At 42.2% G+C, this 57,671-nt stretch carries 55 protein-coding genes, 1 pseudogene, 2 riboswitches and 1 other annotated feature (2 of these 59 only partly in view); of the genes and pseudogenes, 40 read left to right on the top strand and 16 right to left on the bottom strand.

The window, feature by feature from the left end; genetic code table 11:
* Positions 1-443 carry the 5' portion of a DUF3231 family protein gene (locus tag C6Y07_RS17800; RefSeq protein ID WP_060595652.1) on the bottom strand. It extends 70 nt beyond the left edge of the window, so only the first 443 of its 513 coding nucleotides appear in the window; it begins with the start codon at positions 441-443; the stop codon falls past the left edge of the window.
* A gap of 490 nt (positions 444-933) precedes the next feature.
* Here C6Y07_RS17800 and C6Y07_RS17795 point away from each other — a divergent pair, with 490 nt between their 5' ends.
* From C6Y07_RS17795 to C6Y07_RS17780, 4 genes are all read left to right on the top strand, one after another.
* Positions 934-1,386 carry a MarR family winged helix-turn-helix transcriptional regulator gene (locus tag C6Y07_RS17795; protein WP_034664870.1) on the top strand — a complete coding sequence of 151 codons (453 nt, stop codon included), beginning with the start codon at positions 934-936 and terminating at the stop codon, positions 1,384-1,386.
* Positions 1,387-1,408: 22 nt separating this feature from the next.
* Positions 1,409-1,927 (top strand): spermidine/spermine N(1)-acetyltransferase, encoded by a 519-nt coding sequence (gene paiA / locus C6Y07_RS17790; RefSeq protein WP_060595653.1) that lies wholly within the window; start codon positions 1,409-1,411, stop codon positions 1,925-1,927.
* 20 nt (positions 1,928-1,947) lie between these two features.
* The gene (locus C6Y07_RS17785) at positions 1,948-2,559 is read left to right on the top strand and encodes an FMN-binding negative transcriptional regulator (RefSeq protein WP_060595654.1); all 612 of its coding nucleotides are present in this window, start codon (positions 1,948-1,950) and stop codon (positions 2,557-2,559) included.
* A 170-nt stretch (positions 2,560-2,729) separates the two neighbouring features.
* The gene (locus C6Y07_RS17780; RefSeq protein ID WP_106071919.1) at positions 2,730-3,146 is read left to right on the top strand and encodes a hypothetical protein; all 417 of its coding nucleotides are present in this window, start codon (positions 2,730-2,732) and stop codon (positions 3,144-3,146) included.
* Between the two features lie 62 nt (positions 3,147-3,208).
* Here the strand turns inward: C6Y07_RS17780 and C6Y07_RS17775 are convergent, their stop codons facing one another.
* Positions 3,209-3,676, bottom strand: coding sequence for a hypothetical protein (locus C6Y07_RS17775; RefSeq protein WP_066031251.1), 468 nt, complete (start codon positions 3,674-3,676; stop codon positions 3,209-3,211).
* A 124-nt stretch (positions 3,677-3,800) separates the two neighbouring features.
* Positions 3,801-4,475, bottom strand: coding sequence for a hypothetical protein (locus C6Y07_RS17770; RefSeq protein ID WP_034664848.1), 675 nt, complete (start codon positions 4,473-4,475; stop codon positions 3,801-3,803).
* Positions 4,476-4,684: 209 nt separating this feature from the next.
* Between C6Y07_RS17770 and C6Y07_RS17765 the strand changes: the two genes are divergently transcribed.
* The 3 genes from C6Y07_RS17765 to C6Y07_RS17755 all read left to right on the top strand — a co-directional run bounded on the left by C6Y07_RS17765 (position 4,685) and on the right by C6Y07_RS17755 (position 6,372).
* Complete coding sequence (locus C6Y07_RS17765; protein ID WP_003213878.1) at positions 4,685-5,053, top strand: RlpA-like double-psi beta-barrel domain-containing protein; 369 nt, start codon at positions 4,685-4,687, stop codon at positions 5,051-5,053.
* Positions 5,054-5,126: 73 nt separating this feature from the next.
* Positions 5,127-6,176 carry a hypothetical protein gene (locus C6Y07_RS17760; RefSeq protein WP_066031250.1) on the top strand — a complete coding sequence of 350 codons (1,050 nt, stop codon included), beginning with the start codon at positions 5,127-5,129 and terminating at the stop codon, positions 6,174-6,176.
* Entirely contained in the window at positions 6,148-6,372 is a 225-nt protein-coding gene (locus C6Y07_RS17755; protein WP_034664841.1) for a hypothetical protein, read from the top strand. The genes C6Y07_RS17760 and C6Y07_RS17755 overlap by 29 nt, the downstream gene beginning before the upstream one ends.
* An 18-nt stretch (positions 6,373-6,390) precedes the next feature.
* Here C6Y07_RS17755 and C6Y07_RS17750 read toward each other — a convergent pair whose 3' ends face one another.
* The 3 genes from C6Y07_RS17750 to gabP all read right to left on the bottom strand — a co-directional run bounded on the left by C6Y07_RS17750 (position 6,391) and on the right by gabP (position 10,047).
* Positions 6,391-6,765: a carboxymuconolactone decarboxylase family protein gene (locus tag C6Y07_RS17750; RefSeq protein ID WP_034664837.1), complete on the bottom strand. Its 375-nt coding sequence runs from the start codon at positions 6,763-6,765 to the stop codon at positions 6,391-6,393.
* A gap of 265 nt (positions 6,766-7,030) precedes the next feature.
* The gene (locus tag C6Y07_RS17745) at positions 7,031-8,560 is read right to left on the bottom strand and encodes a multicopper oxidase family protein (RefSeq protein WP_060595661.1); all 1,530 of its coding nucleotides are present in this window, start codon (positions 8,558-8,560) and stop codon (positions 7,031-7,033) included.
* A gap of 98 nt (positions 8,561-8,658) precedes the next feature.
* Positions 8,659-10,047, bottom strand: a complete 1,389-nt coding sequence (gabP, locus tag C6Y07_RS17740) for a GABA permease (RefSeq protein WP_034664831.1) — start codon at positions 10,045-10,047, stop codon at positions 8,659-8,661.
* 481 nt (positions 10,048-10,528) lie between these two features.
* Between gabP and C6Y07_RS17735 the strand changes: the two genes are divergently transcribed.
* The 5 genes from C6Y07_RS17735 to guaA all read left to right on the top strand — a co-directional run bounded on the left by C6Y07_RS17735 (position 10,529) and on the right by guaA (position 17,619).
* Positions 10,529-11,428: a cation diffusion facilitator family transporter gene (locus C6Y07_RS17735; protein ID WP_060595662.1), complete on the top strand. Its 900-nt coding sequence runs from the start codon at positions 10,529-10,531 to the stop codon at positions 11,426-11,428.
* A gap of 102 nt (positions 11,429-11,530) precedes the next feature.
* Positions 11,531-12,493 (top strand): AAA family ATPase, encoded by a 963-nt coding sequence (locus C6Y07_RS17730; RefSeq protein WP_106157149.1) that lies wholly within the window; start codon positions 11,531-11,533, stop codon positions 12,491-12,493.
* A complete protein-coding gene (locus tag C6Y07_RS17725; protein ID WP_060595664.1) occupies positions 12,490-13,680 on the top strand; it encodes a DUF58 domain-containing protein in 1,191 nt (396 codons plus the stop codon). Before C6Y07_RS17730 ends, C6Y07_RS17725 begins: the two co-directional genes overlap by 4 nt.
* 9 nt (positions 13,681-13,689) lie before the next feature.
* Positions 13,690-15,891, top strand: a complete 2,202-nt coding sequence (locus tag C6Y07_RS17720; protein ID WP_106157147.1) for a DUF4129 domain-containing transglutaminase family protein — start codon at positions 13,690-13,692, stop codon at positions 15,889-15,891.
* Between the two features lie 186 nt (positions 15,892-16,077).
* The gene (guaA, locus tag C6Y07_RS17715) at positions 16,078-17,619 is read left to right on the top strand and encodes a glutamine-hydrolyzing GMP synthase (protein WP_060595666.1); all 1,542 of its coding nucleotides are present in this window, start codon (positions 16,078-16,080) and stop codon (positions 17,617-17,619) included.
* Between the two features lie 88 nt (positions 17,620-17,707).
* On the opposite strand, the gene C6Y07_RS17710 is transcribed toward guaA, so the two are convergent.
* From C6Y07_RS17710 to C6Y07_RS17695, 4 genes and pseudogenes are all read right to left on the bottom strand, one after another.
* Positions 17,708-18,184 carry a YbaK/EbsC family protein gene (locus C6Y07_RS17710; RefSeq protein ID WP_106157145.1) on the bottom strand — a complete coding sequence of 159 codons (477 nt, stop codon included), beginning with the start codon at positions 18,182-18,184 and terminating at the stop codon, positions 17,708-17,710.
* Positions 18,185-18,202: 18 nt separating this feature from the next.
* Positions 18,203-19,258: pseudogene (locus C6Y07_RS19380) on the bottom strand (helix-turn-helix domain-containing protein).
* Complete coding sequence (locus tag C6Y07_RS17700; protein WP_106157143.1) at positions 19,259-20,920, bottom strand: 2-isopropylmalate synthase; 1,662 nt, start codon at positions 20,918-20,920, stop codon at positions 19,259-19,261.
* Between the two features lie 56 nt (positions 20,921-20,976).
* Positions 20,977-21,241 (bottom strand) — a binding site (T-box leader).
* Between the two features lie 242 nt (positions 21,242-21,483).
* On the bottom strand, positions 21,484-22,371 hold the full coding sequence (locus tag C6Y07_RS17695; RefSeq protein WP_106157142.1) for a helix-turn-helix domain-containing protein: 888 nt from the start codon (positions 22,369-22,371) through the stop codon (positions 21,484-21,486).
* Between the two features lie 291 nt (positions 22,372-22,662).
* Here C6Y07_RS17695 and C6Y07_RS17690 point away from each other — a divergent pair, with 291 nt between their 5' ends.
* Positions 22,663-23,901: a hypothetical protein gene (locus C6Y07_RS17690; RefSeq protein WP_106157140.1), complete on the top strand. Its 1,239-nt coding sequence runs from the start codon at positions 22,663-22,665 to the stop codon at positions 23,899-23,901.
* A 498-nt stretch (positions 23,902-24,399) separates the two neighbouring features.
* Here the strand turns inward: C6Y07_RS17690 and C6Y07_RS17685 are convergent, their stop codons facing one another.
* Positions 24,400-24,966 carry a GNAT family N-acetyltransferase gene (locus C6Y07_RS17685; protein WP_106157139.1) on the bottom strand — a complete coding sequence of 189 codons (567 nt, stop codon included), beginning with the start codon at positions 24,964-24,966 and terminating at the stop codon, positions 24,400-24,402.
* Positions 24,967-24,970: 4 nt separating this feature from the next.
* Positions 24,971-25,156, bottom strand: coding sequence for a Fe3+ hydroxamate ABC transporter substrate-binding protein (locus C6Y07_RS17680; protein WP_106157137.1), 186 nt, complete (start codon positions 25,154-25,156; stop codon positions 24,971-24,973).
* A 169-nt stretch (positions 25,157-25,325) separates the two neighbouring features.
* Between C6Y07_RS17680 and C6Y07_RS17675 the strand changes: the two genes are divergently transcribed.
* Positions 25,326-25,871 carry a sigma-70 family RNA polymerase sigma factor gene (locus tag C6Y07_RS17675; protein ID WP_106061974.1) on the top strand — a complete coding sequence of 182 codons (546 nt, stop codon included), beginning with the start codon at positions 25,326-25,328 and terminating at the stop codon, positions 25,869-25,871.
* Positions 25,840-27,285, top strand: a complete 1,446-nt coding sequence (locus C6Y07_RS17670) for a DUF4179 domain-containing protein (RefSeq protein WP_106157136.1) — start codon at positions 25,840-25,842, stop codon at positions 27,283-27,285. Before C6Y07_RS17675 ends, C6Y07_RS17670 begins: the two co-directional genes overlap by 32 nt.
* 18 nt (positions 27,286-27,303) lie before the next feature.
* Here C6Y07_RS17670 and C6Y07_RS17665 read toward each other — a convergent pair whose 3' ends face one another.
* Entirely contained in the window at positions 27,304-28,491 is a 1,188-nt protein-coding gene (locus C6Y07_RS17665; RefSeq protein WP_106157134.1) for an MFS transporter, read from the bottom strand.
* Between the two features lie 101 nt (positions 28,492-28,592).
* Between C6Y07_RS17665 and C6Y07_RS17660 the strand changes: the two genes are divergently transcribed.
* From C6Y07_RS17660 to ablB, 19 genes are all read left to right on the top strand, one after another.
* Positions 28,593-29,489 (top strand): LysR family transcriptional regulator, encoded by an 897-nt coding sequence (locus C6Y07_RS17660; RefSeq protein WP_106061741.1) that lies wholly within the window; start codon positions 28,593-28,595, stop codon positions 29,487-29,489.
* A gap of 115 nt (positions 29,490-29,604) precedes the next feature.
* A riboswitch (purine riboswitch) is annotated at positions 29,605-29,706 on the top strand.
* A 145-nt stretch (positions 29,707-29,851) separates the two neighbouring features.
* The gene (locus tag C6Y07_RS17655) at positions 29,852-31,177 is read left to right on the top strand and encodes an NCS2 family permease (RefSeq protein ID WP_034664933.1); all 1,326 of its coding nucleotides are present in this window, start codon (positions 29,852-29,854) and stop codon (positions 31,175-31,177) included.
* Between the two features lie 379 nt (positions 31,178-31,556).
* Positions 31,557-32,357, top strand: a complete 801-nt coding sequence (locus C6Y07_RS17645) for a hypothetical protein (RefSeq protein WP_060595675.1) — start codon at positions 31,557-31,559, stop codon at positions 32,355-32,357.
* A 202-nt stretch (positions 32,358-32,559) separates the two neighbouring features.
* Positions 32,560-33,114 (top strand): DUF2179 domain-containing protein, encoded by a 555-nt coding sequence (locus C6Y07_RS17640; RefSeq protein ID WP_024424505.1) that lies wholly within the window; start codon positions 32,560-32,562, stop codon positions 33,112-33,114.
* On the top strand, positions 33,111-33,311 hold the full coding sequence (locus C6Y07_RS17635) for an NETI motif-containing protein (RefSeq protein ID WP_060595676.1): 201 nt from the start codon (positions 33,111-33,113) through the stop codon (positions 33,309-33,311). The genes C6Y07_RS17640 and C6Y07_RS17635 overlap by 4 nt, the downstream gene beginning before the upstream one ends.
* A gap of 79 nt (positions 33,312-33,390) precedes the next feature.
* Positions 33,391-33,492: riboswitch (purine riboswitch) on the top strand.
* 169 nt (positions 33,493-33,661) lie between these two features.
* Complete coding sequence (gene purE / locus C6Y07_RS17630; RefSeq protein ID WP_044141605.1) at positions 33,662-34,150, top strand: 5-(carboxyamino)imidazole ribonucleotide mutase; 489 nt, start codon at positions 33,662-33,664, stop codon at positions 34,148-34,150.
* A complete protein-coding gene (gene purK, locus C6Y07_RS17625) occupies positions 34,143-35,285 on the top strand; it encodes a 5-(carboxyamino)imidazole ribonucleotide synthase (RefSeq protein WP_106048645.1) in 1,143 nt (380 codons plus the stop codon). Before purE ends, purK begins: the two co-directional genes overlap by 8 nt.
* On the top strand, positions 35,282-36,577 hold the full coding sequence (purB, locus tag C6Y07_RS17620; protein ID WP_034664786.1) for an adenylosuccinate lyase: 1,296 nt from the start codon (positions 35,282-35,284) through the stop codon (positions 36,575-36,577). Before purK ends, purB begins: the two co-directional genes overlap by 4 nt.
* A 72-nt stretch (positions 36,578-36,649) precedes the next feature.
* Positions 36,650-37,372 carry a phosphoribosylaminoimidazolesuccinocarboxamide synthase gene (gene purC / locus C6Y07_RS17615; protein ID WP_106048646.1) on the top strand — a complete coding sequence of 241 codons (723 nt, stop codon included), beginning with the start codon at positions 36,650-36,652 and terminating at the stop codon, positions 37,370-37,372.
* On the top strand, positions 37,365-37,619 hold the full coding sequence (gene purS, locus C6Y07_RS17610; RefSeq protein ID WP_060595680.1) for a phosphoribosylformylglycinamidine synthase subunit PurS: 255 nt from the start codon (positions 37,365-37,367) through the stop codon (positions 37,617-37,619). Before purC ends, purS begins: the two co-directional genes overlap by 8 nt.
* Complete coding sequence (gene purQ / locus C6Y07_RS17605; protein ID WP_034664782.1) at positions 37,616-38,299, top strand: phosphoribosylformylglycinamidine synthase subunit PurQ; 684 nt, start codon at positions 37,616-37,618, stop codon at positions 38,297-38,299. The genes purS and purQ overlap by 4 nt, the downstream gene beginning before the upstream one ends.
* Positions 38,283-40,514 carry a phosphoribosylformylglycinamidine synthase subunit PurL gene (gene purL, locus C6Y07_RS17600; RefSeq protein ID WP_060595682.1) on the top strand — a complete coding sequence of 744 codons (2,232 nt, stop codon included), beginning with the start codon at positions 38,283-38,285 and terminating at the stop codon, positions 40,512-40,514. Before purQ ends, purL begins: the two co-directional genes overlap by 17 nt.
* A complete protein-coding gene (gene purF / locus C6Y07_RS17595; protein WP_058015529.1) occupies positions 40,490-41,920 on the top strand; it encodes an amidophosphoribosyltransferase in 1,431 nt (476 codons plus the stop codon). The genes purL and purF overlap by 25 nt, the downstream gene beginning before the upstream one ends.
* A 95-nt stretch (positions 41,921-42,015) precedes the next feature.
* Positions 42,016-43,056, top strand: a complete 1,041-nt coding sequence (purM, locus tag C6Y07_RS17590; protein WP_066031224.1) for a phosphoribosylformylglycinamidine cyclo-ligase — start codon at positions 42,016-42,018, stop codon at positions 43,054-43,056.
* Positions 43,053-43,622, top strand: coding sequence for a phosphoribosylglycinamide formyltransferase (gene purN / locus C6Y07_RS17585; RefSeq protein WP_060595684.1), 570 nt, complete (start codon positions 43,053-43,055; stop codon positions 43,620-43,622). The genes purM and purN overlap by 4 nt, the downstream gene beginning before the upstream one ends.
* 15 nt (positions 43,623-43,637) lie before the next feature.
* Complete coding sequence (gene purH / locus C6Y07_RS17580; RefSeq protein WP_060595685.1) at positions 43,638-45,176, top strand: bifunctional phosphoribosylaminoimidazolecarboxamide formyltransferase/IMP cyclohydrolase; 1,539 nt, start codon at positions 43,638-43,640, stop codon at positions 45,174-45,176.
* Between the two features lie 12 nt (positions 45,177-45,188).
* Positions 45,189-46,463, top strand: coding sequence for a phosphoribosylamine--glycine ligase (gene purD / locus C6Y07_RS17575; protein WP_106048647.1), 1,275 nt, complete (start codon positions 45,189-45,191; stop codon positions 46,461-46,463).
* 111 nt (positions 46,464-46,574) lie between these two features.
* Positions 46,575-46,766, top strand: a complete 192-nt coding sequence (locus tag C6Y07_RS17570; protein WP_066031222.1) for a hypothetical protein — start codon at positions 46,575-46,577, stop codon at positions 46,764-46,766.
* 22 nt (positions 46,767-46,788) lie between these two features.
* Complete coding sequence (gene ablB / locus C6Y07_RS17565; RefSeq protein WP_106039485.1) at positions 46,789-47,634, top strand: putative beta-lysine N-acetyltransferase; 846 nt, start codon at positions 46,789-46,791, stop codon at positions 47,632-47,634.
* Here the strand turns inward: ablB and C6Y07_RS17560 are convergent.
* Positions 47,629-49,287 (bottom strand): PucR family transcriptional regulator, encoded by a 1,659-nt coding sequence (locus C6Y07_RS17560; RefSeq protein ID WP_066031220.1) that lies wholly within the window; start codon positions 49,285-49,287, stop codon positions 47,629-47,631. The two genes, ablB and C6Y07_RS17560, sit on opposite strands and share 6 nt — an antisense overlap.
* Before the next feature lie 191 nt (positions 49,288-49,478).
* Here C6Y07_RS17560 and C6Y07_RS17555 point away from each other — a divergent pair, with 191 nt between their 5' ends.
* The 4 genes from C6Y07_RS17555 to C6Y07_RS17540 are packed head-to-tail and all read left to right on the top strand — an operon-like array spanning position 49,479 to position 53,463.
* A complete protein-coding gene (locus tag C6Y07_RS17555) occupies positions 49,479-50,843 on the top strand; it encodes an aspartate aminotransferase family protein (RefSeq protein ID WP_066031219.1) in 1,365 nt (454 codons plus the stop codon).
* A gap of 12 nt (positions 50,844-50,855) precedes the next feature.
* Positions 50,856-51,542, top strand: a complete 687-nt coding sequence (locus tag C6Y07_RS17550; protein WP_081311440.1) for a CoA transferase subunit A — start codon at positions 50,856-50,858, stop codon at positions 51,540-51,542.
* A complete protein-coding gene (locus C6Y07_RS17545; RefSeq protein WP_066031218.1) occupies positions 51,518-52,183 on the top strand; it encodes a 3-oxoacid CoA-transferase subunit B in 666 nt (221 codons plus the stop codon). Before C6Y07_RS17550 ends, C6Y07_RS17545 begins: the two co-directional genes overlap by 25 nt.
* 14 nt (positions 52,184-52,197) lie before the next feature.
* Complete coding sequence (locus C6Y07_RS17540) at positions 52,198-53,463, top strand: peptidase (RefSeq protein ID WP_060595693.1); 1,266 nt, start codon at positions 52,198-52,200, stop codon at positions 53,461-53,463.
* 40 nt (positions 53,464-53,503) lie between these two features.
* Here C6Y07_RS17540 and C6Y07_RS17535 read toward each other — a convergent pair whose 3' ends face one another.
* Positions 53,504-53,725 (bottom strand): YgaP family membrane protein, encoded by a 222-nt coding sequence (locus tag C6Y07_RS17535; protein ID WP_060595694.1) that lies wholly within the window; start codon positions 53,723-53,725, stop codon positions 53,504-53,506.
* Positions 53,726-53,849: 124 nt separating this feature from the next.
* On the opposite strand from C6Y07_RS17535, the gene C6Y07_RS17530 reads away from it, so the two are divergent.
* Positions 53,850-55,592, top strand: a complete 1,743-nt coding sequence (locus C6Y07_RS17530) for an adenine deaminase C-terminal domain-containing protein (RefSeq protein ID WP_106071897.1) — start codon at positions 53,850-53,852, stop codon at positions 55,590-55,592.
* 551 nt (positions 55,593-56,143) lie between these two features.
* The gene (locus tag C6Y07_RS17525) at positions 56,144-56,458 is read left to right on the top strand and encodes a YerC/YecD family TrpR-related protein (RefSeq protein WP_003214053.1); all 315 of its coding nucleotides are present in this window, start codon (positions 56,144-56,146) and stop codon (positions 56,456-56,458) included.
* A 236-nt stretch (positions 56,459-56,694) separates the two neighbouring features.
* On the opposite strand, the gene C6Y07_RS17520 is transcribed toward C6Y07_RS17525, so the two are convergent.
* Positions 56,695-57,671, bottom strand: the 3' portion of a protein-coding gene (locus C6Y07_RS17520; RefSeq protein ID WP_066031215.1) for an FMN-binding glutamate synthase family protein. Its footprint extends 604 nt past the window's final position; only the last 977 of its 1,581 coding nucleotides appear in the window; its start codon lies beyond the right edge, outside the window; the stop codon is at positions 56,695-56,697.

The raw sequence follows: 57,671 nt of genomic DNA, 5'->3' as shown, positions 1-57,671 counted from the left end.
AGGGCTTTTGCTCCAAGTGCTGTCTTTTGAACATGAAACTGTCCAAACATCATAGCTATGTCTTCTCGAATGGATTGCCCCATAATTGTGCTACACGATACTAAGCCTGCCGCAATGTTCGCCGAAAGACCAGCGGCTATTTCTGGATCTTGAAAACGTGCCCCTACTGGAATATCGTCTATACAAGCTTTAGGTCGTTCAGGAGGTGTTGGAGGTAAGCCGATTCCATTTTCTTTTAATAAAGTTTCAATTTCTTTGATTTCTTGTTGCCCACCCTGAATAGCTTCTTCAATTAATTTTTGTAAGTCTTCGTCACCTGCATGGTTTAAGTGGGTTTGATAACCAGCAACTAAACCTTTAGCTACCATCAAGTAAGACCATGTACCAAACACTTCACCATAGTGCATAGGTTCATCCGTTGGATTTCCACTTAAAATTCCCATTGTCATCCTCCCTAATTGTAAAATATTCATTAAGCGACCTTCCTTTCTTGACGATTGGTCACCTTTTTATAGTTCCTAAATTAAACCATTATATTCATCATTTTAATGATGGTTGTTAAAGGTAAAAATTCTAATTTTAATCTATGTGGACTCTTACGAATAATGGCTAATAAAACTGGAGAGATTATGTTATAAAAAGAGGCGGTTGCATAAAGGGAAATTATCTTCTAGCAACGAATATATATGATAAAATGTAGTGGCATATTATGAGCTCTCTTCTTCTTTTTCCCATTGCCTAACCACCTTCGTTCGCGATGATCAGAGATCGTTATTTTTTGTAACGATTACCACTATTAAAGAAACGAGCGAAATAAAGAAAATGAAAAAACACTTTCTCAATGAAGGTGTTTTTTTATTGTGTTTACAACAAAAATAAACTATAATATTGTTATGTTTTATGTTGTAAATGCAACAAAAGGAGTCGTGATAAATGAGAGAGATTTTGCGAGAGATTGGCGTCATCGCTCGGGCGCTTGATTCTATAAGTAATATTGAATTTAAAGAGTACGATTTAACGAAGGGGCAGTATTTGTATCTTGTGCGTATCTGTGAAGAGCCTGGCATCATTCAGGAAAAGCTGGCGGAAATGATCAAGGTGGATCGAACAACAGCTGCTCGTGCTATCAAAAAATTAGAACTGCATGGTTTTATTGAGAAGAAAGATGATCGAGTGAATAAAAAAATCAAAAAGCTGTTTCCCACTGATAAAGGGGAAGCGGTATATCCAATGATCAAACGAGAAAATGATTATTCGAATCAAGTAGCGCTGGATGGATTTTCTGAAGAGGAAGCAGAACAGATATATGAGTATCTTCTAAGGGTGAGAAAAAATATCGAAAAAGATTGGGATTATGTGAAAAAAGGAAATAAGAGACGCTACTAAATGATAAGGAGTGATGACTTCAATGACCGTCACTTTTATTCCATGTAATGAACAGCATATAGAAGAGCTGCAAAAAGTCGGTATCGACACATTTATAGAAACCTTTCAGAATCAAAACAAAGCGGAACATATCGATGCTTACGTAAAGACAGCCTTTCATCCGAAACAGCTGTTAAAAGAATTACATCATCCATCTTCACAGTTCTATTTTGTTCAAGTGAATGGCGAAGTTGCTGGTTATTTGAAGGTCAATATGGATGATGCGCAGTCAGAAGAGATGGGAAGTGAAGCGTTAGAGATTGAAAGAATTTATATTAAGCAGTCCTTTCAAAACCAAGGATTAGGCCGATATTTAATCAATCAAGCCTTTGAGATCGCGAAGAAATATCATAAACGTGATGTTTGGCTTGGGGTGTGGGAGCACAACAAAGCGGCCATCGCATTTTATCAAAAGCTAGGGTTTGTTCAAACAGGAGTGCATGCATTCCTTATGGGGGACGAAGAGCAAATGGATCTCATTATGACCAAAACACTGAGCTGATCTAAAAGGGGGAAGAGAACATGCATGTTCCATCATTTTTTCAAATGAAAGATATGGAGAAAATCAAATCATTTATTCAATCAAATTCATTTGCAACAGTTGTGACCACAACGGATGAAAAACCCATTGCGACACATATTCCAGTGAGTTTTCATCAAGTTGAAGATTCGTATGTGATTACAGGGCATATGGCGATTGGAAATCCACAGTGGAAAACGTTTGAAGAAAATGAGAAGGTGCTCGTCATCTTTCAAGGGCCGCATGCCTATATATCCTCTTCATGGTATGAAAAAGAAGCCGTACCGACATGGAATTATCAGGCAGTCCATGTATATGGAAAGGCTGTGCTGTTAGAAAAAGGGGAACTGGTAAAAGAATTAACCACGATGCTGGAAACATACGAAAGCCACAGAGAACAGCCTGTTTTATGGGATACATTGTCTGATGAACTGTTAGAGAAACAAATGAAAGGGATTGTGGGCTTTAAAATCATCATTGATGAAGTTCAGGCTGCTTTTAAACTAAGCCAAAATCGCCATGAAAGGGATTATGCTCACATCATTGAAAAGTTGGAAGCAGAGGGTGACCTGGAAATGGCTGATGCGATGAAAAAGAGAGTAAAGGATGTATGAGAAAAGCACTCTTATGATCAAGAGTGCTTTTTTTGTTTTGAGAGAAATGAGATATCTTGGCTTATAATGTCACATTTTCTTTAAAATTACATAAAAAAATTCACTATTTCCATAAAAAATCAGATCAATTCCTTATAATAAAAGTATCTGAGAATGGGGAGTGAGTCGAGATGGACCAAAACTTGCTGCAAATGAATCGAGTGAGATCAGAGGATGAATTAGCTGTTGTGAATATATCTTCTACAGAAATTGGGGCGCTGTCAAAGGAAGCGGCTGAGCGGATTTTACAAACGAAGGATACGGATGATATTCATTTACTGATGTATGTCCCGATTGAAAAGAAAGCAGATTTGATTTGGTTGATTGAAAGTGTTGGACAGGCGTTAGAAGATGAGGATGACGATAACGTTGCACTTGAATTGGCTGATTTGCTCTATTTCTTTGTCATTCCATTTTATAAGGAGTATATTTTGAGGGAACATCATTTGTATGAGTGTATAGATGATTTGTTGGTACGAATAGCATCAAGGACTCACTCAGATATTCACACACTAGTCGATGCGATGAGAGACGATTTGACTGAATAAACATGAAAAAAGGCTTGTAGAGAAGTCCTCTACAAGCTTTTTTCATCGTAAAAAACCATAAATTATTGGGCTCTTTCCCACGTGATTTTTGTTTCATTTGTTTTTTTCTTTCCTTTTGCCAGTACTTTGCCGTTTTCTTGTTTTACGGTGATGTTTAGGTCGTAAAAGGAATAGAGGGCGCCAAGGCTGTCATTTTCTGGTTTGTGCAGATTGTTTTCTTTTTCAGTTGATGCCCCGATAGCCAGCGTCTTGGCAAAGTTTAAACCGATGACTTCAGCGTAATCACTATTGGTATCAGAGGAAGCTGTTACATTTAAAGAAATGACTTTTTTCTTTTGATCAACAGTGATATCCGTGTCTTTTATAAGTTTAGACTGTTCCATGACTTCTTTCGTTTCTTTTTGAATGCGTTCATTAATCGTTGGAAGTGTCTTCGTTTCTGTTTTTTGTTCGTTTGTCGTATTCGAGCAAGCTGCTAGTATGAAGAGACTTGCAACTAGGCTCATGAAAACAAGTAGACTTTTTCTCACGTTCGTTCTCCTTTTTTCTGCGAAGTATGTATGTTTATGTTACCACGAATCCTAGTTTTGATTAAAAGAGAAGTGTTGATAAGCTGTGAACAATAAAAAGCACCCAAAATAGGGCGCTTTTTTCTTATTGTGCTGAAAGGCTTGTACTTAATGGAACAGAAGAAATGACGGTGAATTTAGGAGCCGCAGCACCAGACTCTAAATTTTTACGTAAAAGCGATGATTTGATTGTTCCATCCCATTTTTTATAGACACTTCCTGAAGTATTCGCACGAAGCTGTACATTCGAGAAACTTGCTTGTGAGTAGCTGTTTGTTCCATTATCTTGGACGCCGTGAACCATTTTGACGACATCGAGGTTTTTCAGACGACTAGGGTTGAAAACAGGCTGCTTATAGCGCAATTTCCCATTGACGTATAGTGACACTGTGCCATCACCATTGTTGATGAGCTTTAAGTTGACACGTGCACCATCCGTAATGCTCTTATCGTACTCACTGTTCCAGTATTGACTGCCGCCTTGTGAGCCGCTGCCAAGAAAGACCTTATAGCCAGAAGACGTTTTTGAAATACCGCTCTCTACAACGGCAGAGCCGAGACCGAGGTACCAGTCCGCATAGCCATTTTTAATAGTGGCTGTTTTCGGCAGCACAATATCAGCAGAGATACCTGACCATTTGGCTTCATCCGTTTGTGTCACAATCGCACCGTGACGGGGACCAGCTGCTGAGGCAGGGATACTTGATAGCATCAAAACGAAGGCCAAACTTACACTCAAAACGATGAACCACTTTTTCATAAAAATTCCTCCTTAAATACGATTCACTTTTATTATATAAAATGAAAGAGAGGGGCTACTTACATTGTTTTGGCCGATTTTGGTATTTTTTGTGAACAAAATCGGTCATAAAGTGGTCAACTTGTATCCGAATTGTAATGTGACTGTAAAATAACTGGGGGCATCTTCATGTATAATAAGTGCAGAAACCAAATACGGAGGATTTTTTAATGAATAAAAAGCTTATCGCGACAATCGTAACAGTAGCTAGTTTATTTTTGGCGTTTAGTTTCTCACATGGAGCAAGTGCAAAAAAAGTAAGCGGCAATATTACTTGGTATAATGGTGTCGGTAAAAAGGGCGCAGATGGAAAAAAACTCGGTCATTGGGATGCAGCAACTAAAATGGGATTTGACGTACCGAAAAAAGGTACAAAACTTAGAGTGACAACAAAAGCGAAACCACATAAAGTGATTACAGTATATAAATATGATGTAGGCAGAATGCCAAACGCTGTATTAGACGTCAGTCCAAAAGCATTCAAAGCACTAGGGTATAAAACAAGTAAAGGTGTCGTAAAAGGGCATTACACTTATTAATACATAGGCATGCAGAGAAGCGGGAAAAGTTCATTTTCTGGCTTCTTTTCTTGTAGAGAGGGTCTGAAAGGCAATGAAAAAATCAACATGGTGGATCATCACGGTCATCGGAGTCGCAGTGATTGCGGCAGTCATTTTCTTCATGATGAAGCCGGGGCAAGAGGCAAAGCATGCAGGAAAAGTGAAAACAAATCAAGATGCAAAAGACGAATTACTCGTTTCATTTACAGATCAACAGTTAAACAATACGTATTACCTGCATGACCGGGCGCTTCATACGGAGAAACTGACAGCATATCCTTCGATTGCTTATGATTCTACGAAACAGCTTTTATATTACACGTATACGGATGAAGACACGCAAAAAGTGAGTATTCGAGAATTGAATGTGAAAACAGATGAAGAAAAAACGCTGTTTACGAGTGATGATTCCATCGACAGTATGAGGCTGTCTGGGGACGGGAAGCAGTTATATCTCAGGTATAATAAGGATTCTGGCGAACAATTTTATGTCGCTTCTTATGATTTGAACACACAAAAAATGAAGGTGTTATATCCAGAAAAAAGCAAGGATGATACGGTGAGTTCTTTTGCTTATGATCCGGCGTCAAACCTTCTGGCAATCCAGCATTATTCCTTAAAAGAAGATTACAAGAAAACCGATGAAGCGAATGAAAAGGGAAGAGACCCTGAACCAACGACCATGAAGATCACCCTTCAAACAGGTGCGAAGGGGAAGCGTATTACACGTATCTCGCAAACGATCAATGATATTTCATTTTCACCAGATCATAAGACATTGATTTATACAGAAGTGAAGGTGCGAAACGAAAAAGAAGTATCCTCTATTAAAATGCTTGATGTAGAAACAGGAAAACAGGCGACACTCGTTAAGAACAGTAAGAATGTGCATATTTTAAGTGCCGCACAGCCGCAATTTTCTACGGACGGATCTTCTGTTTATTTCTTAGGTGTTGCTAAAAACGCAAAGGAATTAAAGGATGACACCGGACGAAAAGCAAAGGTAAGAACGATATTTGAATACAATATCAAGAAGAAAACAGTGGAAGCCGCTTGGGAGAAGGATGGCGGAATTGTTAACAATTTCACTGTCAATCGATAAAGGGTACGTTCAGTTATTTGATATAACTGGACGTTTTTTTATTTTGCCGCTTGAAATGATGGTGAAATTGAGGAATTCATGGAAGGGAAAGCAATTTTTAAGCAGGAAACGTGTGGTATTTTCGTATTTTGCTTATGTGACAGAGGAAAAGAAAGAGAGTAATATGAGTGTACATAAAAAACGAGAGGACAGATGACTTCTCGTTTTCACTGATTTATTTGGTGTTATTGTCTAATAAATTTTGAAAGATAAACAGGGCATTAATGGAGTGAGGGAATCCAGCAACTTTTGTACAGTGCTTAATAATCTCCATGATCTCTATGACAGAAAGTCCGATATGTAATGCTTGTTCAAAATGAGTCTTTAATTCTTCATCACAATCGCCTTTTGTAATGAGGGCAGATAATGTACTGATGGCCTTTTGTTTTTCATCTAAAATGAAGTGGTTGAATTCTTTTTGTTCACCGAGTTCAATTGTTAGCTGTTCAATATTTGACCAAATGCTCTCGTTTTCCTGAATTGAAAGCTTTTCTATGTTACCTGCCGCTGTTTCTTGTGTGACCTGGCAAGTCTCTTTTTCTTCATTCAAATTGAACTCCTCCGTTTTTTATCGCAATTTTCCATTTGTTCGTTCATTGTGGCTTATGTGCCTTTTGATAGATGCAATGGGTATATAGTAGTATTATCGGTTTGCTGCGTCAACATTTTAAGTGTTGAATGCTCAAAGAAACCATTCATGCGATTTATTATTCCATTTTGAAAGGGCTAATGAATGGATGTCCGTTAGCCCTTTGGTGTATCAGAAGTTTTATACAAGTTTCTACGCATTTACGGGAAGAGTGGTTTCATTTTTATTAAATGATATCCATCGGCCTCATCATGTCATAATCTTCATGCTCTAAAATATGACAATGCCACACATATCGGCCGCTGTATGGAACAAATCGAGCAACGATCCGAATGACTTCACCAGCATGCGCCTGAATGGTGTCCTTGTAGCCTTGTTCATGTAAAGGAGGCGCTTCGTTTGGTCCTGTATACACGATTTCTCCTGTCGATTGATAGACTTCTGTATCAAATGGTCTTCTGTCTAAAACCCTAAATTGAACAAGGTGCAAATGAATAGGGTGTGTGCCCCTGGTTGGATTGACGATGGACCAAACCTCTAGACTGCCAAGACGAGGATTTTCGGTGACAGGGTCATTCCAAAATTGATTATCCAACAATAGGATAGGGCGGCCGTATTTATCCTGCGTGCCGCTAAGTGTGAGTGTACGCTCTCTATCAGCTTGACTTGGCCGAAGCGTTGGCAGCGGTTTGAAAATCGGACGTAATGTTTTAGGTACTCTCCCTTTTAGCGGACGTGTGACTTTGAATTGCATAATGTTCGCATCTGTTTCAGGATTCACATCCTGTCCGCAGCCGGCTGTATTTTTGAGAGTGATCGTTTTGTTTTCGTAAGCTGAAAAGTCGATGATGACATCGAAACGTTCAGCAGGTGCGATGCTAAAGGATTGATGGCGAACAGGTCTTGGCAAAAAGCCCCCATCGGAACCAATTTGCAAGATTGTGGCGTCGTTATCTAGATGCAGCTCGTAAGTTCTAGTATTGGACGCATTTAAGATACGAAAGCGGTATTTTCGCGGCTCTACTTCTAAATAAGGCCATACTTTTCCATTGACTAAAATCGTTTCTCCACAAAAAAAGGGCACGATGGATGGGTCTGGTAGGTCACTGTCTTCTGGCGTGTCGTTTGGTCTGCTAGGATAAAACAGTGAGCCATCCTCCTGAAACGTACGGTCCATGATCATTAAAGGAATGTCATAGTCATCTTTCGGCAGCTCTAAGGACTTTTCAAACGCATCAGAGATCAAATAAAACCCAGCTAAGCCGGCGTACACATTTAATCGTGTCAATGCCATCGCATGATCGTGATACCACAATGTGCAGGCTTGCTGATGATTTGGGTATACGTATACCTCTCGTTCAAAGAAGGGGCCGGTTGCTTCAAAGTCTCGTGAAAACCAAGCCTCTGGATAGCCGTCACTGCTTGCTGGTGTGACGCCGCCATGCAGATGAACGACCGTTTTGACTTCTGGTTCATCATGATGGCCGGCATGAATGGTGTGATCGACCGGCAGGAAATGCTTCAACGGCAATTTGTTCATCCATTTCACTTTGACTTTTTCATTTCGATTCGCTTGAATGGTTGGACCAGGCAAACTGCCATTATAGGTCCATAGCTTGGTTGGGGGCAGGTCTCTATGAACTTTTAGGAATACCTCCTCCATAGCAATTTCATAATACGTTTGTCTTGGGTTCTTTTTGACGGGCTTCGCGACTTCTGGAATTGGAAGCTCGTCAACAAATTTTTCTAGGTTCATGTCGTCTAATCCTCACTTATAATCCAATTTGATACAGTATAAGTGCGGACATGAAAATAGGTGAATAAAATAAAAAAACCCGCTTTTCAGCGGGAGCATTACGGGTGTTTATTTTCAAGCGCTGCATTTGCAGGCACTTTTTTATTCGGTTTAAAGACGAAATAAGCGGCAAGCACACCGAAGGTAATGATACTTGTCAAAATGAGCTGTGGTCTCATTGATTCGATAAACAGCATCGATGCCAAGATGGCGCAAATGACCAAAATGGTAAAGTACGTGAGATATGGGAACAGCCACATTTTGATTTTGAGCTGCTCTGGATTTTCTTTTTCGATTTTACGGCGCATTCTTAATTGTGAAACAGCAATGACCAAGTAGACAAGAAGGGCAATGGCGCCGGATGCATTGACTAAGAACAAAAAGATGGTTTCAGGATAAAAGTAGTTCATCATGACGGCAATGTAGGAAAAGAAGGTGCCTGCGACTGTAGCCGCTACAGGAACACCACGTTTGCTGATTTTCATAAAGCGTTTCGGTGCTTCGCCTCTTTCTGCCAATGAATAAAGCATTCTGGACGTTGTGTACAACCCAGAGTTTAAGCAAGATAGAACGGCTGTTAAAACAATGACGTTCATGACTTGAGCAGCTGATGGAACGCCGATGTATTCTAATACCGCAACGAACGGGCTTGTTAAAATACTCGCTGAATTCCATGGAAGCAAAGTCACAACGACAGCGATGGATCCGACGTAGAACACGATGATACGCCATACAACAGAGCGGGTAGCTGTTGTCACAGACTTGACTGGGTCTGCTGATTCTCCGGCCGCTATTGCCACAATCTCGGTTCCCATGAAGGAAAAGATGACGACGACAATTCCGAGTAAAACAGAGCTGAATCCATTTGGAAGGAAACCACCGTTCCCCGTTAAATTGGCAAGACCTGCAGTATGATGACCGCCAAAACCAAAGATAAATGCAAAACCGATGAGTAGAAAGAGAATAATGCTGACGACTTTTATTAATGAGAACCAGTATTCAAATTCGCCAAAAGATTTAACAGAAAAGATATTCGTTAATGTTAAGAGGATAGTGAGGATAAGACTTGTGAGCCAAACAGGTGCATCTCCATACCAATACTGAATAATGGCAGCACCGGCAATGGCTTCGATGGCGATGACGATCACCCAGAAGAACCAGTAAAGCCAGCCGATTGTAAACCCGGCCCATGGACCGATGGCATCACTCGCATATTGTGAGAAGGAACCGCTTGTCGGATAGGCGCATGCCATTTCTCCAAGCATTCTCATAATAAAGATCACCAGAAGTCCGGCAAAAGAATAGGAAAGAATGGCTCCAGGCCCTGCAGAATGAATGACAGCGCCGCTACCAACAAATAGCCCTGCGCCAATAACCCCAGCAATGGAGATCATTGAAATATGTCTTGTTTTCAGATTTTTTTGAAGACCGTTTGTCATGTTGGACATGTCTTTACCTCCAAACATTTCTCTTCATAGAGAAATTGTTTTTAGAATATTTTAAATTTTATCATACTGAATTGTCATTCAGCATTGGACAGGTTATCAAACTGACATTTCAAACCTCTTAACATGATGTTAAAAAGTATAAAGGATTTGAGAGATTATGTTCCCTCTTTTTCCTCTGTTCATTCTTAAAAATAGCATAAGATAGGATGGGGAGAAGTTGGCTCTCAAAATAAAATTATTCTGACAATTTTCTAGAAAGAGTGATATTGCCAGATGTTCATCACAGAGTGAATTGGAAAAAGGTTGATGGGAGTAGGTCTTGAGGTCAATTGACCTTATAAAAATAAGTTTACTTAGGTCAACACATTTCTATGTATCCTATTTTGCTGACACAAGCGAATCATGTTGCTGTAGACCCACACGGGCTTTGCTTTGTAAGATAAATAATAGAAAAGTGATGTGTGAGGAGGCGCGGTTCGACATGGAGCGCTATAACGAATTAAGACAAGGTGAAACAGGTGCTTGGGTCAGCATCATTGCCTATGTGATCTTATCAGCGGTGAAACTTCTAATTGGGTATGTGTTTCATTCAGAGGCTCTTTCGGCAGATGGATTGAATAATACGACGGATATTATTGCATCCCTTGCTGTGTTGATTGGGCTGCGTATTTCTCAAAAGCCGCCTGATGAAGATCATCCATACGGTCATTTTAGAGCAGAGAATATTGCGTCTCTTGTGGCGTCCTTTATTATGATGCTTGTTGGACTTCAGGTTCTGCTGAGTGCGGGCCGGTCGCTCTTCTCATCTGAGCATCAAACGCCTGATATGATCGCAGCTTGGACGGCAGCAGGAAGTGCTGTGGTGATGTACGGCGTGTATATTTACAACCGCAATCTGTCCAAACGGATCAATAGCCAGGCTCTTCATGCAGCAGCAGCTGATAATAAATCAGATGCGTATGTGAGTATTGGAACATTTGTAGGGATTATCGCCTCTCAATTTCAGCTGGCATGGATTGATACGCTTGCAGCGTTTGTCATTGGCCTCATTATTTGTAAAACGGCGTGGGAGATTTTCAGAGATGCTTCTCATTCGTTAACGGACGGTTTTCATATAAAAGATATGTCCAAATATAAAGAGACCATTGAAGCAACACCTGGAGTGGGCGATTTGAAAGATATTAAGGCACGGTATCTCGGAAGTACGGTCCATGTGGATGTAGTAGTGGAGGTCGAGCCGCACTTGAACATTGCAGAAAGCCATGATATTGCAGATGAGATCGAACGTAGAATGAAGAAGGAACATGATATTTTACACTCTCATGTTCATATGGAGCCAGCAGGTGAGACAAAAGAAGAGAAGAAGTCTTTTCCATCGTGAGAAGGCTTCTTTTTTCTACATGCTGATGTTTTATGCAAATGCGCGTTGTATGGTAAAGTTAGACTATATGAAATTTAACGGAAACGTGATAGGAGGATCAGGATGGCATTTGATGAACCGATGCATTCAGATTTACAAAAAATCGTAGATAACATCAATAAAGTCATGGTTGGGAAAAAAGACATTGCGATATTAAGCCTTGTTGCGATTTTGGCGAAGGGGCATGTGCTGCTAGAGGATGTGCCTGGTGTTGGGAAGACGATGATGGTTCGTGCTTTGGCAAAATCGATTGGCTGTGAGTTTAAGCGGATCCAATTCACTCCTGACCTTTTGCCTTCAGATGTAACAGGTGTGTCGATTTATAATAAAAAGACAAATGAATTTGAATTTAGGCAAGGACCGATTATGGGGCAGATTATTTTGGCTGATGAGATCAACCGGACCTCTCCTAAAACACAGTCGGCATTGCTCGAAGCGATGGAGGAAGGCAGTGTCACAGTGGACGGAGAAACCATGCCGCTTGCGGATCCTTTTTTCGTCATGGCGACGCAGAATCCAGTGGAATATGAAGGGACCTATCCGCTCCCAGAAGCGCAAATGGACCGGTTTTTATTCAAGCTGCAAATGGGGTATCCGACCATGCTGGAGGAGCTGGAGGTGCTCAATTTGCAGGAAAAGCAGTCCCCGATTAATACGCTCCAAGCAGTGATGACAAAGGATCATATCCATGCGTTGCAGCAAGCTGTTCAGACCATTCATGTGGATGCATCCATTAAAGAATATATTGTGGAAATCGCTCAAACGACGCGTCAACATCCATCTGTTTATTTAGGTGTGAGTCCAAGGGGATCAATCGCCCTCATGAAAGCGGCTCAGGCGTATGCACTGTTGAATCAGCGAGATTATGTGATTCCTGATGATGTACAGTATTTGGCGCCATATACATTGCCGCATCGAATGATTTTGACATCAGAAGCGACGTATGAAGGGAAGAAGGCGGAGACACTGCTGCGACAAATTCTTGAGCAAATTGGCGTGCCAGTTCAAAAGTCGATGACTCAATGAAGTCACGTCATCGTTTCGCTGTTTCATTATGGTTACGGGTAATGATGCTCATCATCCTCACTGCGGCAGTCTTTTGTTATGCCATGTTTCAGGGGGGGTTTGTGAGTTGGTTCCTTTTTTATGCATTTTTACCATATACTTTGTATGCTTTGCTGTTTGCGCTCATTCCGCTGCGAGCGACAGCCAAAAGGACATTACAGCAAACCCGCTTGAAGGCGGGAGACGTGCTGTCCGTTGACCTTGAAATCAAGCGGACAAATCCATTTCCATACGTTTACGTCTTGATTGAGGATGATCCGCCGGACACCTTTCATTTACAGGAACAAATTGAAATGAAGCAAATGCTGTTTCCTTGGTTTCGGAAAACGTGGCGTTTTTCCTTTCAATTGAATGATGTCAAGCGCGGGGAACATCATTTGTCAGCGGTTCGAATCAAAACGGGTGATATGTTTGGTTTTGTGGAGAAAGAAGTGATCATTCCGTTAGAAAAAAAGCTGCTGGTCTATCCGAAAATGCTGGATCTTCAGGTGGAGTCAGCTGAGTCAGCGAATGAAAATGGAGGCAAAGCGGTTCACTCGTGGTTCAATGAACCGACCCATGTGACAACAGGCGTGAGGGAATACCAGCAAGGAGACCGTTTTGCTTGGGTGGACTGGAAGACGACGGCTAGAAGGGATCAGCTGATGACGAAGGAATTTGAACAGAATCAAACAAAGGATCTTGTCGTGTTTGCTGATTTTACAGATGAAGCGGTTTTTGAGACCGTCGTGTCTATTACAGCTTCTGTTCTCCAAACGGCAGTGAAAAAAGGGGTGCCTTCAGGTTTTGTACCTCTAGGAGATCAGCGTGCCTTTCGAGTGGATCAAGGAGAACTTCATTTACAGGACATGCTCTATTATTTAACAAGGGTGCAGCATCAACCTTCTCGCGCACAAGAATATAAGGCGTTAGCAGCGAGTGAGTACCAGCACTCTGGAAAATATGTCGTCACGGGTCAGCTGCAAGAAGAGCTTGCTGCGAGCCTGCTTGGAAATCGAAACAGAAAGAACATCACTGTTCTTTTAGTGAAGAGAGCCTTGGATCGATTCACGCCAAAAGAAAAACAGCTTGTAGACCGGCTCAAGGCATCTGGAATACGCACGACCCTTTTATTTGAAGACCGGCTGCACGAAAGAACTGTGAGGTGACAAACATTTATGCTGCATACGCATCAGCGGCAAAGCCGTTTTGAGTTGTTCATCTATTATGCTGTAGCATTTCTGCTGCTTTGGGAGTGGCTTCGTCCGCTTCAAGATTTTACAGAGACGAGTCATACGTCTTATTTCATCATTTTTATAGGGCTTACGTGTTTGTTTACATTCTTTCGTTTGAAGTGGTATGTGACGTTTCCTATTTGTACTGGCATGATCTTGCTCGCCTTATATTTGATCTTTTATCAAGCAGAGCCAAGCTATTCGGCTGCATTATTTGCTGATATCAAAGATAATATCACCTTCATGAGCACAGGCATGTGGAGTGACATGTACCCCTCCTTCCGCACATTATTGTTTTATATTTTGCTGTGGCTGCTTGTCTACTTGCTTCATTATTGGGTGGTCTATCAGCAGCGTATCTTTTTCTTTTTACTCATGACGATTGTGTATGTCACGATTCTGGATACGTTTACGCCATATGATGCTGCCTTTGCGATCGTTCGCATTATGGTGTTTGGTTTTTGTTTGCTTGGGTTGCTGTATTTCGATCGACTGCGTTCGGCTGAAGGCATCCGGGTGTCACAGAAGGCGCGTCTAAAATGGTTTTTGCCCATGTTGGCGCTCGTTCTTCTATCAGCGGCACTCGGCGCTTCTTTGCCAAAGTCTGATCCGAAATGGCCTGATCCTGTCCCGTTTTTTAAGGCGGTGACGAATCAAGATAACGCAGCCGGGCAGAATAAGGTGGGATATAGTGCAGATGATTCGGCGCTTGGCGGACCGTTTAGTGAGGACCGCACACCGGTCTTTAAATGGAGCGGAAAGGAGCCGTCTTACTTTCGTGTCGAAACAAAAAGCATCTACACAGGAAAGGGCTGGGAGGATGCCTCAAATGATACAAAGCCTACTCGGCTAAAGGACGATGATGTGCCAAATCGTTGGTTTACCGAGCGTGTAAAAACAGAGGTGCACGAAACGAGAGTCGATATGGAATCTGACTATCGATTTAATCATGCCGTCTATCCAATTGGGACGATCACACTGATGCCAATGGAAAATATTCCGCTGCAAATGATGGGGAAAACGGAAAAAATTGTCCCATCCAGTCAAAATCCGCCGAAAAATTTAGGGAACTACCAAGTCACCTTCTTATCTCCTACATTTATCCTTGAGGATTTGCAGAGGATTAAAGTGCCAACAAAGAAGCAGGTAAATCAGGAGGTTGGCCGTGAATACTTGCAGCTTCCTTCCTCATTGCCAGAGCGTGTGAAGACGCTGGCAAACAGCTTAACGGAAACGAAGGATAATATGTATGATAAAGCCAAAGCGATCGAGGATTATTTAGGATCTGCGAAGTTCTCATATGAAACGCAAAATGTCGCTGTGCCTGGTCGTAATGAAGATTATGTAGACCAATTTTTATTTGATACGATGATCGGCTACTGTGATAATTTTTCATCCTCTATGATTGTGATGCTTCGTTCGATCGGGATTCCGGCGAGATGGGTGAAAGGATATACGTCAGGTCAGTTATATGAAACACAGATGGATGGAAACAATGTGTATGAAGTGACCAATAACAATGCGCATTCATGGGTAGAGGTTTATTTTCCAAACAGAGGCTGGGTCACCTTCGAACCGACAAAAGGATTTACGAACCCAGAGACATTTACGAATGAAGCCGTTTCAAGCGATCAAACGGATGATCAAAAGGAAGAAGATCAGCCTAGCTCTGATGCACGCGAAGAGCAGCCGGCAGAACAGCCGCAGCAGCAGGAGACAGAGCAGCCGGCAGAACCAAAGAAACAAACAGCACAAGCAAAGCCAAGTATGGTGCATGTTGGTTCAATCTTGGGATTTGCGGCAGGATCTATGGTCCTTCTAGGGTTGATGAGCTGGTTGCTTTATCGATTCAGAGCAAGATGGCTGCCATTCTTTATTGTGAGAAAGGTGAAACGTCTGCCAGAGGAGGAAGCATTCTTCTATGCGTATGCTGCTTTATTAAAGCAGCTGAAGCGCAGGGGAATTGAGAAAAAACCTGGCATGACGCTAAGAGAATTCGCTTCATTGATCGATGACAAGCATGGAGATCATCGCATGTCTGAGCTGACGCAGCTCTATGAGCGGGCACTCTATCGACGAGAGGATGCGTCGGTGCTTTGGCGGCAATCGGCAAAGTTATGGGAAAATTTAATAAACAGGAGATAGTCTTGACCCCGTACCTTCCTGTTGTTAGAATAGGTGAATATTAAAACCTTCTAAAATACATGAAATTGAAGCGTTCGGATGTGAGTCTGGGCGCTTCAAAAGCGTGATTCACACTGAGAGCAGGTTTTCTCCTCTCATTTTTTCTGTGCGTTTATAAAAAACTATATTGGACATAGAGGTGACACCATGACAAATTTAGTAAATGAAATGATTTTGGTTCTAGATTTCGGCAGTCAGTACAATCAGCTGATCACACGCCGTATTCGTGAATTTGGTGTGTACAGTGAGCTTCATCCGCACACTTTAACTGCTGAAGAAATTAAAGAAATGGCGCCTAAAGGAATCATCCTTTCTGGCGGACCAAACAGTGTTTATGATGAAGGATCTTTCCGCTGTGATGAAAAGATTTTTGATCTAGACATTCCGGTTCTAGGCATTTGCTACGGCATGCAGCTCATGACTCACTATTTAGGCGGGAAAGTAGAAGCGGCAAGCCAGCGTGAATATGGAAAAGCAGATATCCACATTAATGGAACGCCTGCTTTATTCAAAGATCTTCCGACTGATCAAGTCGTTTGGATGAGCCATGGTGACCTCGTTGTTGAAGTACCAGAAGGCTTTACAGTTGATGCAACAAGTGCACATTGTCCAAACTCAGCGATGAGCTTAGCTGAGAAGAATTTCTATGGTGTTCAGTTCCACCCAGAGGTTCGTCACTCTGAGTACGGAAATGACCTATTGAAAAACTTTGTCTTTGGCGTGTGTGACTGCGATGGCAAATGGTCAATGGAGAACTTCATTGAAATCGAAATGCAGAAAATCCGTGAAACAGTAGGCGACAAACAAGTATTGTGCGCATTAAGCGGCGGTGTGGATTCATCTGTTGTGGCGGTATTGATCCACAAAGCCATCGGCGATCAGCTGACATGTATTTTCGTTGACCACGGTCTTCTTCGCAAAGGCGAAGCAGAAGGGGTTATGAAGACATTTAGCGAAGGTTTCAACATGAACGTGATTAAAGTAGATGCGAAAGATCGTTTCTTAAATAAGCTAAAAGGTGTATCTGATCCTGAGCAAAAACGTAAAATCATCGGTAACGAATTCATCTATGTATTCGATGATGAATCGGACAAGCTAAAAGGAATCGACTACTTAGCACAAGGAACGCTTTACACAGATATCATTGAGAGCGGAACAGCAACGGCACAAACAATCAAATCTCACCACAACGTAGGCGGTCTTCCAGAAGACATGCAGTTCGAATTGATTGAGCCTTTGAATACGCTATTCAAGGATGAAGTCCGTGCCCTAGGTTCAGAGCTGGGCATTCCTGACGACATCGTCTGGAGACAGCCATTCCCAGGTCCAGGACTAGGTATCCGTGTACTAGGTGAAATTTCTGAAGAAAAACTAGAAATCGTCCGTGAATCGGATGCGATTCTACGCGAAGAAATTGCCAACTTCGGTCTTGAGCGCGATATCTGGCAATACTTCACGGTTCTCCCAGACATCCGCAGCGTAGGTGTCATGGGTGACGCAAGAACATACGACTATACAATTGGCATCCGTGCTGTTACTTCGATTGATGGTATGACGAGTGATTGGGCAAGAATCCCTTGGGACGTGCTTGAAAAGATCTCAACTCGTATCGTGAATGAAGTGAAGCATATTAACCGTGTGGTGTATGATATTACGAGTAAGCCGCCTGCTACGATTGAGTGGGAATAGTTATAATAGAGCTAGAAACCTTTGTGTATCAAGGGTTTTTAGCTCTTTTTTATTTTTAACTGCACTTTTTCCTTCCATTTTAATGTGTTCATTCATCATTCCATCCCTTACACACATCAATCCATTGTGAATAACCGGAGTATTTTTCTAATTGTTTTATTGTTAGTTCAATAGCACTGTTACTGCTCCCGCAGGCTGGATAGACTGTCTCAAAACGTTTTAGTGAAATATCTAAATAAACAGAAACGCCATTCTTTATAGCAAAAGGACATACTCCGCCAATTTCATGGCCGACCAAGTCAACGACCTCATTAGGAGAAAGCATTTTAGCTTTTGTTTTAAAATATTCCTTGAATTTTTTGTTATCAACTTTTGCATCGCCAGAGGTAACAACTAAAATAGCTTGTCCATTTACTAGAAAGGAGAGTGTTTTTGCGATTCTTTCAGGTTCGCAGCCCAATGCAGAAGCAGCCAAGTCTACGGTTGCACTAGATACTGAAAATTCTTGAATTCGAGTATCCATATCATATTGTTTAAAATAATCTTTTACTTGTTTGATGGACATTAACATTTCTCCTCTTTATTATCTATTATTTAAACGATATTGATGTGGTGTTAGGTGATACTTTCTCTTAAATAAACGAATGAAATGCTCTACATTTTGATAACCAACGGCTGCCGCAATATCATCTATTTGTAAATGGCTACCAGTGAGCATTTCGCAGGCTTTTTCCAATCTTATTTCTTGTCGAATCTCACTAAATGATTTGCCAAGCTTACGAGCTATATATTTAGACAGATAAGATTGTGAAAGGTTAAATTCCTCTGCCATCTCCTGAATTGTTATATGCTCACAACATTGCTGAATATATTGGAGCATTTGAATAATACGTATATCACTATATTGTTTGACCTGATTTACGTTTATATGACTTGGTTTGAATCTTAATAAGAGACATAATAATATCTCAAACAAATTATTCATAATCAACTGGTATCCAGGAAACCGATTATAATTTTCTGTAAATAGTTGAAGAGAGCAGTCTAGCAAATTTTTATCCAAGCGACTATGGAAAATAAGAATATTTTTATTTTCTTTTATATACAATGCATTCAAAAAGAATTCTGAAATGACATTATTTCCTTTTAACATTTTAAAAAACACTTTTTGAAAAGTACTTTTACGGATCATGATTTGTATTGCGATTGTATTCTCCATTACAATTGGCTTGTGTATTGTGTCAGGTGGAATAAAGGCAATATCTCCTCATTGTAAAGCCATTTTTTTGTCTTCCACTTCTACATACATTTCATTTTCCAGAACATAGATCATCTCAAAGAAATCATGGATAGCCGACAATTGAGGCATAAAACGGCTATACTTTCTCACTTCGATATCATTCTCCTGACCTAACCACATGGTATCCTCTTTTTCAAATTCATTCTGCCCTTTTAGCAAAAATTCTTCTATATATATTTGCTTATGCATGAAATTGTTTTTATCATAATCCTTCAAAAATAATTGCAATGATTGATTGTCATGCTTTTTCTGTTGGTATTGTTGATAAAAGATTTCTTGCTCGTTGTATTCTCTTAAATATTGCATCGCTTCATGTTTTTCAAGTTTATCTTTTTCCATCTACATCCAAACCTCTAGTCTATTTACTGCAACCACCAGGGCTTTCACTGTTGCTTCAATAATATCTTTATCAATTCCAGCACCCCAATGCATTTTACCTTGATATGAAATACCAATCTGTGCACAGGCTTTTGCTTGAGAATCCTTGCCCAAAGAATTCTGTTCATAGACTTCCAAAACATACTCGAGATGAAAATATGCTTTTAACGCATTACTGATAGCATCTAAACTTCCAGTCCCAGTTCCTTGTATTTCAATTTGTTGATCATCTCTCAGCAGAGTTAAGGTGACTTCCTGCTTCTCTCCTTTATTGAATTGATAATCAAGCAGCTGGAAATGAGGGTGAAAATCAACATACTGCTTTTCAAAAATATGATATATTTCTTCGACAGACAATTCCCTATTTGTCTGATCAGATACTTTCTTCGCTTCATATCCCATGGCTTCATTCATTTTATAAGGAAGTTGAATGCCATAATTTGTTTCTAGTATATAGCCTATGCCACCTTTTCCAGACTGGCTATTGATTCGAATCACATCCGTTTGATAATTCCTCCCCAAGTCAACTGGATCTACTGGGATATACGGAACGTCCCATTTATCAACATGATTTTCCTTTCTATATTTCATACCTTTAGATATAGCATCTTGATGTGACCCAGAGAATGCGGTGAATACCATTTCGCCAGAATATGGCTGTCTCTCATGAACAGTAATTTTGGTTAGTTTTTCATATTTTTTACGAATAGCTTCTAGGTGATTGAAATTCAATTTTGGATCATAACCTTGTGAGTACATATTCATCGCCAAGGTAATCAAGTCTACGTTCCCTGTACGTTCACCGATACCAAATAATGTACCTTCGACTCTTTCTGCGCCAGCTAGCACGCCAAATTCTGCATCACTCACCCCAGAGCCACGGTCATTATGAGGATGAACAGATAATGTCACACTGTCTCGGTAAGACAGATTTTTGTGTATATACTCAATCTGACTTGCAAAGATATGAGGCATTGAATATTCAACTGTTGTCGGAATATTGATGATCGCTTTATGATTTGGTGTCGGTTTCCAAATATCTAAAACACTGTTACAAATATCTAATGCATAATCAACTTCTGTTCCTGGAAAGCTTTCAGGACTATATTGAAAATAAATATCGCTTTCTGTTTTTTCGGCAAGTTCTTTTACTAAAATAGCTCCATCAATTGCAATTTGTTTAATTTCATCTTTTGATTTCTTAAATACTTGTCTGCGCTGCGCTTCTGAAGTCGAATTATATAAATGAACAATAGCTTTCGGTACCCCCTTAATTGCCTCGAAGGTTCGACGGATAATATGCTCTCTCGCTTGCGTGATAACCATAATCGTTACATCGTCTGGAATCATATTATGATCAATCAGTGTCCGTAATAGTCTAAACTCCGTATCAGAAGCAGCTGGAAATGCGATTTCAATTTCTTTAAAACCTATCTCTACTAGTAACTGAAACATTTCCAATTTTTCTTCTAAGTTCATAGGAATAGGTAATGCTTGATTTCCATCCCGTAAATCCACACTGCACCATATCGGAGCACTTTCTAATGTTTCTTTCTTTACCCAATCATAAGTAAGGTTCGGTGGCAAAAAGTATTTCTTTTCGTATTTTTTGTGGTTAAACATAATCGATTCCTCCTGTAATTGGAATATAAAAAAAGCCTATCATCTCCAAGATTGAACTTGGAGACGAAAGACTTCTTCTTACGCGGTACCACCCCTGTTTCATGATAACCATACATTATCATGCCCTTATTCGGATACAGATTGTTATATCTTATATCCTTCCCATATAACGGTGGGGTGCCGACCTTAACTACATCAATACTTTTCATTTCACTAAGGCTACTCTAAGGTGAGTTCCCTACCTTTTTGTTATTGCTTCTCATCAACCAGCAACTTTCTGAAAACATTTCGGCAAGTACTATTCCTTATCATCGCATTCTAATTTTTCTGATTTTTTCTATTATACCAAGTCTACAAAAAAGAGATAGTGATAGGGATATCTTTTTTAATTGATTTTTTTTGTCCTAAGGGTGCTTATCTTCATTTTACTTCTGTTTTAATTTGGTATTCTCTTCACCAAATAAAAATCCAAAGCACCAAATAAAGGTGAGTGAATTAACAACGTACAATAAAATCGCACCAATCTTTTTCATGGCAATCAACTTCCTCCTAACTTTAGTCTGCTAGCCTTCAAAATTTAAATTCACTGGTGCATCCTCTAAATTATCCACAGTATTTTGTTCTGTCACTGGCACACTTTCATCTACAATTTTAAAACTAAGTTCGTCCATCCAAATTTGACCTGGACCTTGAAGTAATATGCCAAACGCAATGACTTCACTTTTTACTGGAACATCTAGTACTACACTAAAATGATTCCATCCGTTTGTTCCTGTAATGGGGCGGTTCATCATGTTGTCAAACGCTAGAACTTCACCTGAAGAATGGTCAATCCTCATCCATAAACCAGCTGAACCTTTCACATCTTCGCTTTTGACAAAAGCAGAAAATTGAAGGCGTTCTCCACGGTAACGATCAGACTTAATTTGCTGCATTAAGGTCGCGAATCCTCGTGCTTTTTCATCCTTTGATTTCAGATAAGCTGAGGTAGTACCACTGTGTACAATTCTGTCATCTAAACCTGTTTCATAATCAGATGGTGTTTCTCCTGTCATAATCCAGCCAGTAGGTGTGTTCTTATTTGCAGCCATATTCGTTTCCTCCTTATCAATGACATTCCTTAGTAATCTCCGATAACGTGCTGGTGACATGTAATATATCTTCTTAAAGGCTCTAGTGAAGGATTCCTGTGAACCAAAACGGTACTGCAATGCGATGTCAATCGCCCTTTGGTCCGTATGAATTAAATCCTTCGCGGCTTGGGTCATCCGTCGTTCCCGTATATAATCAACCACTGACTTCTTAATCACTTTTTTGAACATACGGTGAAAGTGAAACCTAGAATAACCAGCGTGTTTCGCTAGAGTTTGAAGCGGTAATTCATCTTTAAGATGTTGTTCAATATAATTTAATGTTTCTTGAATCGTTTTTTCATGTTCTTGATAGGACAACCGTGCACCTCCTTGCCTTACGAGTTTAGTATAGCGGAAATCATCTTTTAGAAACTTGACTTTTTGTGCTATGTTGCAATTTTAGAACTGACCTTTTAGTCGTGGGTTCAGGACTAGGTATCCGCGTACTGGGTGGAATTTTTGAAGAAGAACTTGAAATCGTACGGGAAGCGGATGCGATTTACACTAAGAAATCTTTCTTGAACATAAAAAAGAGTAGTCGATAAAATAAATGGAGAAGTATTTACTTTTTGCTTTATATTTTAATTAGTATTAGTAGGAGGAATTTATATGAAAAGAGAAAGTAGAGCTGGAAATTCATTCAATACATTAATTCTTTTTATTTATTTGTGTATACTAATTTTTTTATTGTCAAAAAAATTGTATTTGTTGTCTAGTATTTATGTTGTATTAATTAGTTTATGGCTAATTTGGGTGAATAGAAAACCCATTACTAGAAACATCAATACTCTCTTTGTTGAGCTGAAAAAGTTAAATCAATTAAAATATTATTATATTACAGATGATAATAAATATATTGATTTAGAGAAGAGACAGTATATCTTTAATTTATTCCGTGATGCAGCGGTGGGGACATTTTTTATTTCATTAGTTAACATCATAGCAATACGAAGTTTACTTGAACATTTTTTAGGTAAATCAGAAATTGTGAATTTATTCACTATCATCAGCATCAGTTTTGTATTAATTATTGGTTATGGGGGTATAATAGCAGGTTTAGTTTATAAATATACAACAGCTACATATGTTTTGATACCAATTATTAATGCTTTCATCTACTTTTTCTTTTTGCATCCAATAATTAATTCTTTACCTTATTTCGTTGGATTTTTGACTTACTTATTTACTACAGTGATACTGTATTCTGCGTTAACATATGCTTTTCCAGTTCATATTTTAAGGAAATTAAATGGAAAGACAGTATTAATTAGTTCATTTACAACAATTTCAGCTGCACTGTTAAGTCCAATTTTGTTGTTCTATTTTTCTAGTTATATCAAATCCGGAAAATATTTATTAACTATTGAAACTGTAAAAAAAGAGACTGACATCTCGGATACATTAAAAAACATTATTTTAGATAATCCTGATCTAGTAGATGTGATTAATCACTTTTTGTTGAAAGAAGTTTCGAGTCAGTTAACTTCAATGATAAGTTTAGGAATAACTGCATGTACAATATCTTATATTATAGGTGGTTTATTAATTAATAGAAAAATAACGAAAAATAAATTGAAAGCAAAATCTATTTATAGAAAATTAATTAAAGAAGAATACCCAATGGAATATAAGAATTTAGTTGCATGCTCGTATTACGGCGGAGAAGATTATGAAAACCTTTTATTAAATAATGATATAACTTCAAAAATAATCAAAGATAACGAGGTTAAATTAGATATTCCAAATTATTCAATAAAAACACAGTTTACAGCTTGGTTGAAAAGAAAAATAATTGTATACTCTATTTTCTCCTCATATAAAAAAATATTTAGTGAATTAAGGAAGTAGTTCAAAATCACTTAAAGTTACAAAAATAGTTCTTGAAATCTCCCAATGACGCCCTTTTTCTTGACTCTAGTGATTCTCCAAGCTGTTAAATCACACTCCTCGAACCGATGACAAGAACTACTTTATATTTCTGATTGATATGAACGTGTATGTTTTGCTACTGGTTTATTTCTCGATTATTTACTTATATAGGTTACATGCCATTCAGTATTGAAGACATTTGTTACTTTAGGGTTTTATCATTCTATAGACACTTTTTATATATAAAATTTCGTTGTAATAGCACTTTAGCACACCTTTCTTCTCCGAATCTTTCCGAGGGAGAAAGGGTGCTGAATGTTCAATTTGCTAGAAAAGTTTTCAATATATGGGTTTAGCTCGTAAATGTGACGGAGCATATTCGGGTTGTGATTTTGAATGAAAAAAGTATTTGTTTTTCCTTGGTCCGTTATGACTTTATATAGTATGATCAAATGAATATGCAAGACTTAATGAATTTTATTTTGTTTCAAAATCCCTCTTCAAAATCGAATACATAAACACATCATCAAACCCATTCTGACCAAGATCATACTCCCTCAATAAACCCTCTCGTACAAAATTAACCTTCTCCAATAATTGAACAGAGGACGTATTTGCTGGATCAATAATCGCTTCAATCCGGTTCAGGTTCATTTCCTGAAATCCATATCGTAACACTGCAGCAATTGCTTCCTTCATAATGCCTTTTCTCCAATGATTGTGATGCAATTCATAGCCAATTTCGGTGCGGCAGTGCTGTTTTTCTAGATTGAGAAAGCCGCAGCTGCCGATGATGGCTGGGGTGTCTTTTAGAGAAATGCCCCAGCGGATGCCTGTTTGTTCTTTGAAGATGTTGTTATACCACTTGATTTCTCCTTTTGTGTCTTCAATCGTTTCATGAGCATCAATTCCCATGTAGCGGCACACGGTTTCATTGGATAAGTAGATGTGCATATCCTCAGCGTCTTCGATCGTCGCTTGTTTTAAGATTAGTCTTTCAGTATGTATTGTTGGAAATGTTTGTGGAAAGTTGATTTTGTTCATTTGGTTATCCTCCATGAGATGTCTTTTGTTCTGTACATGCCTTACAATAAAAAACCCCTTCATTCCTCAGCCATGCCTTCACCTCTGTCATCCCTAATCTCTTTGGATAGACCAGCTTGACGTACACTTCTTCGTTTCCTTCTATCTTTTTCTGACAGCTAGCACACGTGGGTTCTTCAAATAGAAACAATCGACTTACTCCTTTTGTACATATTTCTTCCATTATATCAAATGTTCTTTGCGGCCCGTTATTCACTTTTTCTATTTTTGTCCGACATATGCTAAGTAAAAGAAATTTCCATTTGTTGAAACCGTTTGAGAGAAAGCTTGCTCTAACAGGTGTAGGAGGTGTGAGTGAGATGAAGCAAGTGCGTCTAATTAAAAAAGCACAAAAAGGGAATGTCCCGGCATTTGAGAAATTAATGCTGATGAATCAGGAGCGTTTATATAAAACGGCTTTTCTCTACACAAGAAATAAAGAGGATTCGTTAGATGCTGTTCAGGAGACGGTATTTAAAGCGTTTAAGCATCTATCTGGCTTGAAAGAACCAGCTTATTTTTCTAGCTGGCTGACTCGGATTTTGATTCATACGATTTTTGCGATGAAGAAAAAGCAGCAAGATGTTGTTCCGTTTGAACAGCAGCATGAAAACGTTGAGCGTCATGATTTTTTGGAAGACAAGCTTGATTTAAAACATGCACTTGATGTGTTAGACGAGCAATACCAACTCGTGATTCAGCTATTTTATTTTCAAGATTATTCGATTTCGATGATTTCTGAACAGATGGGTATGCCTGAAGGGACGGTCAAAACTCATTTGTATCGAGCAAGAAAATTATTAAAGCAAACGTTGGAAAAGGAGGAGAATGTCGATGGAACGAAAAAAAATGAAAAAGCTCTATGATGAGATTGAAGTACCAATGGTTGAAGTAACCTCAGCGATTCGTCAAGCCATTGGAGATGTGAAAGCGGAAAAGAAAAGACGTTGGTTCACATGGAATTGGAGAACGCCAATCTACTCTGTCATCGTACTTATCGTCCTTTATTTTTCATCAGGCTTCCTTTTTCCTTCTCTTAATACAGCGATGGCACGTGTCCCGATTATTGGGCAGTTTTATATGATGTTTCACGATAAAGTAGGAATGTCTCTTTTTCAGAGTGATATGGTGAAGCATGTTAATGAGGGGGCTGAATCAAGAGGGGTGATTGTGAAAGTAAACAGTGTATACTATGATGCCGGGCGGCTTGTTTATACGTTTACGGTGGAGAATTTCCATACAAAAGAAGAATTTGTATCGTTCAGAGTGAATGCAGAAAAAATCGATGGAAACTTCCAACTAAATTATGATAAAACAGAATTGAAAAAATTAAAAGATGGCCGCTATGTTGGACAGACGGAAGTCTATACAAATGGACAAACGATCAAACAAGGTCAGCAAGTGCCACTTGTCATTTCGAAGATAGGGGATATTGTAGGGAATTGGCGCTTCAAGTTACCTGTGGTCAAGCAAAAAACCACTTTATTATCGGGACAAAAAGACGTGTCTATTTTAGATGGGCGTTATCAAATAAGGAATGTAAAGGTAGAAAATGGAGTGAAAGGCTCTGCTATTCAATATGCCATTGATTATAATGGTTTTGCCAAAGATGATAGAGTCAGTATAGATGGAATGAAGGATAATTTAGGGAATGAGTATGAGCTTGAGATTGGAACCGTTTTAAGAAAAAAACAACTGACTTCTGACAAAACTAGAAAAGATCATTTGACGATTTTGAATCAACCGATTAATCCAAAGGCGACTGAATTGACATTTTACACGGATGTGAGAAACGAACGAGAATACAGCCACATTATTCCTCTTCAGACAAAGCTGCCTGTTCAGTTCAAAACAAAACACCATGGCATCGGAATCAAAATCAATAAGATAGAGCAAAAAGACCGATCTGTGATTGTTGATTATCAATTTACTGGAGTAGATCAAAAAGAATTAGATCAGGATTTGATGGAGAATATAGGTGAATTCATTGGATTAGGCGATGTTGAAAAGATGAAATCATGGCCCGATCCACAAGCAGACTATGAAAGCGGATATTACTTGAAGGGGAACCATGCGAAGGTGACGAATGTAAAGACAGCTTCCATGCAATCAACCTTTGAATTTGATGATAAGAATCTAGAGACTTTATCATTAAACCATTTTTCTTTTAAAGAATATGGTCTTTACCTTGATTTGTCAGAACTGAATATGTTGGCGCCACAGAAAGCGATAAAGGTAACCATTCCAGTCAAAAAAGAAACATCAAAAGCTAGTCAATAAATAAAAGAGCGAACATGGTTATACATGTTCGCTTTTTGTCTGCTTTTGGACCAGCCGATTACGATGGAACGAGTACCGAATCAACATGAATGCAACAAAACTGGCTAAACCGCCAATCCAGCTTAAGTTCGTGACATTTGTATATTGAATCATCACACCGCCGATTGACGATCCGAGCATCATGCCAATATTCATAATCGCTGTATTAAAGCTCAGCACGGTTTCTGATGCTTGGGGTTTTAGAGAGATGAGGTAAAACTGCTTTGCTGGCGTTGTCGTCCATGTTGCGATGCCCCATATGGCTAGTGTGATCAAGACGCTAATTGTAGAGAATTGTGTGAAAAATAAGGCGAAGAGAGCGAGCATCTGGATCATGATGCTGATCGAGATGGTTCGGTTTGGTCCCCATTGATCAACGGCGAAGCCGCCAAAGCGTGAGCCGATAAAAGCAGAAATGCCTAAGACGAGCAAGGCCATGCTTGTCATTTCAAGTGAAAAGCCGGCGGTCTGTCGCAATAAAGGAGAGATATAAGCAAAGACCATCGTGTAGCCTAAGATCCAAAAGACGGTCGTTGCTAAGCCGCTGATCACTCTGCGGTCTTGAAGAATGTGTAATTGCTGCTTTAATGGCAGATGTGAATGTCCCTCTATGCGTGGCAGCAATTGATAAAGAAGCAAGAAGAGACAAGCAGTACCTAGTGCAATGATGAGAAAAATATAGTGCCAATCCACGTGACCTGATAGAAATGTTCCAATCGGCACACCAAGTACGAGTGAAACAGTGAATCCAGTGATGACAGTCGCCATTGCACTTCCCTTTTTTTCGGGAGGGGCGATCTGTGCTGCATAATTCGTGGCGACGACAATATATAAGCCGCCGCTCATGGCCATGATGACCCGGGATAGCAGGAGCAGCACAAAGTGATGGCTAAAAAAGGCGACCACATTGCCTAAAATAAACACAAAAATAGCCGATAACAGAACCTTTTTTCGGTTCAATTTCGATGTTGCCATGACTAAAAAGAGAGCGCCTACTGCATAAAATAGAGAGTAAACGGTGATAAGCTGCCCGGCAGCAGGAATGGAGATGTGTAAATCAACTGCAATTATATCTAGAATGCCAGACACGACGAATTCTGAAGTGCCTGTGACAAATGAACCGACAGCTAAAAGAATAATCAATAGCTGATGAGATGTGTTTTTCATTTTTGAACCCTTCCTTCATTTTGATACGTTGTATTTAGTTTAAATTCCGTGCTAACATAAGTAAAATTGATGTTTTTCATGAAGGAGATGAGTGAATACTCATGAGCTTTGTTCGCTTTGATATTATCGCAAAAGTAGTGGAGCTTGGCAGTTTTACCGCAGCAGCTGAAGCATTAAATATGACGCAGTCCGCGGTCAGTCATGCGGTGGCAAGTTTAGAAACGGAGTGGGATGTGTCTTTATTCATTCGTGATCGAAAAAAGGGCATCATGCTGACAGATATCGGTCAAACGCTTCTCCCGCATATTAGAGAAGTGTTAAATAGGGTGGAGAAGATCCAGCAGGAGATTGCGTTAACGAAAAATATCGAAACGGGCTTGATTCGTATCGGAACATTTGCCAGTGCATCAGCTTGTTTATTGCCTAAGCTGCTTGTGAGCTATCAGAAAAAGCATCCGAAAATCGAATTTAAATTTTATGAGGGGACGTATGAAGAAATATTGGAGTGGCTGGACTCTGGCATCATTGATGTTGGATTTGTTGTGAAAGGCTATGCGGATGAAGCCTTTGACTTGTTGCCGCTGATCAAAGATGAGATGGTGGTCGCCTATCATCCAAATCATCGATTCCACCAGCAGCCCATTGTAGACATAACAGATTTGGCGGATGAACCATTTATTATGCCGACTGGCATGTATCAATCACATGTAGAGGATATATTTTCTGAGGCTCAATTGAAGCCGGCTACTTTATTTGAAGTACATGATTGTACGACTATTGCCCGTATGGTCGGGGAAGGACTTGGTGTCACGATAGGTCCTGAGTTGTTTTTGAAAACGCAGCAGCTTGTGCACATTCGTCAGCTGAATGTGTCTCATCATCGTGAGGTTGCGCTCGCCTGTCCGTCTCTTTCCCAAGCTTCTCCGGCAGTGAAAGAGTTTTTCCATGTGGCCGAAACGGTTTTTGTAAAAGAGAAGGATTTAGAGAAGGGTGTATAAAGAACTAGATGTGATTTTCCAAATTCGTGTAATAAGACGAATGAAGCGGACATTTCTTTGAAAATTGTTCGCTTTTCGTATTGTGTTTTAAAAATGAAATTGGTACAATAGACACAGAAATCAAATAGATAGAAGTCGTATAATCGCGGGGATATGGCCCGCAAGTTTCTACCAAGCTACCGTAAATGGCTTGACTACGTCAATTCACACTCGTTTGATATAAATCATGCATTGTTCTTGTTTTATGTCACGGTCTGAATTCACACTTGTAGTCAAGCGTCCCAAAACTGTTGGGGCGTTTTTTATTTGACTTGTGAATGGGACAGACTAAAGCAAAAGGACATGAAGGGAGTCAGTTGGCTTTGAAACAGTTTTTTCAGTTTGATGAGTTAGGAACGAATTACCGCAGAGAAATCATCGGTGGTTTAACCACATTTTTGTCGATGGCTTACATTTTGTTTGTCAATCCGATCACACTTGCTTTAGTGTCTGTACCGGATTTTCCAGATAAATTACGAATTGATCAGGGCGCTGTCTTTACAGCGACGGCGTTAGCCTCTGCCGCAGGGTGTATTCTGATGGGGTTGATTGCCAGGTATCCGATTGCAATTGCACCAGGTATGGGTTTGAATGCCTTCTTCGCCTTCTCGGTTGTTCTTGGCATGGGCATCACATGGGAAGCAGCACTTTCTGGTGTGTTTGTTTCAGGATTGATCTTTGTTGCCCTTTCTTTAACAGGTTTCCGTGAAAAAATCATCAATGCCATTCCGGCTGAGCTGAAGCTGGCGGTTGGTGCGGGTATTGGTTTGTTCATTACGTTTGTCGGTCTGCAAGGATCTGGCATTATCGCCAATAATGATAATACGCTCGTTTCGATTGGAAACATTCACAGTGGTCCTGTCTTATTAACGGTGTTTGGTATCGTTGTGACCGTCATTTTAATGGTTCTTCGAGTGAATGCAGGTGTCTTCATCGGGATGCTTGTGACAGCTATTGCAGGAATGATCGTTGGTCTTGTACCAGTACCGACGCAAATTGTGGGAAGTATTCCAAGCTTATCTCCAACCTTTGGACAAGCCTTGATTCATTTGCCAGAAATCTTCTCGATTCAAATGCTTGTCGTGATTTTAACGTTCTTATTCGTTGGGTTCTTTGATACAGCAGGAACGCTTGTGGCTGTTGCAACACAAGCTGGTTTAATGAAAAATAATGAGCTGCCGCGTGCAGGAAGAGCACTTCTGGCGGATTCATCTTCAATCGTTGTAGGTTCTGTCCTTGGAACATCGACGACAACGTCTTATGTTGAATCCAGCTCTGGTGTAGCTGCTGGTGCGCGATCTGGATTTGCAGCTGTCGTAACGGGTATTTTCTTCTTGCTTGCGATGTTCTTCTCGCCGCTATTATCCATCGTTACATCGAATGTGACAGCACCTGCTTTAATCATTGTCGGTGCACTGATGGTGGCTCCGCTTGCGAAGATTGCCTGGGACCGTTTTGAAATTGCAGTACCAGCCTTCTTAACGATGATTATGATGCCACTCACATACAGTATTGCAACAGGGATTGCGGTTGGCTTTATTTTCTACCCGATTACGATGATCTTTAAAGGGAAAGCCAAAGAAGTACATCCGATTATGTACGGATTGTTTGTGATCTTTATTCTCTACTTTGCTTTCTTAAATCATTAATTGTTGACAAAGGGTTAAAATGATCTTTATTTTAACCCTTTGTCTTCTTTTTTCAGTGTGATAGAAAACCTTTGCAGTCTAGGAAGGACGAGCACTGACGCGGAGCGAATTTGACATTCGTGAGCACCAGCGCGCAGGACTGACAAAGAATGCGAGGGTTTGTCTACACGCTGAAGCAGCAGCTCATGGAAGCTGCTGTTTTTTTGTTTTGTCTAATTTTCTTACCATTTTAAAACCTCTGCTGCCCTTTATCCGTCTATTCGTATGAACGTCAAGGAATCTTGACTGAACAGAGAGACTCCGCTACTTTAATAGGAGTCATCGGAACAGGACATTCGTATGAGCCTGTTTGGATTGTGCTGGATAGGAGTTGATATGAATGTTAGAAAAAGATCAAGAGCAAAGTACATCAGACTTAAAAAATGAAGAGCCATCAATAGATCAAGAAACGAGGCAATCCCGCCTCAGCAGAAGTGCCGCAAAACGTGGAAGAACCTCGAAAGCAAAAGCAGCAGCGGCTGATGAGCGTTCTGCCATTCAGCGTATGCTGCAAGGTGTAGGAGGCGCGTTTAAGCGCTATGGCTCATATGGACTTGCGATGTTAAAATCACCGAGCCGGGCCATCAATCAAGCGGAAACATTACGGATGAAGTACGCCTGGATCTCGATTGTGTTATTCAGCGTGTTTTTTGCTTTAGGCAACTATGTTCAATTAAAGGCGTCAAAGACCCGTTTATTAGGCTTTGGCATTCATTACTCTTTTGGTGACGCCTTTTTGAGGGTAGCGGTCTTTACACTCATCCTGTTGACATTGATGATGCTTACCGTCTGGTTACTCGGAAAGTACATGCTAAAAGGAAACATATCACTGAAAGAAGTGATCATGAAGTTTGGTGCCGCCCTTGTGCCGGTTTTGGTTTTATCCATCCTTTGGCTTGTATTTGCCATGCTGAATATTCCATATGTGACCGTCATATTATCCGTGATGATGTTTGTCGGCCTTCAGTTGATTGCGGTCGTGCTCTTTCGCTCGATTCAATCGGAGCATGATGCCGAACGTGGAGATTTGATGTATGCGGGCTGGGTCTTTTTATTGGTTGAGCTTGTCATCATCGCGCTGCTCTGGGGCATTGTCGGAGAGTATTTGATTCCATCACTTGTTCCTGTTCGATTTGGATAAACACACTGAAAGCCTCCTTTTTTGAAAAAGGAGGTTTTCATGTTGAGAAGAGGAAAAAACGGGTAAACTCTTGGTAACAAAGACCACCTTTGTTGTCGAAAGATATATGTGTTTTTCTCGCGCAAATTTGATTGTATCAAGGTATGTTCTCTAGTAGAATATGGGGTGCTTTATTTGATTTTTAGTGCAGGGGGTTCGAATCGTGCTTCAACAACTTTTATCCAATGCGTTCACCATGGTTTTGATCATTTTAGTGATTAATATTGTCTATGTTTCTTTTTCCACTATGCGTTTGATTTTAACAATGAAAGGCAGACGGTACGCAGCTGCTTTTGCTGGTACGATTGAAATGCTTATTTATGTCATTGGGTTAAGTATCGTACTTGATAACTTAGATCAAATACAAAATGTCATTGCGTATGCGCTAGGTTATGGGATGGGAATCATTGTCGGGATGAAAATTGAAGAGAAGCTGGCACTTGGCTACACAACTGTTAACGTGATCACAAAAGAATTGGATGTCGATCTCCCAAGACAATTGAGAGAAAAAGGATATGGTGTCACCAGCTGGGTAGCAGGCGGTCTTGAAGGAGACCGGACAGCATTGCAAATTTTAACACCGAGAAAATATGAACTGCAATTATATGAAACGATTAAAACGCTGGATTCAAAGGCGTTTATCATTTCGTATGAGCCCAAATCGATTCACGGCGGCTTCTGGGTGAAGGCTGTGAAGAAAAGGAGAATTAAAGAATGACCGCAAAACCAAAGAAGAAGAAATTCTATGTGGAAGACAACATGTCGATCGATCAAGTGTTGTCCCAGATGGCAGCGGAAGGCTACTCGCCTGTCCGACGAATGGAGGAGCCGATTTTTCAAGAAAAGAAGGAAAATGGGTCGATTCAGATCATTCCGATTGGGAAAAAAATCGTATTTGAAGGAAAAATAGTCTAAATCCGAACATTAAAACGACGACTTCGTAGATTGTTCGATAAATCCGTTGACATCATGAACATCCGTTGTTAAGATAAACATGAATTCAAAACACGAACCTCATATAATCTTGGGAATATGGCCCATAAGTTTCTACCCAGTTACCGTAAATGACTGGACTATGCAGGATAGTGAACAAAACTGACATGGCGTTTCAAAAGCGAACAGCGCTTACCATGGCCCGGTTTGTGTTGCTTCCTAACAATGCAATGCAAATCGGGCCTTTTTGTTCGGCGTTTGACAAGCTGCTTAGGTTTGGGAAGCGTGTCAAACGATACAAAATCGAATATCAGCTTAAAGGTGGGGACAAAATGAAGCCGCTTGTAGGTGTCATCATGGGAAGTACATCTGATTGGGAAACAATGAAACATGCGTGCGATATCTTAGAGGAATTAGACATTCCGTATGAAAAACAGGTGGTATCCGCACATCGGACACCTGACTTGATGTTTGAATATGCGACAGAAGCAAGAGGTAAAGGACTAAAAGTCATCATTGCCGGTGCTGGAGGCGCAGCACATTTACCGGGGATGGTCGCAGCAAAAACGACACTGCCGGTCATTGGTGTGCCCGTACAATCAAAAGCACTAAATGGGCTGGACTCCTTATTATCCATCGTTCAAATGCCAGGCGGTGTACCGGTTGCTACAGTGGCGATTGGCAAAGCCGGTGCAACAAATGCAGGGCTTCTTGCCGCGCAAATGATTTCAGCATTTGATGAAACAATCGCTGCTCGCCTTGAAGAAAGAAGAGAGCAAACAAAACAGACTGTACTAGAAAGCAGTGATCAGCTTGGCTAAGCAGACCATTTTTCCAAACGCAACCATCGGTATTATCGGCGGAGGACAGCTTGGCAGATATATGGCCGTCAGCGCAAAACAAATGGGATACCGGGCAGCTGTGTTAGATCCAGTCGCACAATCTCCTTGTGGACAGGTTGCTGATACAGAAATCACAGGTGCATATAGTGACCTCGAAGCGATTCGACAGCTGGCAGAAATCAGCGATGTCGTGACATATGAATTTGAAAATATTGATTATGATGCACTTAATCAATTGAAGGAAGAAGCCAATTTACCGCAAGGAAGTGAACTTCTTCTTTTAACTCAAAATCGTGAAACGGAGAAAAAAGGGATTGTAGACGCAGGCTGTGAAGTCGCGCCTTATCGCATCATTCATGATGAAAAAGAGCTGGAAGACGCAGTGGCCGTGCTTGGTTTGCCAGCCGTTCTGAAAACGTGCAGAGGCGGCTACGACGGAAAAGGGCAGTATGTGATCAAGGAAAAAGGACAGCTTCACGAAGCATCTGAATTGCTCACACATGGAACTTGTATTTTAGAAAGCTGGGTCCCATTTCAAATGGAGCTCTCGGTGATCGTCACTCGTTCTATTCATGGGGAGATTGCGGTATTCCCAGTCGCTGAGAACATTCATAAGCACAACATTTTGTTCCAAAGCATTGTGCCTGCAAGGGTAGAGGAACGCATTCAGGAGAAGGCAAAAGAGCTGGCAACGACACTGGCTGAAAAGCTGGGGCTAGTCGGTACACTTGCTGTAGAACTGTTCCTGACAAACGAGGGAGAGCTGCTCGTCAATGAACTGGCGCCTCGCCCGCATAATTCTGGTCATTATACGCTCGATTTATGTGAGACGAGTCAGTTTGAACAACATATTCGCGCGATATGCGGTTTGCCGCTTGGCGGTACAGCCCTTTTATCAGAGGGCATGATGGTGAACTTATTAGGCGATGAAGTAGACATTCCAAAAGAGCATCCTGAGCTTCTCAAAGAAGCGAAACTTTATCTATATGGAAAGCATGAAGTAAAAGCCGGCCGCAAAATGGGTCACATGACATTTATGAAACAGCTTGATGATGAATGGATGACAAACATCACAAAGATATGGACTGAAAGAGATGGAGGAAACGGGAAATGATCGAACGTTACGCACGACCAGAAATGTCAGCAATCTGGACAGAGGAAAACAAATTTAATGCATGGCTTGAAGTAGAAATTCTCGCTTGTGAAGCTTGGGCAGAGCTTGGTGTCATTCCGAAAGAAGACGTTGTGACTATGCGTAAGAATGCAAGCTTTGATATTGATCGTATTCTAGAGATTGAACAAGACACGCGCCATGACGTGGTTGCCTTTACGCGTGCTGTATCTGAATCTCTAGGAGAAGAAAGAAAGTGGGTTCATTACGGGTTAACATCTACAGACGTAGTGGATACGGCGCTTTCATATCTATTAAAACAGGCGAACGATATCTTGCTCAAGGACATTGAGAGATTTGTTGACATCCTAAAAGAAAAAGCAAAAGAGCACAAATATACCGTCATGATGGGCCGTACACACGGTGTACACGCTGAACCGACAACATTTGGCCTGAAGCTTGGTCTGTGGTACGAAGAAATGAAGCGTAACCTAGAACGTTTTAAACAAGCAAAAGCTGGCATCGAATACGGCAAAATTTCTGGTGCTGTTGGCACATATGCGAACATCGACCCGTTTGTTGAGCAATATGTATGTGAGAAACTTGGCATCAAAGCTGCACCAATTTCCACCCAAACCTTGCAGCGTGATCGTCATGCAGATTACATGGCTACTCTTGCACTCGTCGCAACAAGCATTGAGAAATTTGCTGTTGAAATTCGTGGACTTCAAAAGAGTGAAACACGTGAAGTAGAAGAGTTCTTCGCAAAAGGACAAAAAGGATCATCAGCAATGCCGCATAAACGGAACCCAATCGGCTCTGAAAACATGACGGGAATTGCCCGCGTCATCCGTGGATATATGCTGACAGCTTATGAAAATGTACCGCTTTGGCATGAGCGTGATATTTCTCATTCCTCTGCTGAGCGCATCATTTTACCAGATGCAACGATTGCACTGAACTATATGCTGAACCGTTTCTCAAACATCGTGAAGAACTTGACGGTCTTCCCTGAGAACATGAAACGCAACATGGACCGCACACTTGGCTTGATTTACTCACAGCGCGTTCTTCTTGCATTAATCGATACAGGCATGGCACGTGAAGAGGCATATGATACGGTTCAGCCAAAGGCAATGGAAGCGTGGGAAAAGCAAGTGCCATTCCGTTCATTAGTAGAAGCGGAGGAAAAAATCACATCACGCTTAACACCTGAACAAATCGCTGACTGCTTCGATTACAACTATCACTTGAAAAATGTCGATATGATTTTCGAACGTCTAGGTCTTGCATAAGAAATGGGTCGCCTGCTAGTCAGGTGCCCAATCCTGAAAATTGCCAACATTCAAATTAGGAGGCCAACCTGAATGACTGTGAAACAAGAACTTCTCTACGAAGGCAAAGCGAAAAAAATCTATCAGACCGATGACGAGCATATTTTATATGTCGAATATAAAGACTCAGCGACAGCATTTAACGGCGAAAAGAAAGCTGAAATCGAAGGCAAGGGCAGACTGAATAACGAAATTTCGAGCTTAATCTTTCAAATGCTGCATGAGAAAGGGATCAACAATCACTTTGTGAAACGACTCTCTGACACAGAACAGCTCATTCAAAAGGTGCAGATTGTTCCGCTTGAAGTGGTAGTACGAAATGTGGTGGCAGGCAGTATGTCAAAGCGCCTTGGCATTCCAGAGGGAACAAAACTGGATACACCATTAATCGAGTTTTACTACAAAGATGATGCACTCGGCGATCCGCTCATTACAGAAGATCATATTCGCATTTTAGATGCAGCGACACCAGAACAGGTCGAGGAAATGAAACAGATCACAAGACAAGTGAATGAAGAGTTAAAGCAAATCTTCTCAGACTGCCATGTAAATTTAATTGATTTCAAGCTTGAATTCGGAATAGATCACGAGAATCGTATTTTGCTAGCTGATGAGATTTCACCTGATACGTGCAGGCTTTGGGACAAAGATACAAACGAAAAGCTTGATAAAGACGTGTTCAGACGAAACCTGGGCGGCTTGACGAATGCATACGAAGAAATTTTCAAAAGACTTGGAGGCCATAAACATGTATAAAGTGAAAATTTTTGTCAGCTTAAAAGAGAGCGTTCTTGATCCACAAGGAAGTGCCGTGCAGCACGCCTTGCACAGCATGTCTTATCAGGAAGTAAAGGATGTCCGTATCGGGAAATACATGGAGCTTGTCATTGAAAAATCAGATCGTGATTTAGACACAGTCGTCAAAGAAATGTGTGGAAAATTACTGGCCAACACGGTGATTGAAGATTACCGCTATGAGGTGGAGGAGGTTGTCGCACAGTGAAGTTTGCAGTGATCGTCTTGCCTGGCTCTAACTGTGATATCGATATGTACCATGCGATTCAAGATGAGTTAGGTGAACAAGTTGAATATGTATGGCACGACGAAACGAGTCTAGACGGATTTGACGGTGTACTCGTACCAGGCGGTTTCTCTTATGGGGATTACTTAAGATGTGGTGCGATCGCTCGCTTCTCTAACATCATGCCGGCGGTGAAAAAAGCAGCTGCGGAAGGAAAGCCTGTTCTCGGTGTTTGTAACGGGTTCCAAATTCTTCAGGAGCTTGGCATTCTTCCAGGTGCGATGAGACGAAATAAAGACTTGAAATTTATCTGTCGTTCAGTTGAACTCATTGTAGAGAACAGCGAAACGCAATTTACAAGCGGCTATCAAAAAGGCGAATCCATTACGATTCCTGTAGCACACGGTGAAGGCAACTTCTACTGTGATGAAGACACTTTAGCGAAGCTCATTCAAAATGGCCAAATCGCTTTCACTTACGGAGACGATATTAACGGCAGTGTCAATCGAATTGCAGGTATAACGAATGAAGAGGGCAATGTACTCGGTATGATGCCGCACCCTGAGCGCGCGGTTGATTCATTACTAGGCAGCGCAGACGGACTTAAATTGTTTCAATCTATCGTGAAAAATTGGAGGGACACTCATGTCACTACTGCTTGAACCAAGTCACAAGCAAATTAAAGAAGAGAAATTGTATCAGCAAATGGGATTGAGTGATGAAGAATTCGCTTTAATCGAATCCATTATTGGCAGGCTGCCAAACTACACAGAAACGGGTATTTTTTCTGTCATGTGGTCAGAGCATTGCAGTTATAAAAACTCAAAGCCTGTTTTAAGCAAATTCCCGACAAAAGGAGAGCATGTTCTTCAAGGTCCTGGGGAAGGCGCTGGAATCGTTGATATTGGAGACAACCAAGCGGTTGTATTTAAAATCGAATCACATAACCATCCATCTGCGATTGAACCGTATCAAGGAGCGGCAACAGGTGTCGGCGGAATTATCCGTGATGTATTCTCCATGGGTGCGCGTCCAATTGCTGTACTAAACTCTCTTCGTTTTGGTGAATTGACTTCACCGCGCGTGAAGTACTTGTTTGAAGAAGTAGTGGCAGGGATCGCAGGCTATGGAAACTGTATCGGAATTCCTACAGTCGGCGGAGAAGTTCATTTTGATCAAAGCTATGAAGGCAATCCGCTCGTAAATGCGATGTGTGTTGGATTAATCAACCATGAGGACATCAAAAAAGGGCAGGCCAAAGGTGTCGGCAACACGGTGATGTACGTTGGTGCTAAAACGGGACGTGACGGTATTCACGGTGCAACATTTGCGTCTGAAGAATTTTCTGATGAATCAGAAGAAAAACGTTCAGCGGTTCAAGTCGGCGATCCGTTCATGGAAAAGCTGCTGCTTGAAGCGTGCCTTGAAGTCATCAAAAACGATGCGCTCGTTGGGATTCAAGATATGGGAGCGGCTGGTTTAACAAGCTCAAGTGCGGAAATGGCGAGTAAAGCAGGTTCTGGTATTGAGATGAATCTAGACCTCATTCCGCAGCGTGAAACAGGCATGTCCGCATACGAAATGATGCTGTCTGAATCGCAAGAGAGAATGCTTCTGGTCATTGAAAAAGGCCGCGAGCAAGAAATCATTGATATTTTCGAAAAATACGATCTTGAAGCGGTATCAGTCGGTCATGTGACAGACGATAAAATGCTTCGTTTACTCCATCAAGGTGAAGTCGTATGTGAGCTTCCTGTTGACGCTCTTGCAGAAGAAGCACCGGTTTATCACAAGCCGTCAAGTGAGCCTGCATACTATCGTGAGTTTTTAGAAACAAAAGTTGAAGCTCCAGCCATCACAGATGCAGCCGAAACGTTAAAGCAGCTCCTTCAGCAGCCAACAATTGCAAGTAAAGAATGGGTTTATGATCAATACGACTACATGGTTCGGACAAATACGGTTGTTGCACCAGGCTCTGATGCGGGCGTACTAAGAATCCGCGGAACGAAAAAAGCCCTAGCGATGACAACAGATTGTAACGCACGCTATCTCTACCTTGATCCAGAGGTTGGCGGGAAAATCGCAGTCGCTGAAGCAGCACGTAACATTGTCTGCTCAGGCGCGCGTCCGCTAGCAGTGACAGATAACCTGAACTTCGGTAACCCGGAGAAACCAGAAATTTTCTGGCAAATAGAAAAGTCAGCTGACGGTATTAGCGAAGCATGCCGCACGCTAAGCACACCAGTTATCGGTGGGAACGTCTCTTTATATAACGAATCAAATGGAACAGCGATTTACCCAACTCCAGTCATTGGAATGGTTGGTTTGGTTGAAGATACTGCTCATATTACGACTCAATCGTTCCAGCAGGCTGGCGATGTGATTTTCGTCATTGGTGAGACGAAGGAAGAATTCGCAGGCAGTGAGCTTCAAAAGATGACAGAAGGCCGTATTTACGGAAAAGCACCAGACATTGATTTGGATGTAGAGCTGACGCGTCAAGAAGCTCTGCTAGCCGCGATTCAAAACGGTCTCGTTCAATCAGCACACGATGTATCTGAAGGCGGACTTGGTGTAGCACTTGCTGAAAGTACATTTGGAACAGACGGTCTTGGCGCTGATATCCAAATCGATTTAAACAGCGAAGCTTCCTTATTCAGTGAAACACAGTCACGCTTTGTTGTCACAGTCAGACCAGAGCACCGCGAAGCGTTTGCTGCGGCGGTCAAAGATGCGAAAGAAGTCGGAACGGTTACAAATGATGGTATATTTACTGTCAAAAATCAAGAAGGACAACAATGGATTCATGCAGCGGTCAACGAGCTTGAACGTGCATGGAAAGGAGCGATCCCATGCTTGCTGAAATCAGAGGCTTAAATGAAGAGTGTGGTGTCTTTGGGGTTTGGGGACACGAAGAAGCCCCGCAAATCACATATTACGGATTGCATAGCCTTCAGCACCGAGGACAAGAAGGTGCGGGAATCATTGCAACAGATGGTGAGAACCTGACGTCACACAAAGGCCTTGGACTGATTACGGAAGTCTTTCAAAACGGTGAGCTAAAGGATTTGAAAGGAAAAGGGGCGATCGGACACGTTCGGTATGCGACAGCAGGCGGAGGCGGCTTTGAAAATGTGCAGCCTCTCTTCTTCCGTTCGCAAAACAATGGCAGCCTTGCCCTTGCTCATAATGGGAACTTAGTGAATGCAACGCAGTTAAAGCAGCAGCTAGAAAACCAAGGGAGTATTTTTCAGACCTCTTCTGATACCGAAGTGCTGGCTCATTTAATTAAGCGCAGCGGGCATATGGAATTGAAGGAACAGATCAAAAATGCGTTGTCTATGCTTAAGGGAGCATATGCTTTCTTAATTATGACGGAAACAGAAATGATCGTGGCCCTTGATCCGAACGGCTTACGCCCGCTTTCACTTGGTATGCTTGGGGATGCTTATGTTGTCGCTTCTGAAACATGCGCATTTGATGTTGTCGGTGCCACGTATTTACGTGATGTGGAGCCTGGCGAAATGCTGATCATTAATGATGAAGGCTTGAAATCTGAGCGCTTCTCGATGAACATTAACCGCAGCATGTGCAGCATGGAATATATTTATTTCTCAAGACCTGACAGCAATATCAACGGCATCAATGTGCATAGTGCGAGAAAGAATCTAGGCAAAAAGCTTGCCGAAGAAGCGCATGTCGAAGCAGATGTTGTGACAGGTGTACCAGATTCCAGTATTTCTGCAGCGATTGGATATGCCGAAGCAACAGGTATTCCGTATGAGCTCGGTTTGATTAAAAACCGTTATGTTGGCCGGACGTTTATCCAGCCGTCTCAAGCATTGCGTGAGCAGGGCGTACGGATGAAGCTGTCTGCTGTGCGCGGGGTTGTCGAAGGAAAACGTGTCGTGATGGTGGATGATTCCATCGTACGCGGTACAACGAGCCGCAGAATTGTCACGATGCTAAGAGAAGCGGGTGCGACGGAAGTCCATGTACGCATTAGTTCACCGCCAATTGCACACCCATGTTTTTATGGAATTGATACATCCACACACGAAGAGCTGATTGCTTCTTCTCATTCAGTGGAAGAGATTAGACAGGAAATCGGTGCAGACTCCATTGCATTTTTATCTGTAGACGGTTTAATGGACGGGATTGGCAGGAAGTATGATGATCCGCAGCGCGGTCAGTGTTTAGCATGCTTTACTGGGAAATACCCGACTGAAATTTATGAAGATACGGTTCTTCCGCATGTGAAGGAAACGGTCCTGACGAAATAATCGAATAAAGGAGCAGCAGTCAAGATGAGTTGATATGCTGCTCTTTCATTCTGCCGAAAATACATGGAAAGCAGCAGCTAAAAGGAGTGAATGGGATGTCAGAAGCATATAAAAACGCCGGTGTCGACATCGAAGCAGGGTATGAAGCCGTCAAACGAATGAAAACACACGTAGAACGTACAAAACGAGCAGGTGTCATGGGCGCTCTAGGTGGATTTGGCGGTATGTTTGATCTATCTGAGCTGCCATATAAAAAGCCTGTTCTTGTTTCAGGAACAGATGGTGTCGGAACAAAATTAAAGCTTGCCTTTTTAATGGATAAACACGATACGATCGGCGTCGATGCCGTGGCCATGTGTGTCAACGATGTGCTTGCACAAGGGGCAGAACCGCTCTTTTTCTTAGATTACTTAGCCGTTGGAAAAGCAGATCCGCTAAAAATTGAATCCATTGTCAAAGGGGTGGCTGACGGCTGTGAGCAGTCTGGTTCAGCACTTGTCGGCGGTGAGACAGCCGAAATGCCGGGTCTTTACACAGAAGAAGAATATGATATTGCTGGTTTTTCGGTAGGTGTCGTTGAAAAGAATGAAATCGTGACAGGAGACAGCATCAAAGAGGGACATTTGCTCATTGGACTGAGCTCAAGCGGAATTCATAGCAATGGCTACTCTCTCGTTCGTAAAGTTTTGCTGGAAGACGCTGGTCTTGATCTGCACCAAACGTATGAACCTTTTACAAGACCGCTTGGAGAAGAGCTTCTTGAACCGACAAAAATTTATGTGAAGCCCGTTCTCAAACAAGTGAAAGCCGGCAAAGTTGACGGCATGGCACATGTGACAGGCGGCGGCTTTATCGAGAATTTACCACGTATGCTGCCTGAAGGTCTTGGCGTTGAGATTGATAACGGCTCATGGCCAGTACCACCAATTTTCTCCTTTATTCAAGAAAAGGGTCAGTTGAAGGCAGAAGAGATGTTCAACGTGTTTAATATGGGCATTGGCTTTGTCTTAGCTGTAAAAGAGGACGATCTTGTGGATGTGATTAGTGAACTTGAACAAGATGGAGAGAAAGCATTTCTCATCGGTCGTGTTCAAAAAGGAGAAGGTGTCACATTCGGCGGTGGAAGCCTCTCATGAAGAAGTTTGCGATCTTCGCCTCTGGAAGCGGGACAAACTTTCAAGCCATTATAGATACGTTAAAAGAAGAACAGTGGCAGGCAGAGGCCGCCATTGTGATTTGTGATAAACCGGGTGCGAAGGTGCTGGAGCGTGCTGAGAAAGAGGGCATTGCCTCCTTTGCTTTTACCCCGAAGGCTTTTCCGAATAAAGCCGCTTTTGAACAAACGATCATCGAACAGCTTAGGCTTCATGAAGTAGAATGGGTTTTCCTTGCTGGGTATATGAGACTGATCGGTCCGACATTACTTGAAGCGTATAGAGGGAAAATCGTGAATATTCACCCATCTTTGCTGCCAGCCTTCCCAGGTCTTGATGCCATCGGACAAGCCTATCAAGCAGGTGTCAAAGTGGCAGGCATCACTGTCCATTTTGTCGATGAAGGGATGGATACAGGTCCGATTATTGATCAAGCCGCGATTTATATTGAACAAGGCGAAGAGCTTGCATCGATTGAAAAAAGAATGCATGAACTAGAACACACACTATATCCAAAAGTGATCAAATCACTTTTAGAATTATCTTAATGAGGTGACGAAGGCATGACGATCAAACGCGCATTAATCAGTGTTTCCGATAAAACGAATCTAGTACCTTTTGTGAAAGAATTAACAGAACTTGGTGTTGAAGTCATTTCAACTGGAGGTACACATAAGCTTCTTCAAGAGAATGGCATTGATGTCATTGGGATTTCTGAAGTCACTGGATTCCCTGAAATCATGGACGGACGACTCAAAACACTTCACCCAAACATTCATGGTGGATTATTGGCAGTGAGAGAAAACGATGAGCATATGGCACAGATTGAAAAGCATGGCATTCAGCCGATTGATCTTGTTGTCGTGAATCTCTATCCTTTCAAAGAGACGATCTCAAAAGACGATGTAACGTATGAAGAAGCGATTGAAAACATTGATATTGGCGGACCGGGAATGCTTCGTGCGGCATCGAAAAACCACCAAGACGTCACAGTGATTGTCGATCCTCGTGATTATGGTACAGTCGTTCAGCAAATCAAAGAAGGCGGCGTGTCACTTGAGAAAAAACGTGAGCTTGCGGCGAAGGTATTCCGTCATACAGCTGCTTACGATGCCCTCATTGCAGATTATTTAACGAACTTTGTTGGCGAAACAGAGCCAGAGCAGTTCACCGTCACGTTTGAGAAAAAACAATCCCTTCGTTATGGAGAAAACCCGCACCAAGCGGCGACTTTCTATGAAAATGCTCTTCCAAGCAAAGGCTCTTTGGCTACTGCAACGCAATTACATGGAAAAGAACTTTCTTATAACAATATCAAAGATGCAGATGCAGCTCTTCAAATCGTACGTGAATTTACGGAGCCAGCGGCTGTGGCTGTAAAACATATGAATCCGTGCGGCGTTGGTACAGGAGAAACGATTGCTGAAGCCTTTGACCGTGCATTCAAAGCAGATGAAACCTCTATTTTTGGCGGCATTGTGGCGCTTAACCGTGAAGTAGACAAACAAACGGCTGACGTGCTGCATACGATTTTCTTAGAAATCGTCATCGCCCCATCTTTTAGTCAAGAAGCACTTGACGTGTTAACAGCGAAAAAGAATCTTCGTCTATTAACACTAGATGTAGAAGCGAATCTTGAGAAAAAAGAAAAGCAGCTGACAAGTGTCCATGGCGGACTGCTCGTGCAGGATATTGACACGTACGGCTTAGAGGAAGCAACGATCTCTATTCCAACGAAAAGAGAACCTACAGAAGACGAATGGAAAGACTTAAAGCTTGCATGGAAAGTCGTCAAGCATGTGAAATCAAATGCGATTGTCCTCGCGAAAGATCAAATGACAGCAGGGATTGGTGCTGGTCAGATGAACCGCGTCGGCTCAGCAAACATTGCGATTGAGCAAGCAGGTGAAAAAGCGAAAGGAAGCGCACTGGGCTCTGATGCATTCTTCCCAATGGGCGATACAGTGGAAGCTGCTGCGAAGGCAGGCGTCACAGCGATCATTCAACCAGGCGGTTCCATTCGTGATGAAGAATCGATTCAAAAGGCAGATGAATACGGCATCGCCATGGTCTTCACTGGCGTTAGACATTTCAAACATTAAGGGGATGACAGTGTGAACGTATTAATTATCGGCAGAGGCGGAAGAGAGCATACCATCGCATGGAAAGTGAAGCAAAGTGAACTTGTCAGCCAAGTATTTGTCGCACCCGGCAATGATGGAATGACAGATGCTGCGAAGCTTGTCCCAATCGATGAAGGTAATCATGAGGCATTAATTCGTTTTGCAAAAGATAATGAAATCGACTTAACGATTGTCGGCCCAGAGGTTCCTTTAATTGCAGGTGTAGTGGATGCATTTGAAGAGGCAGATCTAAAGGTATTTGGACCAAATGCAAAAGCTGCGGTGATTGAGGGCTCAAAGGAATTTGCAAAAGACTTAATGAAAAACTATGATATCCCGACCGCCGCTTACGCTACCTTCACATCGTTTGAAGAAGCGAAGGCTTATGTGGAAGAAAAGGGTGCGCCAATTGTCATTAAAGCAGACGGTCTTGCAGCAGGAAAAGGCGTGACAGTCGCTATGACACTTGAAGAGGCGATCAACTGTCTGCACGACTTTTTGGAAGATGAAAAGTTTGGCGATGCGAGTGCATCTGTCGTCATCGAGGAATTTTTAACAGGCGAGGAATTTTCACTGATGGCCTTTGTCAATGGAGAAAAGGTGTATCCAATGGTGATCGCGCAGGATCACAAACGGGCATTCGAAGATGACAAAGGGCCGAATACCGGCGGGATGGGGGCTTATTCGCCAGTTCCGCAAATTTCAGAAGAAGTCGTCCAAAAAGCGGTGGAAGATGTCGTCAAACCGGCGGCTCGCGCAATGGTGCAGGAAGAGCGTCCGTTTACAGGCATTTTATATGCAGGCTTAATGCTGACACCAGAAGGCTCAAAAGTCATTGAGTTCAACGCACGCTTTGGTGATCCTGAAACGCAGGTGGTTCTCCCTCGTCTTGAATCAGATCTAGTTCAAGTCTTCCTCGACATTCTGGACGGAAAAGATGTGGACTTACAGTGGAAAGACACTGCCGCTATCAGTGTCGTTCTTGCTTCAGAAGGATACCCGGAGGACTACGCAAAAGGCACACCAATCGGTGCTTTGCAAACAACGGTGTCTGATGTCGTGACCTTCCACGCAGGAACAAAAAAAGAAAACGATCAATTCGTCACAAATGGCGGCCGTGTAGCGAATGTGACGGCATTTGACGATACATTTGAAGCGGCAAGATCAAGAGTGTATGAAGCGGTTGAAGAAATCATGCAGCCAGGTCTATTTTACCGCCGTGACATTGGCGCCCGTGCACTGAAGGCTGCGGGGAAATCCGTTTAATTAAAACACCTTTCTATCTGATGAGATGGAAAGGTGTTTTTTGTTCATGAGAAGGGATGCCGATCGAATATGAAGAAGTAGTATGGGATCACGAGTTGATGAGGAGGCAGTATGGTCATTCAAGGAATCATTCTATTTGCAATCGTATTACTTATTTTATTTGTCGTGTTCTCAAATCTCATCATGAATGAAGCAAGAAAGCAAAACAAAGTCAAAAAGAGATCAGCCATGATGTATATGAGCATGTCTATATTGGTGAGTATGGCGATTGTCTCATCCATTTGGAAATTCTTTATTAACTGATTCATAAGAGAGGAATGAGTGTATGGTGCAATTGAAGAAACTTGCAAACGAGCGTTTTTCTGCCTTGATCTGTATTGATTCATTTAATGAGCGAATCCGTTTGGATGACTATAGCGGCAGGGTGCGGGATGTGATTCAGTCGGTACTTCAGGAAGCGGCGGACTGTAAGGTTTCTAAGGTCATTGTGAAAGTAAGACGTGAGCATGTACCTCTTTTTTTAGAAAAAGGCTTTCGGCTTGAAGGGGTGTTTTCTCATTATTTCCTCGGAAGTGATGCGTACGGCATGTCGCTTTTTCTCACTGAGGATCGAATGAACAGTTCGTATTGGCTGGAGGAAGATAAGATCGTCGCATCCATTCAAGCGAAGGAGATGAAAAAAGACCAAGGCACGTGGCAGGATGAGTATGTGATGAGGAAAGCCGATCCGAAGGATATTCACAAGCTGGCAAAGCTCTATGATACGGTCTTTGAAACGTATCCTACGCCAATGAACGAGCCAGATTATATCCAAAAGGTAATGGCGGAAGGGACTGTCTTTTATGTTGTTGAACATGACGGACACATTGTGAGTGCAGCATCCGCTGAAATCAATGCGTTATATGGCCATGCGGAATTAACAGATTGTGCGACCCTTCCATCATACAGAAAACTAGGATTCATGCATCATTTGATTCTAGCACTTGAAAAAGAACTCCAGTCGATGCATATCTATGTCTTTTATTCTCTTGCACGTGCACTGTCCTATGGGATGAATCAAGTGTTTTATCAGCTCGGGTATACGTATACCGGGCGCTTCCAAAACAACTGCTATATTTTTGACAAAATTGAAGATATGAATCTATGGGTCAAAACGCCGAATGAATCATGAAATGGTTCTCATCTGATCTAGCAGACCAGATAGACGGTACGCCATGATACTGAGCTGCAGCTTCATCCGATCATCAGTGGATTTGAGGCTGCAGCCTGTTCTCGTTTCAATTTGTTTCAGCCGGTAGCTTAATGTATGTCTATGAATAAACAATTCTCCCGCAGATTTTTGAATATTTTCATTGTGTGCCAAATACACTTCGAGTGTATGGATCAGGTCAGCCCCTTGTTTTTTCGTAAAAAGCAAAGGACTTAACAGCTCCACGTAAAAGTCATGCAAATTCATACCCGCTTCATTCATTTCAAGAAGCATGCCATATAAGCCAAGCTTTTGATAATGAATGATGCTTTCGTCTGTTTTTAAAAGCGGAAGGAGCCTTGCTGCATACTGCGCTTCCTTCGCGCTTTTTGCAAAGAGACTGATCTGGTCATAGGCTCTCCCGATGCCAATGACAATCGGATGGACGGGAAAAAAATACGACCAAGTGCTCCGGCACTCCTCTGCTGCGCGATACCACTCCGCTTCTTGAAACGCTTTTTTTCCTGCGGGTGTCAGGACAAAAATGGAATCGAGCCTTGCCTTTAGTAAAAAGGGAATATGTCTGCGTTCAAATATCGATGTGAGTAATTGAGAGAGGCGCTGCATCATTTGATGATCGAGCTGTGTGTGCTGATGCTGGAATTGAAAGTAGATCACCACCTGCTCCTCGCTCATATCATATTGCAGCTTTGTTGCTTGTTCGACCACGTAGCTTTCTTCTGTATATTGCTGCTGCAAAATATCATCTAACAAATGTCCCTGCATTTGGTTTTCTGTATCTTGAATGGCCTTTTGCTTCAGCCATTCAATCGCATACACTGCCCCGGCATGCTCAATGGCAATCGCGTCGAGATGATGCCACGTATCCTTTTTCTTTAAAGACACAATAAACCCGAAAATATCCCCCATCGCAATCACCGGACATGCGGCGAGGACAAACGCTCCGCACGTGTCATAGACGAGCCGGCCTTTCTCCTCTGCCTGCTTAAGAAGGGGCATGGTTTCAATTGGTTCACGATCTGTCAGAAAGCCAAAGGCAGGAGAGTACGTCACTTCATCTTTGATGAGATGAGCCGCTGTTTGATGTAAAAAGACATCAAGCACGACGATGTTCGCTGCAGTGAGATGTGCCAGTTCATCTGTAATTTGCGTCACATTTTTATTCCTTACATTTAATTGGGTCAGTCTTTGATGAATCGCTGATGAATATTTAAGCTGATGGAGCTGACTGCTCACGATTTGTTCTAGGACGGCTTTTGTAATGTCTGAGAAATTGATGTGCGGCGGAATTTCGATGAGCGGAATGCCGCTATTTTTCGCTGCTTGAATGAGTGATGCTGGAATGTCGCTTAAGTATACACCTTTATAAATAGCGATGGCTGATAGCCTTTGAGATTGAATCAATTCCTCAAGCCGGTCGCGTCTTTCTTGATTGTCTGCAAGTCCAAAGCCTGTTGTGACGAGCAATTCCCCTTCGGAAAGTCTTGACGTGTCTTCGATGATTTCGACGATGGTCACCCATTGAATGAGTCGGTCCAGTCCATTTTCTCCAGCGAGCAGCTTTGTTCCCTTCATGATATCGAGCGAAAGTGCATCTTTGACGAGAATCGCCATAGACTCATGACCTCCTTTTGAACACTCTTATACACGATGTATAAAAAATGCGTGTGAAATTCGGGCATGTGGCGAATGGAGGATGACTGCCCTCTTGATTAAGCTAATCTTATAACAAGTATACAAAATTTTCTTGCGATTCATGAAAAAAGAAAGATGCAGCTGCTGACAAGAGAGGGAGGAATGGCAAAGTGGAGACCCGGGATTACTTAATCAAACCGATGTTGAATCAGCATTATCCTGTGGCTGTGAAAGGAGAGGGGATTTATTTATATGATCGGGACGGGAAAAAATATTTAGACGGCTCTTCGGGGGCTGTCACGGCAAGTATTGGACATGGCATACGTGAGATCATTGATGCCATGACAGAGCAAGCGGAAAAAGTGAGCTTTACGTACAGATCGCAATTCACAAATGAACCAGCAGAAGAACTTGCCTATGAATTGAGTACGCTTTGCCCAGGTAACCTGAACTGGTCTTTTTTTGTCGGAAGCGGATCAGAGGCAACGGAAACTGCTATGAAAATTGCTATTCAGCATTGGCAGGAGCAGGGGAAGGCTGAGAAAAATCACATTATCTCAAGATGGATGAGTTATCACGGCATCACACTCGGTGCGCTGTCGATGTCAGGACATATTGCAAGGAGAGAGCGCTTTGAACCATTGCTCGAAAAGCATCCGGTGCTGTCTCCGCCATATAGCTATCGTTCATGGCTGCCAAAGGAAGAGGTCAAGCAGGTCGAATGGTATGTCCAGGAATTTAAAACCGTCATTCAGCGTATAGGAAAAGAGAGGATTGCCGCTTTTATTGCAGAGCCGATTGTTGGAGCATCGGGAGCGGCGCTTGTACCGCCAGACGGATATTTTGAAGCGATGAAGCGTGTCTGTGAGGAAAACGATATTTTAATGATTGCAGACGAAGTCATGACAGGCTTTGGACGAACTGGGAAAATGTTTGCGATGGAACATTGGGGCGTCGTACCAGATATTATGGTTCTCGGCAAAGGCATGAGTGCCGGCTATTCACCGATTGCGGCAGCCGTCTCAGCAGATCATGTTATCGCACCGATTCTGAGCGGTTCAGGTTCTGTGATGGCAGGTCACACCTATAGCGGCAATCCGCTTTCAGCAGCCGTCTCACTAGCTGTCATACGATATATGAAAAAACATCAGCTTCCTGAACGAGCGGATCTGTCTGGCCGATATTTAATGAATGCTTTAAAGGATTTGCAAACAAACCATTTCATCATAGGAGATGTGAGAGGAAAGGGACTGCTCATTGGCATTGAGTTTGTCGCAGACCGCTTATCGAAAACACCATTTCCTGCCCATGCTCAAATGACGCATTTAGTCGTTGAGACGGCCAAGCAAAATGGCTTGCTCGTTTACCCAGCAAGCGCTGGAGAGGATGGAGTGGGAGGTGCAGCGGTCATGATTGCACCGCCGCTTTCCATCACGCAGCAGGAGATGGATGAACTCATTCAATTATTTGAGCAGACAATCACGCAGGTCGAACAAGAAGTCATCAACCGAGGGTTTTTCCCATCTGCGATGTAGGGAGGAAAGATGATGAACAAAACAGCGAATGTTGATGAAGTGATCACGCATTTTAGGGACGGCATGACCATCATGTTTGGCGGGTTTGGCGGCGTAGGGTCCCCGCCATCATTGATCGACGCCATCCTAGAAGCGAATATCAAAGATCTGACATTGATCGGAAACGATGCAGGCTTCCCGCAAATAGGTGTTGGCCGGCTGATCACAGAAGGAAGAGTCAAGAAGATCATTGCTTCTCATATTGGCTCAAATCCAATAGCCGGACAGAAAATGCAGGCAGGTACACTAGACGTTCATTTTTACCCGCAAGGCATTCTAGCAGAAAAAATTCGAGCAGGCGGGATGGGCTTGGCAGGCATTGTGACAGATGTCGGCATGGATAGCCTCAATCTCGATGAGAAGCAGCTCGTTCCGCTAAACGGGAACACATATATCCTTGAGCCTGCGCTAACAGCGGATATTGCCATTGTGAATGCCCTCAAAGCAGACGAAGCAGGAAATCTGATTTTTGATAAAAGTGCACGGAATACAAACCCGATTGTGGCGATGGCAGGAGACTGGACCATTGCGGAAGTGGAAGAGATCGTGCCTGTGGGCAGTCTTCATCCAGAAGAAATCGTGACACCAGGGGTATTTGTGAACCAGATCGTGCAATCAAAAGGAGTGAACTGGACATGGGCATGGGAGACATCGATTTAAGACACCGCATAGCCAAACGCGCGGCGCAGGAAATTGAAGATGGTATGATCGTCAATCTAGGGATCGGCATCCCGACACTTGCAGCTGAATACATCCCAGCGCATTACAGGGTGTGGCTGCATGCAGAAAACGGCATTATGGGGGCAGGAGCCTCACCAGCACAAGGAGAAGAAGATCCGAATTTGTGCAATGCAGGCGGTTTTCCCATTACATTAACAAAAGGCGGTTCATACATGGACAGCACGACAGCTTTTGGCATCATTCGGAAAGGTATGCTTGATATGACCATTTTAGGTGCACTTGAAGTAAGCAGTCAGGGTGATCTTGCGAATTGGATTGTGCCGGGCAAACGAGTACCGGGGATGGGCGGAGCGATTGAGCTTGCGCAAAAGGCGAAAAAGGTTGTGGTGGTGATGAGCCACCTTGATAAACACGGTGAGTCAAAGGTGAAATCTGCCTGTACACTGCCCTTAACCGCTAAGTCTTGTGTGGATCTGATTATTACGGATATGGCAGTCATTGAGGTCAAATCACAGCTGCTCATTTTACGTGAAGTCATGCCGCCGTTTCAGCCGGAAGATGTCATAAGGGCGACAGAGGCCCCATTAATTTTAGCGCCTGATGTCAAATCTGTTGTGTAGAAAGGATGACTGACTTGCAGCCAATTACACGGATCAGAAGCTGGATGAGAGAGCACCAAGATGAAGCGATTGCGCTTCTTCAGCAAATGGTGCAATGTGAAAGCACCCAAGGGAATGAACAAGATGTGCAGCAAATTGTAGCAAATAAGCTTTCCGCAATTGGTTTTGATGTAGATGTATGGGATATTGGCGGAGAAGACCTGCTGGAACATCCGTATTTCTATTCCCCGAGGCGTTCCTTTAAAGGAAGTCCCAATGTCGCCGGACGATTGAAGGGGAAAGGCGGCGGCAAATCCATTTTATTAAATGGGCACGTGGATGTTGTTCCAGCAGGAGATACGAAACAATGGACATATCCGCCCTACAGCGGGCATATCATAAACGGGAGACTTTATGGACGCGGGGCAACAGATATGAAAGGCGGAAATGTTTCTTTACTCTTCGCACTAGAGGCACTGCATGCGCTTCAGATTCCGCTGAAAGGAGATGTTGTGTTTCATAGTGTCGTCGAAGAAGAAAGCGGCGGTGCAGGCACCCTTGCAGCCATACTGAGAGGGTATACAGCAGATGCGGCCATCATTCCAGAACCAAGTCATATGAAAATCTTTCCGATTCAGCAGGGATCTAAGTGGTTCAGACTGTATATTAAAGGAAGGGCAGCTCATGGCGGAACAAGATATCACGGTGTTTCCGCTATTGAAAAGAGTATGATCGTTCTTACGCATATAGCGGCACTTGAAGAAGAACGAAATCAGCGCATCACCGAGCCGTTATTTCAGCATATCCCAATTCCGATCCCCATCAACATGGGGAAAATTCAAGGCGGTGATTGGCCGTCCTCTGTAGCAGATCTGGTCACAATGGAGGGCAGACTTGGAGTGATGCCAGGTGAGACGGTTGAGCAGGCAGAGAAGGAATTAGAAAATTGGATGACGGGACTTGGGGAAAAGGATGAATGGTTCAAAGATCATCCTGTCGAGGTCGAATGGTTTGGGGCAAGATGGCTTCCAGGCTCAATCGATACGGATCATCCACTTTTATGTCTATTGAAGGAACAATATGAAGCAGTCAAGAAGGAGCCGCCAAAGATCGAAGCCGCTCCTTGGGGAACAGACGGCGGATTACTGTCACAGGCGGCAGGTATTCCGATCATCGTGTTTGGACCTGGAACAACAGAGCTTGCCCATTTTCCGAATGAATCCATCGATATTGAGCATGTGATTGAAGCAGCAGAAATTATCGCAGGTACGATGGTGGAATGGTGTGAAGCAGCGGAGTGATGAAAGAGGCAGAAAATAATTACAAAAAAAGAAGGCTGTCTCACTCAGCCTTCTCTTTATGTGTGTCCTGCTGCTCACACATATACGTCACTGGACAAAAACGAAGAATGCCAGATGCCAGTTTCATCCCGCCGCACATGATGCTGAAAAGCAGCATTTTACTCCATGGTTTTCTAGCATATAAAGAACCAGCCACAGTACATATTGTCATTCCGCAGGCAATTCGAATGAGCGCTTCCATTAAGCCGAGATTAGGTTTCATTGAAGGTGAATCTCCTTTTTTAAATATTTTAAGTGTGATTTCAAGAAATTGTAACGTTTCATTAATGCGTAACGTGGTTCGTTATGTTACGATAGTGCTAATACAAATGAAGGAGAGTATGTGAATGTCCGAACGTACTTTTAATTGGAGAAACAATGACATCCGCACACAAATCGATGTAGTCGACTCAAAAATAGTTCCAACACTCCTTTTAATGAATGGACTCGTGCTAAACCCATTTTTGAAACAATGGGTGAAGGCAAATATTTGGATACATGATGATCGAATTGTTTATGTCGGAGCAGAGCTTCCTCAAAATAAATCAGCTAAACGTGTGATTGATTGTGAAGGGAAATACATTGTGCCTGGGTATATAGAGCCTCACGCGCATCCGTTCCATATTTATAATCCCCAATCACTTGCAGAATATGTGTCTCAATTTGGCACAACAACGATGGTCAGCGATAACTTATTTCTTCTTTTGCAGAGCAATGAAAAGAAAGCGCTTTCCACTCTGTGTGAATTAAAACAGCAGCCATTTCAGTATTTCTGGTGGTCTAGATACGATCTTCAGACTGAAGTCAGATATGAAGATGAGATGCTTCCTATCAACTATCGCAAGGAATGGATTGATCATCCTGATGTCCTTCAAGGCGGCGAATTAACAAGCTGGCCAAGATTGATGGACGGTGATGATCTCATTTTATATTGCATGCAAGAAACGAAGAAGCAGAGAAAACGAATTGAAGGGCATTTCCCCGGAGCTTCCGAGAAAACGCTAACAAAAATGAAGCTGTTTGGCGCGGACAGCGATCATGAAGCGATGAATGCGGACGATGTGCTAAAACGCTTGTCCCTTGGCTACCATGTCTCACTTCGTCATTCTTCCATCCGCCCAGATTTAGTGAACATTTTAAGAGAACTGCACGAGCGTGATTTTAGACACTATGATCACTTTTTCTATACAACAGACGGAGCTGCGCCTCATTTTTATGAGGAAGGTATGATTAATCGTTTGATTTCAATTGCCCTTGAAGAAGGCGTGCCTATCATTGATGCGTATAATATGGCGACATTTAACATTGCAAAATACTATCAAATTGATGACCTATTAGGTGTTGTCGGTCCCGGCCGGCTGGCTTCTTTGAATATTTTAGATGATCCGATGAACCCAAATCCTGAAACGGTGATATCTAAAGGGGTTACTCTCAAATTGGATGGCGAGAACCAGCATCAATTTCAAGAAACTAAATGGAAAAATGGCGGGCTTGTTCCATTAGATTTATGCTATGATCTGACGATGAGTGATTTGCAATTTTCCATGCCGCTAGGTGTCAAAATGAGAAATGCTGTCATCATGGAGCCTTATACAGTGGAGATTGATAACTCGGTGAACCAGCTGTCCTGTGACCATGATCAAAGTTTCTTTAGCTTGATTGACCGAAAAGGCGAGTGGCGTGTGAATACGATGCTCAAAGGTTTCGCAAACAAAGTGCAAGGCTTTGTCAGCTCATTTTCGCTCACGGGTGACATTTTAGTGATTGGGAAAAATAAAGAGGACATGATGCTGGCACATAAGAGAATGAAAGAAATCGGCGGGGGGATCGTCCTCACAGAGAACGGGAAAATTTTGCACGAAATCCCGCTGCAATTATCAGGCTGTGCATCGGCTGAACCGTTTGAGACTGTTCTTCAGCAGATACAAACATTACGCGAGCTGCTCATTGAGCGAGGCTATCCATTTGATTGCCCAATTGATACACTTGTCTTTTTCCAAAGTACACATTTGCCGTATATTCGAGTGACACCAAGAGGAATATTTGATGTCATGAAAAAAACTGTACTCTTTCCGTCTATAATGCGTTAAAATATAACAGAGTGGAGCTGTATCATCTTTGCCACATTTCTGACAGCTGTTATAGGGCAGAAGTGAGCAATGGATCTCTTCGCTGCCATGTAAGTGAAAATGCTTATGTGGAGTTGTTGAAGCAGAGGGCTTTGACATGACGAGTGAAATGCCCTAATTGAAAAATGAATCTGTCGGTTACGCTGGCCGACCAACATATTTTGAATAATTGAGCGAGGCGGGGCGCATGTTTGTGGTCTCGCTGAGCTTTCCGCACAACCTGTATTTTAGGGCATAACTAATCAAGCAGAAGTGATCTTGATATCGGAAGCAAACAAGTTTGTCAGATTGTCGTACAAGGAAAATGACAGAACTTGTCGAATTTGTATACGATAAAGAAGCTTCGGCTTACGAAAGAACTGACGGCATTTCCAGCGTAGAACCAAACCTGTCATGATTCGTTCAAAGCTCATTGCTGAGGTTGAAAAAAATTAGTCAGGAAAGATACCGCTTTTCTTCATAGAATGTCGTGCGAAGCGGTGTGCCAATAGTAAAGGAGAAGATGTATAAAGATGCAAATTGATAAATTAAGGGGCAAAAGCTTAGATCAGTTATTCAACTCCATCTTATCCCTTAAAGACCTGGAAGAATGCTATCGATTCTTTGATGATTTGTGTACCATCAATGAAATCCAATCTTTATCACAGCGTCTTGAAGTAGCGCGTATGCTTCGCGAGGGGAACACGTATCATAAAATTGAGACGGAAACAGGTGCGAGCACTGCAACCATCTCACGTGTCAAACGCTGCTTGAACTACGGAAATGATGCCTATACGATGGCACTTGACCGCGTAGCAGAACAGCAGGCAAATGACGAAACAAAATAAAACAGCTTTCACTGTAAACAATCCTTTTCAACAAGAATGGAGTTGTTTACAGTTTTTTTATGGAGAGCGCTGAAAAGACAAGCAAGGACTGGCTGAATCAAGCGGTCCTGTTTTTTATTTTAGCTCGCCTATAACCTCACGCATCCTCCATCTCCTATCATTTGTCTAAGTTCTTTATACGCGATTGAGCCAAAATGTCAACGAAAAAAAGGTGCGAAAACGCACCTTTTCTCAAACTAGACAGATGGCTGTGTCCCTGAAAACATCGGCACTTCACTTGTCTGGCCATTTTCTTGTCTGTAGATAATATGTTTTTCATTAAAATGAATGGGAGATTCAATTCCAGCGGCTGCGGATAAGTTAAACAAACCTTCTCTTAGAGAAAGGATATAATTGCAGACTCGGTATTTCTTTTCTTCAATTGATAAACCCTTTTGCAGCTTTGGATCCGTTGTGGCGACCCCGACTGGGCATTTATTCGTGTGGCACACTTGTGCGCGAATGCATCCGACTGAAAACATGAGTCCCCGTGCGATATTTACAAAGTCAGCACCCATGGAAAGGGCAATCGCAATTTTATCAGGTGAGAGAAGTTTGCCGGAAGCAAAGAGTTTTACCTGATCTCTGACACCGTATTCTTTCAATATTTGATGAACCATTGGGAGCGCCGTGAAAATGGGCAGCCCTGCGGAATCTGCCAATTCATGAAAGGATGCACCAGTGCCGCCTTCTCCGCCATCCACTGTAATGAAATCAGGATGCTTTCCGCTTTTTTTCATATACGCTGCAAGCTCTTCAATGTTTTCTTTATGTCCGACAACAAGCTTGATGCCAACAGGCTTTCCGCCTATACTTCGCAGCTGTTCAATGAAATCAAACATATCAGGAATGGAGTGGAACATCTCAAATCGGTTTGGGCTGTCAATGGATTGATGGGGCGGCAATTTACGGATATTCGCAATTTCTTCGGTGACCTTTTCGCCGTCAATATGTCCGCCGCGTGTTTTTGCTCCTTGAGCCAGCTTCAGCTCAAAGGCTTTGACTTCCTCGTGCTCGCTTTTTTTCTTGAATTCTTCAAAGGAAAAAGCGCCATCCTCTGTTCTCACGCCAAATAGACCGGGCCCAATCTGGCAAATGATATCGGCTCCGCCTTTGAGGTGATATGGGGAAAGCCCGCCTTCACCTGTGTTCATCCACGTACCGCCAGCCATTT

It is taken from the genome of Bacillus sp. LNXM12-1 (assembly GCF_003004375.1).
Classification (GTDB): Bacteria; Bacillota; Bacilli; order Bacillales; family Bacillaceae; genus Bacillus.
Note: the sequence above shows the minus strand (reverse complement) of the source record. Positions and strands in the feature narration are given on the sequence as shown.

Bases quoted from the DNA above. Each gene is read 5' to 3' on its own strand.
- C6Y07_RS17795 (WP_034664870.1), top strand. From the start codon at position 934: ATGAGAGAGATTTTGCGAGAGATTGGCGTCATCGCTCGGGCGCTTGAT.
- paiA (WP_060595653.1), top strand. From the start codon at position 1,409: ATGACCGTCACTTTTATTCCATGTAATGAACAGCATATAGAAGAGCTG.
- C6Y07_RS17785 (WP_060595654.1), top strand. From the start codon at position 1,948: ATGCATGTTCCATCATTTTTTCAAATGAAAGATATGGAGAAAATCAAA.
- C6Y07_RS17780 (WP_106071919.1), top strand. From the start codon at position 2,730: ATGGACCAAAACTTGCTGCAAATGAATCGAGTGAGATCAGAGGATGAA.
- C6Y07_RS17770 (WP_034664848.1), bottom strand. From the start codon at position 4,475: ATGAAAAAGTGGTTCATCGTTTTGAGTGTAAGTTTGGCCTTCGTTTTG.
- C6Y07_RS17765 (WP_003213878.1), top strand. From the start codon at position 4,685: ATGAATAAAAAGCTTATCGCGACAATCGTAACAGTAGCTAGTTTATTT.
- C6Y07_RS17760 (WP_066031250.1), top strand. From the start codon at position 5,127: ATGAAAAAATCAACATGGTGGATCATCACGGTCATCGGAGTCGCAGTG.
- C6Y07_RS17745 (WP_060595661.1), bottom strand. From the start codon at position 8,560: ATGAACCTAGAAAAATTTGTTGACGAGCTTCCAATTCCAGAAGTCGCG.
- gabP (WP_034664831.1), bottom strand. From the start codon at position 10,047: ATGTCCAACATGACAAACGGTCTTCAAAAAAATCTGAAAACAAGACAT.
- C6Y07_RS17735 (WP_060595662.1), top strand. From the start codon at position 10,529: ATGGAGCGCTATAACGAATTAAGACAAGGTGAAACAGGTGCTTGGGTC.
- C6Y07_RS17730 (WP_106157149.1), top strand. From the start codon at position 11,531: ATGGCATTTGATGAACCGATGCATTCAGATTTACAAAAAATCGTAGAT.
- C6Y07_RS17725 (WP_060595664.1), top strand. From the start codon at position 12,490: ATGAAGTCACGTCATCGTTTCGCTGTTTCATTATGGTTACGGGTAATG.
- C6Y07_RS17720 (WP_106157147.1), top strand. From the start codon at position 13,690: ATGCTGCATACGCATCAGCGGCAAAGCCGTTTTGAGTTGTTCATCTAT.
- guaA (WP_060595666.1), top strand. From the start codon at position 16,078: ATGACAAATTTAGTAAATGAAATGATTTTGGTTCTAGATTTCGGCAGT.
- C6Y07_RS17710 (WP_106157145.1), bottom strand. From the start codon at position 18,184: ATGTCCATCAAACAAGTAAAAGATTATTTTAAACAATATGATATGGAT.
- C6Y07_RS17700 (WP_106157143.1), bottom strand. From the start codon at position 20,920: ATGTTTAACCACAAAAAATACGAAAAGAAATACTTTTTGCCACCGAAC.
- C6Y07_RS17690 (WP_106157140.1), top strand. From the start codon at position 22,663: ATGAAAAGAGAAAGTAGAGCTGGAAATTCATTCAATACATTAATTCTT.
- C6Y07_RS17685 (WP_106157139.1), bottom strand. From the start codon at position 24,966: ATGAACAAAATCAACTTTCCACAAACATTTCCAACAATACATACTGAA.
- C6Y07_RS17675 (WP_106061974.1), top strand. From the start codon at position 25,326: ATGAAGCAAGTGCGTCTAATTAAAAAAGCACAAAAAGGGAATGTCCCG.
- C6Y07_RS17670 (WP_106157136.1), top strand. From the start codon at position 25,840: ATGGAACGAAAAAAAATGAAAAAGCTCTATGATGAGATTGAAGTACCA.
- C6Y07_RS17665 (WP_106157134.1), bottom strand. From the start codon at position 28,491: ATGAAAAACACATCTCATCAGCTATTGATTATTCTTTTAGCTGTCGGT.
- C6Y07_RS17660 (WP_106061741.1), top strand. From the start codon at position 28,593: ATGAGCTTTGTTCGCTTTGATATTATCGCAAAAGTAGTGGAGCTTGGC.
- C6Y07_RS17645 (WP_060595675.1), top strand. From the start codon at position 31,557: ATGTTAGAAAAAGATCAAGAGCAAAGTACATCAGACTTAAAAAATGAA.
- C6Y07_RS17635 (WP_060595676.1), top strand. From the start codon at position 33,111: ATGACCGCAAAACCAAAGAAGAAGAAATTCTATGTGGAAGACAACATG.
- purE (WP_044141605.1), top strand. From the start codon at position 33,662: ATGAAGCCGCTTGTAGGTGTCATCATGGGAAGTACATCTGATTGGGAA.
- purB (WP_034664786.1), top strand. From the start codon at position 35,282: ATGATCGAACGTTACGCACGACCAGAAATGTCAGCAATCTGGACAGAG.
- purC (WP_106048646.1), top strand. From the start codon at position 36,650: ATGACTGTGAAACAAGAACTTCTCTACGAAGGCAAAGCGAAAAAAATC.
- purS (WP_060595680.1), top strand. From the start codon at position 37,365: ATGTATAAAGTGAAAATTTTTGTCAGCTTAAAAGAGAGCGTTCTTGAT.
- purL (WP_060595682.1), top strand. From the start codon at position 38,283: ATGTCACTACTGCTTGAACCAAGTCACAAGCAAATTAAAGAAGAGAAA.
- purF (WP_058015529.1), top strand. From the start codon at position 40,490: ATGCTTGCTGAAATCAGAGGCTTAAATGAAGAGTGTGGTGTCTTTGGG.
- purM (WP_066031224.1), top strand. From the start codon at position 42,016: ATGTCAGAAGCATATAAAAACGCCGGTGTCGACATCGAAGCAGGGTAT.
- purN (WP_060595684.1), top strand. From the start codon at position 43,053: ATGAAGAAGTTTGCGATCTTCGCCTCTGGAAGCGGGACAAACTTTCAA.
- purH (WP_060595685.1), top strand. From the start codon at position 43,638: ATGACGATCAAACGCGCATTAATCAGTGTTTCCGATAAAACGAATCTA.
- C6Y07_RS17570 (WP_066031222.1), top strand. From the start codon at position 46,575: ATGGTCATTCAAGGAATCATTCTATTTGCAATCGTATTACTTATTTTA.
- ablB (WP_106039485.1), top strand. From the start codon at position 46,789: ATGGTGCAATTGAAGAAACTTGCAAACGAGCGTTTTTCTGCCTTGATC.
- C6Y07_RS17560 (WP_066031220.1), bottom strand. From the start codon at position 49,287: ATGGCGATTCTCGTCAAAGATGCACTTTCGCTCGATATCATGAAGGGA.
- C6Y07_RS17550 (WP_081311440.1), top strand. From the start codon at position 50,856: ATGAACAAAACAGCGAATGTTGATGAAGTGATCACGCATTTTAGGGAC.
- C6Y07_RS17545 (WP_066031218.1), top strand. From the start codon at position 51,518: ATGGGCATGGGAGACATCGATTTAAGACACCGCATAGCCAAACGCGCG.
- C6Y07_RS17535 (WP_060595694.1), bottom strand. From the start codon at position 53,725: ATGAAACCTAATCTCGGCTTAATGGAAGCGCTCATTCGAATTGCCTGC.
- C6Y07_RS17530 (WP_106071897.1), top strand. From the start codon at position 53,850: ATGTCCGAACGTACTTTTAATTGGAGAAACAATGACATCCGCACACAA.
- C6Y07_RS17525 (WP_003214053.1), top strand. From the start codon at position 56,144: ATGCAAATTGATAAATTAAGGGGCAAAAGCTTAGATCAGTTATTCAAC.